General features: G+C 48.4%; 48 protein-coding genes (1 of these 48 running past the window's edge). 20 read left to right on the forward strand and 28 right to left on the reverse strand.

The features are described from left to right. Nucleotides 1–320: 320 nt before the first annotated feature. Nucleotides 321–1,166 (reverse strand): PA4780 family RIO1-like protein kinase, encoded by an 846-nt coding sequence (locus LG219_RS06260; protein WP_226763679.1) that lies wholly within the window; start codon nucleotides 1,164–1,166, stop codon nucleotides 321–323. Between the two features lie 272 nt (nucleotides 1,167–1,438). Between LG219_RS06260 and LG219_RS06265 the strand changes: the two genes are divergently transcribed. Then, nucleotides 1,439–2,794: a sodium-dependent transporter gene (locus tag LG219_RS06265; protein WP_226763680.1), complete on the forward strand. Its 1,356-nt coding sequence runs from the start codon at nucleotides 1,439–1,441 to the stop codon at nucleotides 2,792–2,794. A gap of 100 nt (nucleotides 2,795–2,894) precedes the next feature. Here LG219_RS06265 and LG219_RS06270 read toward each other — a convergent pair whose 3' ends face one another. Beyond that, nucleotides 2,895–3,338 (reverse strand): glycine zipper 2TM domain-containing protein, encoded by a 444-nt coding sequence (locus LG219_RS06270; RefSeq protein WP_226763681.1) that lies wholly within the window; start codon nucleotides 3,336–3,338, stop codon nucleotides 2,895–2,897. A gap of 362 nt (nucleotides 3,339–3,700) precedes the next feature. Here LG219_RS06270 and alaS point away from each other — a divergent pair, with 362 nt between their 5' ends. The 3 genes from alaS (at nucleotide 3,701) to LG219_RS06285 (ending at nucleotide 7,822) form a co-directional block, all read left to right on the forward strand. Further along, nucleotides 3,701–6,316, forward strand: a complete 2,616-nt coding sequence (alaS, locus tag LG219_RS06275; RefSeq protein WP_226763682.1) for an alanine--tRNA ligase — start codon at nucleotides 3,701–3,703, stop codon at nucleotides 6,314–6,316. A 205-nt stretch (nucleotides 6,317–6,521) separates the two neighbouring features. Further along, nucleotides 6,522–7,508, forward strand: coding sequence for a S66 family peptidase (locus LG219_RS06280; protein WP_226763683.1), 987 nt, complete (start codon nucleotides 6,522–6,524; stop codon nucleotides 7,506–7,508). Nucleotides 7,509–7,597: 89 nt separating this feature from the next. Beyond that, nucleotides 7,598–7,822, forward strand: a complete 225-nt coding sequence (locus LG219_RS06285; RefSeq protein ID WP_226763684.1) for a DUF1653 domain-containing protein — start codon at nucleotides 7,598–7,600, stop codon at nucleotides 7,820–7,822. Nucleotides 7,823–8,029: 207 nt separating this feature from the next. Here the strand turns inward: LG219_RS06285 and LG219_RS06290 are convergent, their stop codons facing one another. From LG219_RS06290 to ndk, 15 genes are all read right to left on the reverse strand, one after another. Next, nucleotides 8,030–9,325 (reverse strand): adenylosuccinate synthase, encoded by a 1,296-nt coding sequence (locus LG219_RS06290; RefSeq protein ID WP_226763685.1) that lies wholly within the window; start codon nucleotides 9,323–9,325, stop codon nucleotides 8,030–8,032. A gap of 117 nt (nucleotides 9,326–9,442) precedes the next feature. Then, complete coding sequence (locus tag LG219_RS06295) at nucleotides 9,443–10,588, reverse strand: ATP phosphoribosyltransferase regulatory subunit (protein ID WP_226763686.1); 1,146 nt, start codon at nucleotides 10,586–10,588, stop codon at nucleotides 9,443–9,445. A gap of 266 nt (nucleotides 10,589–10,854) precedes the next feature. Beyond that, the gene (hflC, locus tag LG219_RS06300; RefSeq protein ID WP_226763687.1) at nucleotides 10,855–11,733 is read right to left on the reverse strand and encodes a protease modulator HflC; all 879 of its coding nucleotides are present in this window, start codon (nucleotides 11,731–11,733) and stop codon (nucleotides 10,855–10,857) included. Between the two features lie 12 nt (nucleotides 11,734–11,745). Then, complete coding sequence (gene hflK, locus LG219_RS06305; RefSeq protein WP_226763688.1) at nucleotides 11,746–12,933, reverse strand: FtsH protease activity modulator HflK; 1,188 nt, start codon at nucleotides 12,931–12,933, stop codon at nucleotides 11,746–11,748. After that, nucleotides 12,930–14,036, reverse strand: coding sequence for a GTPase HflX (hflX, locus tag LG219_RS06310; protein WP_226763689.1), 1,107 nt, complete (start codon nucleotides 14,034–14,036; stop codon nucleotides 12,930–12,932). Before hflX ends, hflK begins: the two co-directional genes overlap by 4 nt. A 91-nt stretch (nucleotides 14,037–14,127) precedes the next feature. Further along, entirely contained in the window at nucleotides 14,128–14,379 is a 252-nt protein-coding gene (gene hfq, locus LG219_RS06315; protein ID WP_173531855.1) for an RNA chaperone Hfq, read from the reverse strand. A gap of 115 nt (nucleotides 14,380–14,494) precedes the next feature. Continuing rightward, entirely contained in the window at nucleotides 14,495–15,874 is a 1,380-nt protein-coding gene (der, locus tag LG219_RS06320; protein WP_226763690.1) for a ribosome biogenesis GTPase Der, read from the reverse strand. A 60-nt stretch (nucleotides 15,875–15,934) separates the two neighbouring features. Then, nucleotides 15,935–17,059, reverse strand: a complete 1,125-nt coding sequence (gene bamB, locus LG219_RS06325) for an outer membrane protein assembly factor BamB (RefSeq protein ID WP_226763691.1) — start codon at nucleotides 17,057–17,059, stop codon at nucleotides 15,935–15,937. Nucleotides 17,060–17,061: 2 nt separating this feature from the next. After that, entirely contained in the window at nucleotides 17,062–17,691 is a 630-nt protein-coding gene (locus LG219_RS06330) for a YfgM family protein (RefSeq protein ID WP_226763692.1), read from the reverse strand. A gap of 18 nt (nucleotides 17,692–17,709) precedes the next feature. After that, nucleotides 17,710–18,978 carry a histidine--tRNA ligase gene (hisS, locus tag LG219_RS06335; RefSeq protein ID WP_226763693.1) on the reverse strand — a complete coding sequence of 423 codons (1,269 nt, stop codon included), beginning with the start codon at nucleotides 18,976–18,978 and terminating at the stop codon, nucleotides 17,710–17,712. A gap of 82 nt (nucleotides 18,979–19,060) precedes the next feature. Next, a complete protein-coding gene (gene ispG / locus LG219_RS06340; RefSeq protein ID WP_226763694.1) occupies nucleotides 19,061–20,335 on the reverse strand; it encodes a flavodoxin-dependent (E)-4-hydroxy-3-methylbut-2-enyl-diphosphate synthase in 1,275 nt (424 codons plus the stop codon). A gap of 4 nt (nucleotides 20,336–20,339) precedes the next feature. Continuing rightward, nucleotides 20,340–21,230: a RodZ domain-containing protein gene (locus LG219_RS06345; RefSeq protein ID WP_226763695.1), complete on the reverse strand. Its 891-nt coding sequence runs from the start codon at nucleotides 21,228–21,230 to the stop codon at nucleotides 20,340–20,342. Beyond that, nucleotides 21,223–21,957, reverse strand: a complete 735-nt coding sequence (pilW, locus tag LG219_RS06350; protein WP_226763696.1) for a type IV pilus biogenesis/stability protein PilW — start codon at nucleotides 21,955–21,957, stop codon at nucleotides 21,223–21,225. Before pilW ends, LG219_RS06345 begins: the two co-directional genes overlap by 8 nt. Continuing rightward, complete coding sequence (gene rlmN / locus LG219_RS06355) at nucleotides 21,954–23,087, reverse strand: dual-specificity RNA methyltransferase RlmN (protein ID WP_226763697.1); 1,134 nt, start codon at nucleotides 23,085–23,087, stop codon at nucleotides 21,954–21,956. Before rlmN ends, pilW begins: the two co-directional genes overlap by 4 nt. Before the next feature lie 98 nt (nucleotides 23,088–23,185). Further along, nucleotides 23,186–23,611 (reverse strand): nucleoside-diphosphate kinase, encoded by a 426-nt coding sequence (ndk, locus tag LG219_RS06360; protein WP_226763698.1) that lies wholly within the window; start codon nucleotides 23,609–23,611, stop codon nucleotides 23,186–23,188. Nucleotides 23,612–23,882: 271 nt separating this feature from the next. Between ndk and LG219_RS06365 the strand changes: the two genes are divergently transcribed. Next, nucleotides 23,883–24,629: an SPOR domain-containing protein gene (locus LG219_RS06365; protein ID WP_226763699.1), complete on the forward strand. Its 747-nt coding sequence runs from the start codon at nucleotides 23,883–23,885 to the stop codon at nucleotides 24,627–24,629. A gap of 44 nt (nucleotides 24,630–24,673) precedes the next feature. Here LG219_RS06365 and LG219_RS06370 read toward each other — a convergent pair whose 3' ends face one another. The 3 genes from LG219_RS06370 to LG219_RS06380 all read right to left on the reverse strand — a co-directional run bounded on the left by LG219_RS06370 (nucleotide 24,674) and on the right by LG219_RS06380 (nucleotide 28,132). Beyond that, nucleotides 24,674–25,612: a hydrogen peroxide-inducible genes activator gene (locus LG219_RS06370; RefSeq protein ID WP_226763700.1), complete on the reverse strand. Its 939-nt coding sequence runs from the start codon at nucleotides 25,610–25,612 to the stop codon at nucleotides 24,674–24,676. 1 nt (nucleotide 25,613) lies between these two features. Further along, nucleotides 25,614–26,132 (reverse strand): disulfide bond formation protein B, encoded by a 519-nt coding sequence (locus LG219_RS06375; protein WP_226763701.1) that lies wholly within the window; start codon nucleotides 26,130–26,132, stop codon nucleotides 25,614–25,616. 551 nt (nucleotides 26,133–26,683) lie between these two features. Then, nucleotides 26,684–28,132, reverse strand: a complete 1,449-nt coding sequence (locus LG219_RS06380; RefSeq protein ID WP_226763702.1) for a sensor domain-containing diguanylate cyclase — start codon at nucleotides 28,130–28,132, stop codon at nucleotides 26,684–26,686. A gap of 263 nt (nucleotides 28,133–28,395) precedes the next feature. Between LG219_RS06380 and guaB the strand changes: the two genes are divergently transcribed. After that, nucleotides 28,396–29,862 carry an IMP dehydrogenase gene (gene guaB / locus LG219_RS06385; protein ID WP_226763703.1) on the forward strand — a complete coding sequence of 489 codons (1,467 nt, stop codon included), beginning with the start codon at nucleotides 28,396–28,398 and terminating at the stop codon, nucleotides 29,860–29,862. A 524-nt stretch (nucleotides 29,863–30,386) separates the two neighbouring features. Here guaB and LG219_RS06390 read toward each other — a convergent pair. The 5 genes from LG219_RS06390 to LG219_RS06410 form a co-directional block, all read right to left on the reverse strand. Further along, nucleotides 30,387–31,094 (reverse strand): hypothetical protein, encoded by a 708-nt coding sequence (locus LG219_RS06390; RefSeq protein WP_226763704.1) that lies wholly within the window; start codon nucleotides 31,092–31,094, stop codon nucleotides 30,387–30,389. Between the two features lie 550 nt (nucleotides 31,095–31,644). After that, entirely contained in the window at nucleotides 31,645–32,835 is a 1,191-nt protein-coding gene (locus tag LG219_RS06395; RefSeq protein WP_226763705.1) for an integrase core domain-containing protein, read from the reverse strand. Nucleotides 32,836–33,354: 519 nt separating this feature from the next. Next, nucleotides 33,355–35,160, reverse strand: a complete 1,806-nt coding sequence (aspS, locus tag LG219_RS06400) for an aspartate--tRNA ligase (protein WP_226763706.1) — start codon at nucleotides 35,158–35,160, stop codon at nucleotides 33,355–33,357. An 84-nt stretch (nucleotides 35,161–35,244) separates the two neighbouring features. Next, a complete protein-coding gene (locus LG219_RS06405; RefSeq protein WP_226763707.1) occupies nucleotides 35,245–35,946 on the reverse strand; it encodes a DUF502 domain-containing protein in 702 nt (233 codons plus the stop codon). Nucleotides 35,947–35,969: 23 nt separating this feature from the next. Next, nucleotides 35,970–36,179 (reverse strand): FmdB family zinc ribbon protein, encoded by a 210-nt coding sequence (locus LG219_RS06410; protein ID WP_226763708.1) that lies wholly within the window; start codon nucleotides 36,177–36,179, stop codon nucleotides 35,970–35,972. 325 nt (nucleotides 36,180–36,504) lie between these two features. Between LG219_RS06410 and phnD the strand changes: the two genes are divergently transcribed. The 3 genes from phnD to LG219_RS06425 all read left to right on the forward strand — a co-directional run bounded on the left by phnD (nucleotide 36,505) and on the right by LG219_RS06425 (nucleotide 40,528). Continuing rightward, nucleotides 36,505–37,425, forward strand: a complete 921-nt coding sequence (gene phnD / locus LG219_RS06415) for a phosphate/phosphite/phosphonate ABC transporter substrate-binding protein (protein WP_226763709.1) — start codon at nucleotides 36,505–36,507, stop codon at nucleotides 37,423–37,425. Between the two features lie 1,009 nt (nucleotides 37,426–38,434). Then, nucleotides 38,435–38,818: a DUF6394 family protein gene (locus LG219_RS06420; RefSeq protein WP_226763710.1), complete on the forward strand. Its 384-nt coding sequence runs from the start codon at nucleotides 38,435–38,437 to the stop codon at nucleotides 38,816–38,818. 6 nt (nucleotides 38,819–38,824) lie between these two features. Beyond that, the gene (locus LG219_RS06425; protein WP_226763711.1) at nucleotides 38,825–40,528 is read left to right on the forward strand and encodes a potassium channel family protein; all 1,704 of its coding nucleotides are present in this window, start codon (nucleotides 38,825–38,827) and stop codon (nucleotides 40,526–40,528) included. Between the two features lie 82 nt (nucleotides 40,529–40,610). Here the strand turns inward: LG219_RS06425 and LG219_RS06430 are convergent, their stop codons facing one another. Both LG219_RS06430 and LG219_RS06435 read right to left on the reverse strand, forming a co-directional pair. Next, the gene (locus LG219_RS06430) at nucleotides 40,611–41,561 is read right to left on the reverse strand and encodes a D-2-hydroxyacid dehydrogenase (protein WP_226763712.1); all 951 of its coding nucleotides are present in this window, start codon (nucleotides 41,559–41,561) and stop codon (nucleotides 40,611–40,613) included. A 202-nt stretch (nucleotides 41,562–41,763) separates the two neighbouring features. Further along, the gene (locus LG219_RS06435; RefSeq protein ID WP_226763713.1) at nucleotides 41,764–42,675 is read right to left on the reverse strand and encodes an ArgP/LysG family DNA-binding transcriptional regulator; all 912 of its coding nucleotides are present in this window, start codon (nucleotides 42,673–42,675) and stop codon (nucleotides 41,764–41,766) included. 140 nt (nucleotides 42,676–42,815) lie between these two features. On the opposite strand from LG219_RS06435, the gene lysA reads away from it, so the two are divergent. From lysA to clpB, 10 genes are all read left to right on the forward strand, one after another. Beyond that, on the forward strand, nucleotides 42,816–44,048 hold the full coding sequence (gene lysA / locus LG219_RS06440; protein WP_226763714.1) for a diaminopimelate decarboxylase: 1,233 nt from the start codon (nucleotides 42,816–42,818) through the stop codon (nucleotides 44,046–44,048). A gap of 114 nt (nucleotides 44,049–44,162) precedes the next feature. Then, nucleotides 44,163–45,362, forward strand: coding sequence for a sodium/glutamate symporter (gltS, locus tag LG219_RS06445; protein ID WP_226763715.1), 1,200 nt, complete (start codon nucleotides 44,163–44,165; stop codon nucleotides 45,360–45,362). Between the two features lie 507 nt (nucleotides 45,363–45,869). Then, on the forward strand, nucleotides 45,870–46,856 hold the full coding sequence (locus tag LG219_RS06450; protein ID WP_226763716.1) for an L-threonylcarbamoyladenylate synthase: 987 nt from the start codon (nucleotides 45,870–45,872) through the stop codon (nucleotides 46,854–46,856). A gap of 148 nt (nucleotides 46,857–47,004) precedes the next feature. Then, on the forward strand, nucleotides 47,005–47,508 hold the full coding sequence (locus LG219_RS06460) for a type IV pilin protein (protein WP_284691614.1): 504 nt from the start codon (nucleotides 47,005–47,007) through the stop codon (nucleotides 47,506–47,508). After that, nucleotides 47,508–48,026 (forward strand): pilus assembly FimT family protein, encoded by a 519-nt coding sequence (locus LG219_RS06470; RefSeq protein ID WP_284691615.1) that lies wholly within the window; start codon nucleotides 47,508–47,510, stop codon nucleotides 48,024–48,026. The genes LG219_RS06460 and LG219_RS06470 overlap by 1 nt, the downstream gene beginning before the upstream one ends. Continuing rightward, nucleotides 48,020–48,673, forward strand: a complete 654-nt coding sequence (locus LG219_RS06475; protein WP_226763717.1) for a prepilin-type N-terminal cleavage/methylation domain-containing protein — start codon at nucleotides 48,020–48,022, stop codon at nucleotides 48,671–48,673. The genes LG219_RS06470 and LG219_RS06475 overlap by 7 nt, the downstream gene beginning before the upstream one ends. Nucleotide 48,674: 1 nt before the next feature. Further along, nucleotides 48,675–49,949, forward strand: a complete 1,275-nt coding sequence (locus LG219_RS06480) for a PilX N-terminal domain-containing pilus assembly protein (RefSeq protein WP_226763718.1) — start codon at nucleotides 48,675–48,677, stop codon at nucleotides 49,947–49,949. Then, entirely contained in the window at nucleotides 49,939–50,589 is a 651-nt protein-coding gene (locus LG219_RS06485; RefSeq protein WP_226763719.1) for a type IV pilus modification PilV family protein, read from the forward strand. Before LG219_RS06480 ends, LG219_RS06485 begins: the two co-directional genes overlap by 11 nt. Before the next feature lie 144 nt (nucleotides 50,590–50,733). Continuing rightward, nucleotides 50,734–52,998, forward strand: a complete 2,265-nt coding sequence (locus LG219_RS06490; RefSeq protein WP_226763720.1) for an arginine/lysine/ornithine decarboxylase — start codon at nucleotides 50,734–50,736, stop codon at nucleotides 52,996–52,998. Between the two features lie 243 nt (nucleotides 52,999–53,241). Then, the gene (clpB, locus tag LG219_RS06495) at nucleotides 53,242–55,824 is read left to right on the forward strand and encodes an ATP-dependent chaperone ClpB (RefSeq protein WP_226763721.1); all 2,583 of its coding nucleotides are present in this window, start codon (nucleotides 53,242–53,244) and stop codon (nucleotides 55,822–55,824) included. Between the two features lie 224 nt (nucleotides 55,825–56,048). Here clpB and LG219_RS06500 read toward each other — a convergent pair whose 3' ends face one another. Continuing rightward, the gene (locus LG219_RS06500; protein ID WP_226763722.1) at nucleotides 56,049–56,231 is read right to left on the reverse strand and encodes a YjfB family protein; all 183 of its coding nucleotides are present in this window, start codon (nucleotides 56,229–56,231) and stop codon (nucleotides 56,049–56,051) included. 102 nt (nucleotides 56,232–56,333) lie between these two features. On the opposite strand from LG219_RS06500, the gene dnaE reads away from it, so the two are divergent. Then, nucleotides 56,334–57,671: the 5' end (the start) of a DNA polymerase III subunit alpha gene (dnaE, locus tag LG219_RS06505; protein WP_226763723.1), read on the forward strand. 2,106 nt of this gene lie beyond the right edge of the window; the window shows 1,338 of its 3,444 coding nt (coding positions 1–1,338); it begins with the start codon at nucleotides 56,334–56,336; its stop codon lies beyond the right edge, outside the window.

Here is a 57,671-nt window from a genome sequence, read left to right on the forward strand (position 1 = left end):
CATTTTGAGAGTGTAAGCACTTGTTTGACTGGCAAACCAAGCACTCACACTCATCGGCTGTATTTTGTTAAAGATCAGTGGCTTAGGACACACAAAACAGCCTATAAACCGGTGTTTCGTTTGCTGTGTCAGCAGCAGAGAGGCCGAAATATACGGCAGCCCTGCGATCACGTCAACACCTTGTTGTAAAGAAAACGCAACAAGGTAGGTAAGTGGTTGATTTATATAGAAACAGATTTAACTCAAAAATGCAGCAAACGACAGAAACAAACAAGGGCGCTATCGCGCCCCTATCCTTAAACCGATTAAAACAAATGTTTTTATGGCTGAAAGTCGGGTAATTGCCGTTGCAAATGCTCTTCTTTCACATGCTCAACCTCACGCAAAACGCCGCGCACATCCACCTTGCGATGATCTTGCTTAATTTTACCTGTAAGTAGCACTTCGGGATGCAGCAAGCCCCCCTCATACAACTTCCAAATTTCTTTACCGTATTGTGAGCCATTGAGTTCAGGTGCAAACTGAGCAAAATACTCCGCCAGATTATCCACATCTCGCTCTAACATTGCTGCTGCTTGATTATTACCTGCAGCATCGACCGCCTGTGGCAAATCAATAATAACGGGGCCATGCTCATCAACTAGAATATTGTACTCGGACAAATCACCATGAATCACCCCAGCACATAACATCAAAACAACTTGCTTGAGCAACGCAGCATGGTATGTCAGCGCCAGTTCAGCACTCATTTCGACATCATTCAAGCGAGGAGCGGCATTACCATCTTCACCTGTTACCAGCTCCATCAATAAGACACCCTCAAAACAGATATATGGCGTTGGAACACGTACACCCGCAGCGGCTAAACGATACAGATTATCCACTTCTGCATTTTGCCATTCTTCCTCTTGCATCTGTCGACCATAGCGCGAGCCTTTTTCCATCGCTCTAGCTTGGCGGCTATTTTTTACTTTGCGGCCTTCTTGATAGGCGGCATTCTTTTTAAAGCTGCGATGATTGGCGTCTTTATATACCTTGGCACACCGAACTTCATCGCCACAGCGCACCACATATACCGTCGCCTCTTTACCGCTCATTAATTGACGCAAGACTTCGTCAACCAAACCATCTTCCACCAGTGGCTCTAATCTCTTTGGTGTTTTCATTAAATTTGTCTACGCCCTATTTGAATTTTGACTCAACTCGCTACTTACAAGTCGGCCATTAAAATATTACAATCATTTCCAGCGCGATTCCATTCGAACCAATCAAGCAAAGCCACCCACACAAATAAAGTGGCGCTACACTTATTTTACCCCCGTCCAAAGTTTTAGTTTGAATCAATCAAAATCTAAGTCTCGGGTTTTCCCTCATGGACAATACACTAGCTAACTATGAATAGTGTGCAGTTGTTTACAATTTACTACAAGGGCATGGCATGAGCGCAAGTCGCGATGGTTTCACCTCCACATTTGGTGTCTTAGTCGCCACACTAGGTTCCGCAGTTGGTTTAGGTAATATCTGGAAGTTCCCCTATATGACAGGCACGAATGGTGGTGCGAGCTTTTTGGTGGTGTATGTTCTTGCCACTTTACTCGTCGCCCTCCCCGTGATGATTGTTGAAATCATGCTTGGACGCGCCTCTCGCGCCAATGCAGTCACTACATTTGAAGTACTCGCACCGAAAAAGCAGCGTTTTTGGCCCGTTATTGGCTATATGGGCTTAATTGCGGCAGTACTCATTTTAGCTTTTTACACCGGCGTTGCTGGCTGGGTGTTTGCTTATATTTTCAAATCAATCACCGGCAGCATCCACAGCACCGATCCAGCGAGTGCCAAAGCTGCGTTTGGCGCTCTGGTTTCCAACCCGCTAGAAGCCTTATTTTGGCAATGGGTGGTATTAGCATGGGCAGGCACCATCATCATGATGGGCGTTTCCAAAGGCATTGAAGCTGCAGCCAAAAAATTAATGCCTATTTTGTTTTTGCTGTTAATTTTATTGTGCATCCGTAGCTTAACGCTGCCCGGCGCAATGGAAGGCGTGAAATTTTTGTTTGCGCCAGACTTTAGCAAAATCACTGCCTCGGTCATATTGACTGCTGTTGGCTTGGCTTTTTTTAAGTTATCGATCGGCATGGGCACCATGCTCACGTATGGTAGTTACTTCCGCACAGAACAAAACATTCCATTAACGGCCACTCGCGTGATGCTGGCTGATTTGTCCGTGTCACTACTAGCGGGTTTAGCGATTTTCCCGGCGGTGTTTTCATTTGGCTTTGAGCCGGCAGCAGGTCCATCACTGGTCTTTATGACCATCCCAGCCGTCTTTGCCAGCATGCCATTTGGGCAGTTTTTTATGGCGCTATTTTTTATCTTGGCCGCCATTGCCGCCACGGGTGCGATTTTATCGATCATGGAAGTGCCCGTTGCCATGCTGTCTGAGCGCTTTAAGTTCAGCCGCAAAAAAGCCACCTTACTCACACTAGGCGTGATTGGCTTATTTGGGATTCCGGCGTCGCTATCATCGTCACTCACCGCCAGCTGGACCTTGTTTGGCTTAAATCCGTTTGATCTTTTCGACTACATTAGCTCAAATATTTTAATGCCAATTGGTGGTATCTTGATTTGTCTATTTGTTGGCTGGGTTTATGGCTTGCCACAACTACAAAAACAACTGAGCAATGATGGACAACTCAATAATGGCGTCATTATTAAAGCCGTGTTTATTTTGGTTCGCTACATCACACCCACGCTGATTTTAGTCATCATGCTGAAAGGACTTGGACTTATCTAGGTATTTATCTCAACGCCATATTAAACATAGGCTACATTGATATATCCAATAAAAAAGCACGAATTGATTCGTGCTTTTTTATTTCAAATGCTGGCAGACATTACATTGGAGAAATACGCGCGCTCGAGCCAGAGCCTTCAATATAAACACGCTGGCCTTTATAAATATTGGCCTCAAACGGCTGAGTCACCACCACCAATACACCGCTATTTAAGCGCACAACAACCTGCTGCCCTTGTTGATTGCCATCATACCGATTTTCGCCATACTTCCCTGCCACCGCACCGGCGATAGCCCCCATTGCCATCGCAACATCACGCCCAGTACCTGCGCCAATCAAACTACCCAACCCTGCACCTGCTGCACCCCCTAAAACGGCCCCCACCCCCAATTGATCGGAATGCGTTAAAGGGACTAAAGAAATTTGTTCAATCACCCCTTGCTGCACTTCATAAGTTTGCTGCTGATTCATGCCGATTCCGGCGCAGCCCGCCAAAATCAAACCCAGTGCAAGCGCTGTGCACCATTTAAATATGCTTTTCATTGCAAAATCCTTTGGCCAAAGCCGATTGATTAAAATGCTAAATAAAAATACTCGTCATTCGACACCCGCGCCAATGGCGCAAGGAACTCAACACATCAATACGAACACCGAGATTTCTTACATAAAACGAAATAACATACCACCAGCCATGCAAGCCGAACAGATGGGGAAAGCTTTACATTGCCATGAGAAAAATCAGTCCATCAATGCGCCAAACCATCTAGAACCGCCTCTTTAATACTTCATTTCGCATCAACTTTCATTCACTCTGGCACTAGAAAGCCGACGTATGCATTACACGACTACCGACACAGCGTCTTTTACCGTAAAATCGATGGTTTGCTTCTTACCCACAGGTTGCCATGACATCCGCTCAGATTCGCCAAAAGTTCTTGGACTTTTTTGCCAGCAAGGGCCACCAAATTGTGGCGTCATCCAGCTTAATCCCTTTGAATGACCCAACTATTTTGTTCACCAACGCTGGGATGAACCAATTTAAAGACGTTTTTTTAGGTTTTGATAAACGCTCGTACACGCGCGCCACCTCAAGCCAAAAATGCGTTCGCGCTGGCGGCAAGCATAACGACTTAGAAAACGTTGGCTATACCGCGCGCCACCACACCTTTTTTGAAATGCTGGGTAATTTCTCCTTTGGCGATTACTTCAAGCGCGACGCCATCTTTTTTGCTTGGGAATTTTTAACCGGCCCAGAATGGCTAGCCATTCCCAAAGAAAAACTGATGGTCACCGTGTATGCCACGGACGACGAAGCTTTTGATATTTGGCATCAAGAAATCGGCATTCCAAGCGATCGCATCGTTCGCATTGGTGACAATAAAGGCCCGGGCGTATCGGACAACTTCTGGCAAATGGGCGACACCGGCCCTTGCGGCCCATGTACTGAAATTTTTTACGATCATGGCGCACATCACTGGGGTGGCCCTCCGGGATCGGCTGAAGAAGACGGTGACCGTTTCATCGAAATCTGGAACAACGTGTTTATGCAATTTAACCGCGATGAAGCGGGCGTATTGCATCCGTTGCCAAAACCATCAGTCGATACCGGCATGGGTTTGGAGCGTATTTCTGCGGTCATGCAAGGCGTGCACGCCAATTACGAAATCGATTTATTCCAACATCTGCTTGCCGCCGCAAAACGCGAAACCGGCGCAGCGGATGCTGACTCGCCATCGCTACGCGTGATTGCCGACCATATTCGCTCTTGCGCGTTCTTGATCGCTGATGGCGCTTTGCCAGCCAATGATGGCCGTGGCTATGTATTGCGCCGCATTACTCGCCGCGCTGTGCGTCATGGCTATAAGCTTGGCCAAAAAGGCTATTTCTTCCACAAACTGGTCGCGCCATTGGCTGAAGTGATGGGCGATGCGTATCCAGAATTGCGTCAACGCCAAGAACACATTGTTGAAGCCATCAAAAACGAAGAAGAAATCTTCGGCCGCACACTTGAAAACGGCATGGCTTTACTCGACACCGTTTTGGCCGGTGGCAAACAAGTCCTTGATGGCGATGTGGCATTCAAATTGTCTGACACCTACGGCTTCCCGATCGATTTGACCGCGGACGTCTGCCGCGAGCGCAATGTCACCGTGGATATTGCGGGTTTTGAAGCCGCACTGGATGTTCAACGCAAGCAATCCAAAGCTGCAGGCTCATTTAAAATGACGGCAGGCTTGGCCTACGAAGGCGAGGCATCGTGCTTTCATGGTTACACAGAAGCCAGCCGTTCCGCCAAAGTACTCGCGCTGTATAAAGGCAGCGAATCAGTGCAAAAACTAGAAAATGGCGACGAAGGCGTGATCGTACTCGATCACACCCCGTTTTATGCCGAATCGGGCGGTCAAGCCGGTGATGTTGGCGTGATTGCGGGCCCTGGCGTATTTAATGTGACCGACACACAAAAAGTAAAAGCCGATGTATTTGGTCATCAAGGCCAAATCATCAGCGGCGCGCTCCATGTTGGCGACGAAGTCACTGCCAGTATCGATATTGCCAAACGCCAAGCCAGCCAACGCAATCACTCGGCGACGCATTTACTGCACGCTGCGCTACGCGAAGTACTGGGTACGCACGTGGAGCAAAAAGGCTCGTTGGTGAATGCCGAACGCACGCGTTTTGACTTCTCACACCCGAAAGCGGTCACTGCGGACGAAATCGCTAAAATCGAAAGTCTGGTCAATCACGTCATCATGGCCAATGAAGAAGCGCAAATTCGCCTAATGAGCTACGACGACGCGATTAAATTTGGCGCGATGGCCTTATTTGGCGAGAAATACGGCGACGAAGTGCGCGTTTTGAAAATGGGCGACTTCTCGACCGAGCTCTGTGGCGGGACGCACGTTAAACGCACTGGCGATATTGGCCTATTCAAAATCGTCGCCGAAAGCGGTATTGCTGCCGGCGTTCGCCGAATTGAAGCCATTACCGGCACCGCAGCGCTCACCGCAGTGCAAGCGCAAGACGCCGAACTCAAAACCGCAACGGCTATCGTTGGCGCACATCCGGGTGAATTGATTGGCAAATTGGAAAAACTTCAAGCGGATTTAAAAGCGACGCAAAAAGAAATCATTAGTCTGAAAGGACAAATGGCGTTTGCCCAATTAGACCAACTCATCGGCGTTGGACTGCGCACCATCAAAGGCGTGAAATGCATTGGCAGTGTGGTGGAAGACGTTGATCCGGCTACCTTGCGTGAAATGAGCAATAAGTTGATGGATCGACTCGAAAGCGGCATCGCCCTACTCGCTTGTGTCTCTGAAGGTAAAGTCAGCCTGATCGCCCGTGTATCGCCCGACCTCATCAGCAAAGTCAAAGCCGGTGAACTGGTCAATATCGCGGCACAACTGGTTGGCGGCAAAGGCGGCGGACGCCCTGATCTAGCGCAAGCTGGTGGCACTGAGCCCGCCAAACTGCAAGAAGCCATGCAAGCGGCCGCAGTCTGGGTTGAGAACAAATTGTAATCACAAAACGCTAAAGCAAACAGCCACCATAAATTCGGTGGCTGTTTTTTTATGCCAATTCATCGGATTAAATTAAGCAAGTAAAAATCACGATAAATAACGCCCGTCGCCAACAAGGGTATGGATGTCAAACTATTAATTAACAAAGCTTATAACAACATACCCAATAGATATTTAACCCGCATAGCGCAAAACAGAGGAACAAATGACAGGAGACAAATTGAAGCGCGGCGATAAAGTCTGTGTGATTGCACCATCAAGAAGCCTTGGCATCATTTCTCAGCACGTGATCGAACTTGCCACTACAAGGCTCAATGAAATCGGCTTAGAAGTTTGTTTTTCTAAAAATTGCCATCAAATGGATGAGTTTCACTCATCATCGATTGAAGCCAGAATTGACGATCTGCATACTGCGTTTTCTGATAAAACCGTTAAAGGTATTTTGACTGCAATTGGCGGCCACAACTCAAATCAATTACTGAATAAAATTGATTATTCAATCATCAAATCTAACCCAAAAATACTGTGTGGATTTTCAGACATCACGGCTTTAAGCAATGCCATTTATACAAAAACAGAGCTCATTACCTATAACGGACCACATTTTTCGACATTAGGCATGGCGCAAGGACTTGATTACACCATCGAATATTTTAAAAAATGTTTAATGAGTGAGAATGGATATTCAATCACGCCATCCCAATATTGGTCGGATGATGAGTGGTACATCAATCAAGATCAACGTGATTTCTATCCCAACACAGGATATCAGGTCATTAATACAGGCCAAGCATCAGGAACGATTATTGGTGGAAACTTATGCACTTTCAATTTATTGCAAGGCAGTTGCTTTTTACCAGAACCAGAAAATGCAATTTTATTCCTCGAGGAAGATAATCTGCTTGAGCTGAATACACTCAGTGAATTTGACCGAAATTTACAATCTATCATCCATCTAAAATCATTTTACTCTGTAAAAGGTATTGTGATTGGTCGGTTTCAAACAGCGTCACAGATTACGCTCGAACAAATTTGCAAGCTGATTCACTCAAAACCTGAATTGAATTCAATCCCTGTCATATACAACCTTGATTTTGGACATACAACACCACAAATCACCTTCCCAATCGGTGGCGAGGCTGAAATTATCGCAACAAGCACGCGTTGTGAAATAATGATCAAAAAACACTAAAGTAAGATCAATAACAAATCAGCAGCATATGTCTTTTAGTATGTATCTGCTTATAGCCACTATTAAATAAAACTTAGAGAGCAATACCCATGACTCCACGTCCAGAACTCGCCCTTGGCGAATATCAGCATTACAAAGGTAATCGTTATCAAGTGATTGATTTGGCCATCCACAGCGAAACGGAAGAATGGCTGGTGGTGTATCGGCCGTTGTATGGCGAAGGTGCTTTGTGGGTGCGGCCGTACCTAATGTTTGTAGAGAACGTGATAATTGATGGCACCCCTCAAGCGCGGTTTACGAAAGTAGCTGATTGAAGGTCAAAAATATGCTTGAGTAGCGACCCAATCGCCACTTACAAAAATATGCGTTTCGTAGGCGCGCTTGCCCGCGAATAACACCGTGAATGTGAAACACAAATGCCTTGAATTTAAATTGCATTCGCGGGCAAGCCCGCTCCTACGCGATATTCAGACGTAAAAAAACCGCTGCAAGCAAGCGGTTTTTTTCATATACGCAGACGATTAGTCTTGGTATGGGTGTTGCAGCACGATGGTTTCGTCGCGATCTGGGCCGGTTGAGACGATTGCAATCGGCGCTTCGCAAATTTCTGCGATGCGTTTCAAATAGTTTTGCGCATTGATTGGCAATTCTTCGAATTTTTTCACGCCGAATGTCGATTCAGACCAACCTGGCATTTCTTCATAGATTGGCTCGCACAACGCAATGTTTTCTGCGCCAATTGGCAAGATGTCGATGGCTTTGCCATTCAACATATAACCAGTACACAATTTAATGGTTTCGATCGAATCCATCACGTCAAGTTTGGTCACACACAAACCTGAAACACCGTTGATTTGAATTGAGCGTTTCAGCGCTGCAGCGTCAAACCAACCACAACGACGTGCACGACCCGTTACCGAACCGAACTCGTGACCGCGTTCAGCCAAGCCAGCGCCAACGTCGTCGAATAATTCAGTTGGGAATGGGCCAGAGCCAACGCGCGTGGTGTAGGCCTTCACGATGCCCAATACGTATTGCAACATTTGTGGCGCCACGCCTGCGCCCGGCGCAGCAGCACCGGCTACGCAGTTGCTTGAAGTCACAAATGGGTAAGTACCGTGATCAACGTCTAGCAAGGTGCCTTGCGCGCCTTCAAACAACAATGGCTCGCCGGCTTTATTCATGTCATACAAGGTACGCGATACATCGCCCACCATTGGGCGAATGCGCTCGGCGTAGGCCATGGTTTCATCGTAAACAGTTTGGAAGTCGAGCGTTGGTGCGTTGAAGTAGTTCTTCAATGCAAAGTTGTACCAATCGAGGTTTTCCAGCAATTTAGCTGCAAAGCGTTCTGGATGGTATAAATCTTGCACGCGAATCGCGCGGCGCGCCACTTTGTCTTCGTACGCTGGGCCAATACCACGACCTGTCGTACCAATTTTTTTCTCGCCCTTCGCTGCTTCACGCGCTTGGTCGATGGCAATGTGGTACGGCAAAATCAATGGGCAAGCTTCAGAAATCGTCAAACGGCTGGCAACGTCAATGCCGGCCGCGCTGAGCTCATCAATTTCTTGCAGCAAGGCCGTTGGTGAGATCACCACGCCATTACCGATAAAGCAGGCTTTACCTGCATGCAAGATGCCCGATGGAATCAAGCGCAAAACTGTTTTTTTACCGCCAACCCACAATGTATGGCCTGCGTTATGACCGCCTTGAAAGCGCACCACACCTTGGGCGTGATCCGTTAACCAGTCAACAATCTTACCCTTACCCTCGTCACCCCATTGTGTGCCGATTACGACGACATTTTTGCTCATTTCCAAACCTCAATGCTATTCAAAACAATGGCTATCGTCGCAACAGCAACGCAACGCGCCCGAACTTTAACTTTAAAATGCTCAATCAGCTAGCCCTTTGCGGGCGAAAGCACTAATTTATTGCAATGGTACGATCTGCCATTGGCCACTAATCAATTGCAATGAGCGGTTAATATGCACTTCTGTGACATCAACCCCCAAGTCAACGATGACAATTTCACCGGCATTACGTAATTCACGGATCACCGCAATCAAAGCCATATCATCGCTTTGTGGCGCTAAAATCGCGGCTTGATGCGTAGGAAACGGCAATGACGTCAATGCGCGTAAATCCAAACTAAACCCTGTTGCCGGCCGTGAGCGACCAAATTTTTCACCGACACGGTCATAACGCCCGCCACGCGCCACGGCGCTGGCAAAGCCATTGGCGTAGGCATTAAATACCAACCCGGTGTGGTAGTAACTACCTGGCGACTCGGCCAAATCAAAGCGCACACTCATTCCGCGATTGAGCAATGCGGTTTCTAATTCATGCAAAGCATCCAATGCCGCAGTGACCGCATCAATAGCAGGCAAGGCTTGACGAGCGCGCACCAGCACATCGCTGCCACCATAGCACAGCGGCAAAGCCAAAATGCCTTGGCGCAACTCTGGCGATAAATCGGCAGTCAGTGTTTCTAATGCCGGTACATCTTTTTGCTGCAAAGCGTTAAATGCCGCTTCTCTAGCATCATTTGGCCAATGCGCCACATCGGCCATCGCGTTAAATAAACCGATATGTCCAATCTCAAGACAAAAATCAGTCACGCCAGTTAAAGCCAAACTGGCAAACATTAATTCAATGGCTTCAATATCAGCACCAATACTGGCGCAGCCATAAATTTCCGCACCGATTTGACGCGGCTGACGATTTGACATCAAACCATCTGGTCGCGTGGTCACCACTGATCCGGCGTAGCACAAGCGCGCAACCCCTTTACGATTCAAGATATGCGCGTCAATGCGTGCAACTTGCGGGGTAATGTCGGCACGCAAGCCCATTTGACGGCCCGATAGCTCATCGACCAATTTAAAGGTTTTTAAATCGAGTGCGCTATCGTCTTGCGTAAAGAGTGATTCGACATACTCCACCAGTGGTGGCTCAACCTGCTCATAGCCATACCGAGCGTATAAATCGAGTAAAGAGCGACGTAGCGTCTCAAGTTGACGCGACTCCATAGGGAGTACATCGGAAATGTATTCGGGTAGGATCCAGTTGCGCATAGTCCAGACAGATCAAATGCCCGCCTGGGGTATCCCCACAGAACGAGCGTAAAACAAGATATGGGTAGCAATACCTACTACACCACCAGCGAAATCAATACGCCAGCCATTAGCAAGCGAAGGCCAAAACGGTTACTTAGCAATCACTCATGGCGGCAATTTTTAATCCACTTGCACACCCAATGGCAGACAAGACAAAGGGCATAATACCTTCAAAAGGTATTAGCCCCAAGCCCTAATAAAACAACAACCGTTACGCGGCAAACTTATTTTGCTGAACCCGCACGTGGATTTTTCATATATTTGAAAAAGTCCGAGCTTGGGTCTACCACCATTAAGTCGCTTTTCTTACCAAAACTTTGTTTATAAGCATCAAGACTCTTATAAAAAGCATAGAACTCTGGGGTTTTGCCATAAGCATCTGAATATATCGCGGCTGCTTTAGCATCACCAGCACCCTTAAGTTGCTGTGCCTTATTATACGCGTCCGCCATAATGACTTCGCGTTGTTTATCGGCATCGGCTTTAATTTTTTCAGCGTCTGCACTACCTTCAGCACGTAATTGGTTCGCGACCGCTTTACGTTCCGATTGCATCCGCTCATACACCGAGTTTAGCGTGCTTGGCTCAAAATCAACTTGCTTGATACGCACATCAATGACTCGGATACCAATCCGTTCGGCATCAATATTGGCGACTTTGCCAACATATTCCATCACCTTATCGCGCTTACCCGAAATCACATCTTGCACGGTGTGCTTACCAAATTCATCACGCAGCATGTTATTCACAGTATTGCGAAGTCGATCAACCGCTTTGCGCTCATCCATACCGACCGCTTTGTAGTATTTCTCTACATCAAAAATTTGATATTTGATGTAGCTATTGACATTCACATTCATTTTTTCGATGGTTTGAATCCGTGCAGGCATATTTTCATCGATGGTTTGAATGCGCTTATCAAAATAACGAACATCTTGTACAAAGGGTAATTTGAAATGAATGCCAGGATCTTTAATCACCCGTTTCGCTTCAGAAAACTGGAAAATCACGGCGTACTGACGTTGATCTACAGTAAACAAGCACAATGAAGCCAAAAATAACGCCAGCATTACCGCTGATAACACAGGAAGAATACGATTCATTAACCTTCCTCCTTAACGACCGTCACGCTCACCGCGATTAACGCGATTCGCTGGGGTTTCAGAATTAACAGCTACAGGAGCCGAAGACGTTGCCGCTGGTTTGGCTGCGTCTGTAACAGTTGCTGCGGCACCATTCATTTGCATCAATTTATCCAAAGGTAGATACAACAAACTACCACCGGCCTTTTGATCCACCAAAACTTTGGTCGTGTTTTGGTACATGCTTTGCATCGCATCTAAATACATACGATCACGTGTCACTTGCGGTGATTTCACATATTCAGCAGCAATTTGTTTAAAGCGAGAGGCATCACCTTCTGCACGAGCCACAATTTGCTCACGATAACCTTCAGCCTCTTCATTCAAGCGTGCGGCCATACCGCTGGCTTTAGGAATCACGTCATTGGCGTAAGCAGTGCCTTCGTTAATCAAGCGCGATTTGTCTTGACGGGCTTTAACGGCATCGGCAAAAGCAGCTTGTACCTGTTCAGGCGGTTGCACGTCCGAAATATTCACCCGTGCAATCGTCATCCCAGTGCCGTAACGGTTCAGTAGCGACTGCATAATTTCTTTGGTGTCTTCCGCAATCTTGCCACGCCCTTCATTGAGCACGTAATCGACTTTATTGCGGCCAACCACTTCACGAATCGCTGATTCTGCAGTTTGTTTCACTACATCACGGCCATTATCGATAAAGCGATTATCAAACAAAAAGTCTTTCGCTGAATTAAGGGTGTATTGCACTTCCAATTGGATCTGAATAATATTTTGATCCGAGGTGAGCATCAACGATGCTTCACTATTTGAACCCGCATCACCACGCACACCGACATCAAGACTACGAATTTCGGTCATATTCACCAATTCGCGCGATTCGATCGGATACGGCAAATGCCAGTGCAAACCGGGATTAACCACGGTCTCAACATACTTTCCAAAACGAGTAACTACCGCGTCTTCACGCTCGTCAACCATATAAGTACCCGATGCCAGCCACAAAGCCAGCAAAGCACCTAGAACCACAAACACCCCAGTCGTACCCGAGCCAGATGATGGATTCACTGGCGCATTATTTTGGGGGATTTTATTACCGAGCAAAGCATTGATTTTATTGATGATATTACGAAAAATTTCATCCAAATTCGGTGGTCCACCTTTTTTATTTCGGTCACCACCCCATTGCGGATCATTTTGACTCATTTATCTTCCTTAACGGTTTGATTCATCGCTTCAACCAGTGCTTCGCGCAAAAGACTTAATCCTTCGCCACGCAAGGCGCTTAATTTAACGCTGCGAATATTACCATATTCGTCACGCTCAACTTCGGCAGCCAAATCGCGCTGATCAATCTTATTAAAGACCATCAACTGCGGTATATGTTCCGCACCAATTTCAGTTAATACTTTATTGACTTCACTGATTTGCAAATCACGCATAGGGTGATTGATATCCACCACGTGCAATAACACATCCGCTTCAATGGTTTCTTCTAAAGTGGCACGAAATGCGGCCACCAAGGTGTGGGGCAAATCGCGAATAAAACCCACGGTATCGGAAATCACCACCGAATGATCAGCATCGATATACAGCTTACGGCTAGTGGTATCTAGCGTCGCAAATAACTGATCCGCAGCGTAGAGCTTGGCTTTGGTTAAAGCATTAAATAATGTTGATTTTCCGGCATTGGTATAGCCCACAATTGAAACGGTGAACTGCCCCGATCGATCCCGCCGCTTTCTTTGCGTCGCGCGCTGTTTTTGCACGATAAGAAGCTGATCTTTCAAGCGCTTAACTCGAATCCCAATTAAGCGCCGATCGGTTTCAAGCTGCGTTTCACCGGGTCCACGCAGACCCACCCCACCCTTTTGGCGTTCCAGATGGGTCCAGCCGCGAATTAATCGCGTTTGGATATGCGCTAACTGGGCTAACTCAACCTGTAGCTTGCCTTCAGAGGTCCGCGCACGTTGCGCAAAAATATCCAGAATCAAGGTTGTGCGATCGAGTACTCGACACTTGACTTTACTTTCAAGGTTTCGCTCTTGACCGGGCGATAATTGATGATTAAAAATCACCAACCCTGCATCATGCGCTAAAACGGCCTCAGCAATTTCGTCCGCTTTACCGCTGCCACAAAAATAAGCCGGGTCAGGCCGTTGGCGCTTCCCCTGAATGACGGCAAGTGGATGAACGCCTGCCGACCTTACTAATTCGATGAATTCTTCTTGACTGTCAGCAAAATCAGCTTCGCCAAAATCCAGACAAACCAAAATTGCTTCATCACCGCCCTGATGGCGTTCAAACATGCATACCTCTTCACTTCCAGAAAAACAAAACGCCGCGCAAGATAAAACCCCGAAAAGCAAAGCCTTCGGGGCTAACGAATGCTCGGTCTAATTAGCTTTCTGCACTGGCTGCAGCAGGATTATCATGCGGCACATTCACCGCACGAGAAGGAACAACTGTTGAAATCGCGTGCTTATAAACCATTTGGGTCACTGTATTGCGAAGCAATACAACATACTGATCAAATGATTCAATTTGCCCCTGCAATTTAATGCCATTGACCAAGTAGATTGAAACGGGCACGTGTTCTTTTCGCAAGATATTTAAAAACGGATCTTGCAGCATTTGTCCCTTAGCACTCATTATTATTCTCCGACTTGTTATTAGTTTTCCGTCTGTACGGTTTAGCTTGGAACATCTTACACCGACAATACAACCATTGGCAGCTTAGCACCATTACACCATTTTTAGCGCTTTTTTAGCGCTTTTTTAGTGCATTTTTTGCGCTTTGTGGGCCACGACGACCACGATTAGGCGCTTCTTTACCTTCAAATGGATTGTCTGTCTTTTTAAACTGAACCCGCAATGGCGTACCTTGCAATTTAAAGGTTTTAATAAAGAAATGCTCTAAATAACGCCAGTATGATGCATGAACTGCTTCCAAAGCGTTACCGTGAATAATCACAACTGGTGGATTACTACCACCTTGGTGGGCATAACGCATTTTCGGGCGAATTTTCCCTGCCAATGGCGGTTGTTGACGTTCCATTGCCAACTGCAATGCTCGAGTTAGTTTAGGGGTAGGAATCTTAATCATCGCGGCATCATAAGCTTGATTAATTGAGCCAAACAAATCGCCAACACCACTGCCTTGCAAAGCCGAAATATAGTGATATTTTGCAAAATCAAGGAAGGCGAGCTTGCGTGCCATGTCGCGCTTAATAATTTCACGTTGCTCTAAATTCGCTGAATCCCATTTATTAATGGCCACGACCAAAGCACGGCCAGACTCTAAAACAAAACCAGCAATCTTACCGTCTTGATCCGATACATCTTGTGTTGCATCCAAAACTAAAATCACCACATTACAATCTTCAATCGCTTGCATGGTTTTAATGACCGAAAACTTCTCAATCATATCCGTCACCTTACCGCGGCGACGGACACCCGCAGTATCAATTACCGTATAGTTGGCGCCATTTCGTTCAAAATCAATAGCCACTGAATCACGCGTTGTACCTGGCGCATCAAAAGCAATCACGCGCTCTTCACCAAGAATGGCGTTAACCAAAGTTGACTTGCCCACGTTGGGACGACCGACAATGGCAAATTTAGGGTGTGTTTGTTCTTCTTCTGGCTCAGGATCAGGGAAACCTTCCAAGATTTCATTAATCAGATGACGAACGCCTTCGCCATGTGAAGCCGAAATCGCAACTGGATCACCTAGACCAAACTCATGAAATTCTGCGGTCATCACCGCACTATTCATGCCTTCAATTTTATTCACAGCCACCCAAACAGGGCGATCACCTTGTCGCAAACGATTAGCAATCATTTTGTCTTGCGGCGTTAAACCATTACGCCCATCAACAATAAAAATAATGGCATCGGCTTCATCAATGGCTTGCAACGTTTGCTTGGCCATTTCAAACATAATGCCTTCATCAATCACAGGCTCAAATCCACCGGTATCGATCACCAAGTACGGCTTCTCACCGACTTTACCATGCCCGTAGTGACGGTCACGCGTCAGGCCTGGCTGATCAGCCACCAAAGCATCACGGGTTTTGGTTAAACGATTAAATAGTGTTGATTTGCCCACATTGGGGCGCCCGACGAGGGCAATAGTTGGTTTCAATTCAATTCCTTATTCCATCCATATGACGACGCAACAGCGCCGCCCTAATGTCGATGGGTATTACTGAGTGCTGAGCAGATAAATACTGCCTTTTCCGGTCTGAACAATCGCTTGCGAACTATCAGATTGCGGTGCTAAATAAATGCGGCCGCCATCGGTAGGCAATTGCCCAACAAAGCGACCATCTTCTGGGTTTAAAACATGAATATAACCATCTAAATCACCGACTAAGATATTGCCAGCCAACATCGCTGGCGCAGAAATCAATCGGTTCGCTAATAAATCTTGACGCCAAACACTGCGGCCAGTCGTGCGTTCAAAGGCATTAATTTGTCCTTTGGCGTCGGTAACATACACGTTTTGACCATCAATCGCTAAGCCCGTCCAGCTGGAAATCTCGCGAGTCCACAGCAAATTGCCTTGCTTGGCACCAAGACAAGCAACGCGTCCTTGGAAAGCAACGGCACAAACCATATCGCCACGCACCACGGGCGGCGCAACAATATCAGTTACCCGCTCAAGTTCACTCGCGCCACGCGGCAAAGCCACTGGTGCCTCCCACAAGACACGACCATCCGCGATAGAAATCGCAGTCAAACGTCCTGCAGCCTGCCCGACATACACTACGCCATCCGCTACAACAGGTGGCGCATAATTTCGCAACAATAAAGCCGGCTGAGGACGCTGATAAATCCACTTGAGCTCGCCCTTATCTGCAGAAAAAGCACTAACTTTGCCGTCGCCAGAACGAACAATCACCAAATCATCGCTAACAACGGGTGCAGAAATCACCTCACTACTGACTTTAGCCGACCAAATAGCCTGCCCTGTTAAGTCATAAGTCAGCACATCACCATTGGTACTACCAACCGCAATTACACCGCCAGAGATACCTACACCACCAGCAACGGGTTGCGCGATTTTAATTTTCCAGCGCTGATTGCCGCTGGTTCGCTCAAACAGCGCCAATTCATTATTGCCGCCCACCGCAGCAATCAAATCACCATTAAATGCAGGTTGAAAACGATATTCAGTTTTCCCACCCAATGATGCTTTCCAATCAACCTTGGTATTACTCTTAGCGGTAACAACAGGCAAAGTAGCTGGCTCAGGTGCATTACTCGTAGTACTACACGCACTAACACCAAAGATACTGAGTAGCAATAATGGACGAAGGCATTTCATGCTTACTTATCTCCCAATACATCCAGCTTAATTTCTACCAATTTCAAGTTAGGCGCATCTTTTGGTAACTTGGCAATGGCTTGACGATATGCATCAGCGGCAGGGGCAGTTTGGCCTTGTGCTTGGAGAATATCGCCACGTAGTTCGGCGTAAAGCGGAGAAAAACCCTCTTCTTCTGGCGTTTTCAATAGTGCCAAAGCTTCTGGATATTTTTTCTCTTCGGCCAAAATACTGGCTAATCGCAAGCGCGCGGTATCGCGTAATGCGGCCTCTTTACTGTGATCAACAACCCAAGTCAATTCCGTACGTGAAGCAGCGGCATCGCCTTTTAGATAATCCAATTTAGCGGCAATTAAAGCGGCGCGGGGCGCATAAGGCGTTTTGCTATAGTCGCTTTTCAATAAGGCAACACCGGCTTTAAATTTTCCGTCATCTGTCAGGTTATTTTCAATCTGGGCATAGACCTCAGCTGCTTTGGCGATTTGCTGCTTTTGCCAGCCTTGCCAGCCTTTCCAAGCCGAAAACGAAATTAAAAATACTGCAAACCCGAGCGCCAACCATTTACCCCAGTTTTGCCACCAGTCTTTCATGGTGGCGATTTGTTCTTGTTCTTGTAAATCAAATGCGGCCATGGTTATCCCCTGAATAAATTAAATACTGCGAATCACTTGTGCCAACTGATCTTGCGGCACGATTTCTTGTTTGCCTTGCTGCTCGCCGATCAATGTTTTTAAATTAACCGTCAGTGACGTCACTTCACCCTCACCAATCACCACGGCAAAACGTGCGCCTGATTGATCAGCTTTTTTAAATTGCGATTTAAAACTACCACTGCCGCCATGATAAATGACATTCAAGCCTGCTGCGCGCAATTGACGCGCCACGGTAAATGCATTGCGAGCGGCGGCTTCGCCTTGATGAACCACATAAACATCGGGCAACTGCGCTGGAATCGCGACTTCGTTGATTTCCAATAGCAGCATTAAGCGCTCAATACCAATCGCAAAACCAACCGCTGGACAAGATTTCCCACCCAATTGTTCAACCAAACCATCGTAACGACCACCAGCAGCCACGGTACTTTGTGCGCCCAATTGCGTTGTCGTCCATTCAAAAACGGTGCGATTGTAATAATCAAGGCCACGCACTAAGCGTGGATTCAAGGTATAGGCGATCCCTGCGTCGTCGAGCAAAGCTTTGACCGTTTCAAAGTGTGATTTTGATGCCTCACCTAAAAAGTCGATCAGCTGCGGCGCGTTTTCAGCCATGGCTTGCAACGCTGGATTTTTGGTATCCAAAACACGCAATGGGTTGGTATAGAGCCGGCGCTGGCTATCTTCATCGAGTATATCGATATACCCTTCCAAATATTGAATCAGCTCAGCACGATGCGCTGCACGCTCTTCAATATCGCCCAAAGAATTGAGCTCTAAACTCATGCCACTTAAACCAAGGCGCGGCCATAAATCGGCCAGCATCACAATCACCTCAGCATCGACATCTGGCGTAGCAAAACCAAACGCTTCAATACCCATTTGGTGGAACTGGCGATAGCGGCCCTTTTGCGGACGCTCATGACGGAACATGGGGCCGGTATACCAAAGGCGCTGAGTTTGATTGTAAAGTAAGCCGTGTTCAATACAGGCGCGCACGCAACCGGCCGTCCCTTCTGGGCGCAGCGTCAGTTTTTCACCGTTAAGACTGTCTTCAAAGGCATACATTTCTTTTTCGACGATGTCGGTGTGCTCACCGACGCCGCGAATAAATAAATGCGTTGATTCCACAATCGGCATCCGAATCTGGCTATAGCCATAAGCGGCCAGCCATTCGCGAGTGACTTGTTCAAAAAACTGCCAGCGACTTGATTCCTGCGGCAGCACATCATTCATGCCGCGAATACCTTGGATGGTTTGAGCCATATTTTTATATGCTTTAAATTAAATCAAGAAAGGGTATTTGATCGCAGCCCTTTGAAAAAAAGGGCTACAAACCAATACCCAATCAAATTGAAGTTAGTGGAATAATTTTTGCTGCTTGTTCACGACGTTTTGAACCACCCACCGCGTAATGCGTCATCACATAGCGCTCAACGATAGCCTGAAACTCAACAGCCACATGCTCACCCTTGAGTGTGACGTCTTTTTCGCCATCGACATACACTGGACACACTGGCACTTCGCCGGTTCCCGGCAAACTAATCCCAATATCAGCCAGCTTAGACTCACCTGGACCATTGACAACACAGCCCATCACCGCGACCTTCATCTCTTCAACACCCGGATAGTCTTTGCGCCACAACGGCATTTTTTCACGCAAAAAACTTTGAATGTCTTGGGCCAACTCTTGAAACACCGTCGACGTAGTCCGGCCACACCCAGGGCACGCCGTCACCAATGGGGTAAAACTACGTAAACCCATGGTTTGCAATAATTCTTGTGCCACAATTACTTCTTTGGTGCGATCGCCATTAGGCTCTGGCGTCAAAGAAATCCGAATCGTATCGCCAATCCCTTCTTGCATCAAAATCGCCAAAGCGGCACTCGATGCCACAATCCCTTTACTACCCATGCCCGCCTCAGTCAAACCCAAATGCAATGGGTAATCACAACGTGCACCTAAATCGCGGTAGACCGCGATCAAGTCTTGCACGTGAGATACTTTGCACGACAGCAAAATCTTATCTGGCGACAGCCCCCACTTCACGGCTTGCTCGGCCGATTCGAGCGCAGACACAATCAACGCTTCGCGCATCACCGCATCAGCACTGAATGGCTGTGAACGCTTGCTATTTTCGTCCATCATACGCGCTGCAATACTTTGATCGAGCGAGCCCCAGTTCACGCCAATGCGCACTGCTTTATTGTACTCGATGGCTTTTTCAATCATCGACGCAAATTTTTCGTCGCGTTTACTGCCTTTACCCACATTACCCGGATTAATCCGGTACTTTGCCAAGGCCTGCGCGCAGTCGGGGTAGTCACGCAATAAACGATCGCCATTGTAATGAAAGTCGCCCACCAAGGGGACTTTGCAACCCCAATTTTCAAGCTTGGTTTTAATATTGGCGACTTGTGCTGCAGCCTCTGGGCTATTGACGGTAATGCGGACCACCTCAGAGCCGGCGCGCCACAATTCAAAAATCTGTCTTGCGGTACCTTCAGCATCGGCCGTATCGGTATTGGTCATTGACTGGACCACCACGGGATGATCACTACCGACCCAAACATGGCCGACTTGAACTTGACGGGTTTTACGACGTGTAATCAGGCTCGACATACGATTATTTCAATTCCATATTAACCACATCAGAACCGGGCTTGAGATAGGCACTCAAATCCACATTTTGACCATTAAAATACAATTGGGTTTTTGGGGCATTACCGACTTTCACACGATACGGCGGCACCCCAACCACAACGCGTTCGTAACCCGGACGAATAATTTCGGACAGCACTTTATTGCCATTGGCATCCACAATTTGCACCCAACTATCCGTCTGCGAGGTGATTTTAATTGAATGTGCAGTCGCAACCGCTGACGCTGCACTAGCAGGTAGCGCAACAGTTTTTTGAGCCTGTGCTGCGCTGGCGACAGGCAAGGCACGTTGAGGTGCACTCGCCACTGGCGTAACCGCACTGGCGGTACTGGCCAAAACCACAAGTTCGTCCTGTACAACAGAGGCAGGCGACACATCAACAATCGGTTGATTTTCCATCTCTGGCAAGGCCAGCTCAGGATGCGCCGGTTGCTGTAAATACCAAAACACGCACCCCACGCCCAAAGCCAAGCCCAAGACACTCATCAAGACAATGGCGGATGACGGGCGCCGACGTTTATTTTTAAATGGAATCGTGTTATTTGATTCCAAAGGCGCATCCAGCAAAGTGGTCGACACGGGTTCAGCAGGTAAAACCTGCGCCAAATATTCAAGCAAAGGCTCGGCATCCAAATGCACCAGTCGCGCATAATTACGCACAAAACCTCGGATAAATAAATTGCTGGGCAATTCATCAAAGGCCTCTTGCTCAATTGCAATCACTTGGCGGACTGCAAGTTTTAATTGGTTAGCAACCTGCTCTGGACTTAATTCTAAGGCTTCTCGTGCATTGCGTAATTGTCGACCTGCAGGTAACAAACTTGCAGTCGATGAAGATTCAAACTGATCAGTCATATTTTCCAATCTGTAACTTAGTGGCTTCTACTGAATCGGGGAAAGCGCTGAGTAAATCTTTGGCATAGCGCTGCTCGGCCGTTTTATTGCCAATCGCACGCTCAACTCTCACACCCAGCCATAGCAATTCTACGGGTGTTGGCTTACTCGATCGATAAAGATCGACAAACAAACGTTTCGCCTCAGGCAAGTCCCCCGACTTTAACATTAAATTACTCAGCTGAAATTTAGCTTGTAAATAATTTGGTCTTTGTACCAAGATTTTTTGATACCACTGCGCGGCCAAAGCCAGATCTTGATTGCTCAAGGCACAATTGGCCGCGGCCATCATGGTGTTTTCTGGCGTGGGATACAAAGGATCGTTAAGCGCGGTATTAAAATGCTGTTCAGCTTGCTTAACATCGCCATTCGCACACAGAAAATTAGCGTAATTGTGATTCACATCTGAATTATTCGGTTCGATCTTTAAAGCCTGCTTAAAGATATCGGCCGTCGTGGTTTTATCGCCCAAGGCCCAATACGACAATGCCATTACGTTGTAAGCCAAAACATATTTAGCGTCAGCGGCAATGGCTTTTTTGGCCTCATCCACGGCAATCGGATATTGCCCTACTTTATAATATTCGGACGCGAGCCGCGTCCTAACGCTTGCGCGAGAATCTTCATTGCCCAGAGCAAAATGACTTAGGCCAAGCCACAAGGCCACTAGCAATAAAGTATTTTTCACGCATCGCCTCCAGTTTTAAATAAAATCGGTCGAGTTTCGAGCATTTTTTCAGTGCGACGGGTTTTATCCAAAACCTGTCCCGCCAATTGCCCGCAAGCGGCATCAATATCTTCACCACGGGTTTTACGCACCGTAACGATGTAACCCGCTTGCAATAAAATATCACGAAAACGATGAATCGCTTCACGACTTGAGCGCTGATAACCCGCATTCGGAAACGGATTAAACGGAATCAAATTAAACTTACACGAAGTCGATCGCGCCAATGCCGCCAATTGATGCGCATGCTCAGGCTTATCATTGATGCCATCAAGCATCACATATTCAAAGGTAATAAAATCACGCGGTGCTTTTTCTAAATACCGATTGCACGCATCCATCAATTGTTTGAGCGGATATTTTTTATTAATCGGCACAATCTCATCGCGAATCGCATCGTTCGGTGCGTGCAAACTCACTGCCAGCGCCACCGGACAATCTTCGCGCAGCTTATCCATTTGCGGCACCATGCCCGAGGTCGATAAGGTAACGCGGCGACGTGACAAGCCATATGCATTGTCATCCAACATTAAACGCATCGCGGCAACCACATTGTCATAATTGGCTAGGGGTTCACCCATCCCCATCATGACCACATTCGATACAATCCGAGTATCGTCATTGGTCGCAGTGCCAACGCGCGCCGCATCAAAAGAGAGGCGACGATTGGCCCACCATAATTGGCCAATAATCTCTGCAGTCGATAAATTACGGTTAAATCCTTGCCGTGCCGTCGAGCAAAAAGTGCAATCAAGTGCGCAACCGACCTGACTGGAAACACACAAAGTACCGCGGTCATCTTCGGGAATAAACACCGCCTCAACCCCGTTACCTGTGCCGACATCCAGCAACCACTTGCGGGTGCCATCTTTGGCAATTTGTTCGGCCATCATCGCTGGTGGTGCAATACAGGCATCGACAGCTAATTTTTGCCGAAACGATTTGGCGATATCACTCATCGCATCGAAATCCGCTACGCCGCGCTGATGAATCCACTTCATCAGTTGCTTGGCACGAAACGGTTTTTCACCGAGTTGTACCATCAATTGGCCTAGACGCTCCGCATCGTAATCCAACAAATTTATTGTCATGTCTTTATCCACCAAGGCTTACACCATTTATTTCATCAGTGACGCTCGCTGAGATATCTAAGCGAGCGTCTTTACCACCACTACTTACAAGCTAAAACTTAACGTGCGTACACTTCAGCTGCATCGAAAAAATAAGCGATTTCAATTGCGGCATTTTCCAAACTATCAGAGCCATGCACCGCATTGGCATCAATACTATCGGCAAAGTCAGCACGAATCGTACCGGCAGCGGCATCTTTTGGATTGGTTGCGCCCATCAAATCGCGATTTAATTTCATTGCATTTTCGCCTTCTAGCACTTGAATCATGACTGGACCTGAAATCATAAATTCAACTAAAGCACCAAAGAAAGGACGTTCTTTATGTACCGCGTAAAAGCCTTCTGCTTCGGCACGTGTGAGGTGCTTTAGTTTCGCCGCTGCGATTTTTAAACCCGCAGTTTCAAAACGATCATAAATTTTACCGATAACATTTTTTGCAACAGCGTCCGGTTTAATCATCGATAGGGTACGTTCAACAGCCATTTTTATCTCCAGGGTGAGTCGTTATTTTCAAACTAACGAAAGAAACTTTGCAGCGTAATGTAATTTAAGCTAGCCTCGTGCGAATTATATTTATTTCACGTCGACCAAATTCAAGCCCTACTCAAATCCCATAACATGAGCGGCAACGCAAAAAATGGATCACCATCGTATCCACTAAGCCGCAACACAGGGAATTTAACCAGCAGACTTGAAGCCCTTAAACCTGAGGCAAATAGCCCCGCAGTATAACACCATAGCGAGCACCTGACAGATGAGTGATGGACTTGACCCCATCTTGCAGCAGAAAGAACAGCAGCAATTAAAAACCCAACTCTTGTGGCGACTGGGCATTGCTGCCGCATTGATCGGCATTGTACTCAGCGCCATTGCATGGTTTGATCAAGAAAGAAAAAATGCCGTGCCTGAAGTTAAAATCGCGGCCGATGTGAGTAACACAAAAAGCCTCACCCGACTCACCGAGGCGTCTGAGGCCGAGACCGTAATCAGCAGCCAACGCATCAGCAATGCCGTGGCGAGCATGCCTTCCCTCAGTCCGAGTCCGAGTCCGAGTCCGAGTCAAAATCCAAGCCCAAACCCAAACTCGAGCCTCAACCACAATCAGACGTCAGTTCAAGCCATTAGCAATCCCCCCCCCAAGCCCAGCACGGGGATGCCGCGTGCAGCGGAAACAGAACAAACGCACAGCGAACCCAAATCAGATCTACCGCCAGTTCACCTCAATAGCACCCCAACATCGACGGCCACTCGAGAACCAACCAAGCTGAGCAACAACTATCCATCAGCAACCACCGGGCAGCAAGGCTATAGCGTTCAAGCGGGCGTGTTTTTGCACACCAACAATGCCGAAAAACTACTTGTGCAACTACAAGCTGTCGGCATTCCGGCTTACCTAGAAACACGCGTGCAAATTGGCCCATTCAAGAATAAATCGCAAGCCGATATCGCCGTAAAAAAACTGCGTCAGCTCGGCATTGAGCCGGTATTAAGAACGCAATAACACAGCCATAAAATCGACGAATGCAATGCGATGTGAGCGAAAAACTATGAACTGATCGGCGCATTAGGCAGGCGATGAATCGGTTCTAAGTCCGATTGCAGCAAAGCTTGTCGCACCGCCTCAATTGCCGCTTGTCGCGGAAAATTGCGTCGCCAAGCCAAAATAACCCGTCGAGAAGGCACGGGCTCGGTGAACGGGCGTAAGGTTAGCAACGCTTCATCGGCCGCACTCACCGACGTTGCGGGTAGCACCGTCACCCCAATACCGCCCGCCACCATATGCCGAATCGTCGTTAATGACGAGCCTTGCAATGTCCGTTGCAAACTCCCTACCGACATGCTCTCACGGTTTAAATCCGAGCAGGTTTGTAACACTTGATCGCGAAAACAATTACCCGGCGATAATAACAATACATTTTCATCTGACAATTGCTCAGAAGAGATCGAATCGAGCAACTCCCACTCATGCCCTTTCGGCGTTGCAACCACAAAATCCTCATCATACAAAGCCTGAGTAGAAATACCCCCCTCATGAAAAGGTTCTGCCAAAATCGCCAGATCAATTTCACCTTGCTTGAGCATCTCCGCCAACCGCACGGTGTAATCTTCTTCAAGCAATAACTGCATTTGTGGTGCAATCCGTCGCAATTGTGGAATCAAATGCGGCAATAAATACGGCCCAATGGTGTAAATCACCCCCAAACGCAGAGCCCCAGCCAGCGGATCTTTGCCTTGTTCGGCCAGCTGTTTAACCATTGAAACTTCCTCGAGCACGCGCTGCGCCTGCTCAACGATACGTTCGCCACTTGGCGTGACCGTCACCTCTCCGGCGGCACGCTCAAACAGCACGACACCCAGTTCTTCTTCTAGTTTTTTTACCGCCACTGACAACGTAGGCTGCGATACAAAACAGCTATTGGCAGCACGTCCAAAGTGACGTTCACGCGCCACGGCAACGATATAACGCAATTCAGTCAATGTCATTTCAAAGACCCCGGCGACGAATTTCAAGCAAACGGATTTTAGCTAAATACGACAAAGGCACTAAAAGTCCGACAAAGGCCACCAACAACCAAAATGGCATCGACATCCCAAACAAAGAAAAATCCACCACCGAGCAATCACCAACCGGGCGAATCACCGCCGCAACCCAAGCAGGTAAAGCATTTAAATCAATCGGAAACGGCAAACTGGACGCGCAATTCACGCCAGACTCAGCGGGCGCATACTGCACCAGTAAATGCCAAACCGTGATTCCCGCGCCCCACAATGCCACTGCGGCATATACCCCAGAAAACCATAACACGCCGCGCCTTGTGGTTGGCTGCCAGATTGCCGCAAGCAAACTGAGCAAACCCAAAGCAATTACCAATAGCCGCTCGTAAACACAAAGTAAACACGGCATAAGCCATTGATAAAACTGATGATAAAGTGCAAACCCCATCATGCCGACACAGAGCAAAAATAGAGCAAAAAACCCCACACGCCAACGCAATAAAGCCATGCCCAGACTCCGGCAAGATAGAAAATAACTATTCTACGCTGCTTACCTCGGAATTTGCAGTCAAAAAAACACTCAGTTCAGCTTCTTTCTCCACGGCATCTCGATAGCCCAATCGAATCAACTGCCGTAAATACGCCAGACTAAATAACAAATAACTCACCAGCACCGAAGCCTAGCGCCAAAAAGCCCCAATAAAAAACATATTCATAATGGGAAATCGCCATTCAAGCTTAAAGTTAGTTTTTCTAAAGACTGCGAAGGAGAAATCGTTTGCACCTCAATCGGACGTCACTCAAGCTGACTCGAGATCCGTGCGGCCTGCGAAATTAAAAGACAAAGTTCGAATAATCTGCTGCATGCGCTCTAGGGACGGTTGACGTTTGGTTTGCCAACCGCGTTTGCGCGGATTTTGGCCTAAGGCAGGCACGAAGCGTAGTCATTCTACGCTAGCGCTTGGTAACGCAGCATCAGGCAGACTTTATTTAACAAAGCCGCTGCCAAACCCTGCGGGCTGGGCGCTTTTCGCGGCTGCAAACCACACCTCAAACGACCTAGCCATCCGCCATCACGCAATTACGTCCAGCTGTTTTTGCCGCGTAGAGTAAATAATCGGCACGCTGAAAAAACTCGTCTTCCGTTTCATCGGCCTGTAATTCCACCACACCCAAACTCATTGTGACCGACGTTGCCCGTGGCAAAGCAAAATCATAATTGGCCACGGCCAAACGCAAATGCTCAGCCAACTCCAGCGCCATCGCGCGCGGGCAATCATCTAATAAAATAATAAACTCCTCCCCACCCCAACGCGCTAATGTGTCGCCCGTACGTACGGTGTGACGCAAAATATCCGCCACCTTGCGCAGCACGGCATCCCCAGTCAGATGGCCAAACTCATCATTAATGACTTTAAAATAATCAATATCAATCAAAATACCCGCAAGCGAACACGGACGGCGCGCCAGTTCGGTCATTTTTTGATTTAAGACCACCTCAAAAGCTTGTCGATTTAATAACCGCGTCAAACTATCGGTATTTGCCAGCGCTTCCAAACGCCGTTGATTGCGATTAATACTATAAATCGCAATACATAACACTAATAAAGTAATTAACGCTGAGATTAATAAATTTAATTGAAACATACGCTGCACTGGACGCAAATCCGCAGTTTCATTTTGCTCAACAATCAAATACCAACCCAATTCAGGAATAAATCGGCTATTGACTTGCATCACCTGCCCATTCAACGGATAACTTAACTGCGTTGGCTTTGATTGATGATTTAAAATCTTCGCCGCCACATCACGAATCCCATCATGTAATAAAATTGAGTTTCTACCTTGCGCTGAATTGCCAGTCAACACGACTTGACCGGATTCATTTACAAAATAAATATTGCGCTGAAAACGCGTCTCGTACGTTTTTAATAACTGGCTCATAGTATCCAATGTTAAGCCAACGCCGGTTGTACCAATAAATCGATTTTGATAATCAAAAATTTGATAATTGATAAAAATCGTAACTTTCGCCCGATTGGCCCAATCAGGATCCACATTCGTTTCAAACGCCTTATTCATTTCGCGAACGCGAAAATACCAAGCATCACGCGCATCATTCGGCTCAATGGCTCTTAACATGCCACTATTGTGATAATAATAACGGGTTTTTTCTGACACCAAAAAACTCGTAAACGTCCCATTTTTGGTTTTAACCTCATTCAAATATCGCGTTAATTGTTCTGGATCTTTCTCTCCATTTAACAACCAATCACGCACAAAAGTATCGTGCGCCATTTGCGATGAAATAAACACCGGTCGTAATATATCTTTTTGAATTTCTGAATAAATACTATCACCAGTCAAGGGCAATGCCGTGCCAACAATTCCCCCTCGAACCGCATCCCGCGAAACTAAATAACTCGCAATACTGGTAGTTAAAAAACCCACAATGAGCAACACCGCCACCAACGACAACAATCGCAAACGCTTTGGAAAACTTGGCACACCACTCCCCTTTGGCCACAGATGATCGGCATAAAACCTGCCCACCCCTTTGATTTAGGCCTTGATTTTGGCGCTAACACCGCGATCATTACACATAAGGAAAGCCACAGAACGAATTGAACCACAGAATTTAAAAAATCGATGTCAATTTAGGCACAAAACCCACTCATCTTGCGAGTAACATCGCCGATTTCATCACTATTGCAATAGGCGCAACGGGATGGTTTCGGTATAATGCTTTTTTGGCGAAAAGGATTCTACTCATGCGCATCGTGCAAAAAGCCCTTACGTTCGACGACGTTTTGCTTGTACCCGCTCATTCTAATGTTATGCCGCGCGATGTTTCGCTGGCGACGCAATTCACGCGCAATATCCGCCTGAATTTGCCGCTGGTTTCCGCTGCGATGGATACCGTTACCGAAGCCCCATTAGCCATTGCGATGGCACAAGAAGGCGGCATCGGTATCTTGCATAAAAACATGACGCCAGCGCGTCAGGCACAAGAAGTCGCCAAGGTAAAACGCTATGAATCAGGGATTGTAAAAGACCCGATCACCGTTTCTCCTGACATGCTGGTTCGTGATGTCTTGCAACTCACTCAACAACACAAAATCTCTGGCTTGCCGGTCATCGACCAAGGCTTGCTCGTTGGTATCGTCACCAACCGCGACATTCGTTTTGAAACACGTCTTGATGTGCCGGTTTCATCAATCATGACGCCAAAAGCGCGCTTGATTACTGTTCGCGAAGGCACCAGCATCGACGACGCTCGCGCCCTAATGCACGAGCATCGTCTGGAACGCGTTTTGGTGATCGACGACGCATTCCGCCTCAAAGGCCTCATCACCGTTAAAGACATCATCAAAACCAGTGAACACCCACTGGCGGCTAAAGATGAACAAGGTCGTTTACGCGTTGGTGCTGCTGTTGGCGTTGGCGCTGGCACGGACGAGCGCGTTAAATTATTGGTTGAAGCTGGCGTTGACGTGATCGTGGTCGATACCGCACACGGCCACAGCCAAGGCGTACTGGATCGCGTGCGTTGGGTTAAAACCAACTTCCCACACGTTCAAGTCATCGGTGGCAATATTGCTACTGCTGCAGCGGCTTTAGCTTTGGTTGAAGCGGGTGCCGATGCCGTTAAAGTTGGTATTGGCCCAGGCTCGATCTGCACCACGCGTATCGTGGCGGGTGTTGGCGTACCGCAAATATCAGCAGTGGCCAATGTGGCTGATGCCCTTGCTGGCACTGGCGTACCTTTGATCGCCGACGGCGGGATTCGCTTCTCGGGCGACATCGCCAAAGCCATCGCCGCTGGTGCGCATATGGTGATGTTGGGTGGCTTGTTCGGTGGTACTGAAGAAGCACCGGGCGAAGTTGAACTCTACCAAGGCCGCTCATACAAGAGCTACCGTGGCATGGGCTCACTCGGCGCAATGAGCGGCGCGAACGGCTCGTCTGATCGTTACTTCCAAGACAAAACTGCCGATGCCGATAAATTGGTACCCGAAGGCATCGAAGGCCGCGTGCCGTACAAAGGCCCATTGTCGGCCGTGATTCACCAATTGGTTGGCGGTCTACGCTCATCAATGGGTTACTTAGGTTGCGCAACGATTGATGATGTTCACGCCAAAGCGGAGTTCGTACAAATCACCTCAGCCGGCATCCGTGAATCACACGTGCATGACGTGCAAATCACCAAAGAAGCCCCGAACTACCACCAAGATTAATCTTGTTGAATGTTTGGATAAAAACCGCTGCGAGTCAGCGGTTTTTTTTGGCTTGGATTTGTAGAAAATTATTAGGTATATCGCTACAGCCTTCATTAATAAATAAGTACAGAGCTATACCCATAGCTAAGTCGTAGGGCGTCAATGAGCACAGCGAATTGCGCCAGCATTTGCAACCACCTGCTACGCAGGCGGTGAACCGGCGGTTTCGCCCGCCAAACGAGCAAGGGGTGGGTCTTGCCCCGCCCCTTGCAACCCCAGCGCGCCCGATCGCCACGAAACCCCGTCCGTCCGGCAATTGGCAAGGCGACGCGAAAACTCGCTGCGCGCTAACGTCGCGTCTTAAAACCTTCCCAACCCCCTCCCGAGCGGCGCGGCTCCACGGGCAATCCGTTTCAATTAGCAGCTGCGACAATTTTATGAAATACTTAAAAAATAATGTGCGTACTACAATCACCAGCAACGTAAATCATTATGCAATATGCGCTCACAAATTAAAATTTGCATACCCCACACGCTAATTTTTATTCATTACTTCCAAAGGTACCAATCAATTTTCTGATTTGAATTATCAACTCCTCCCTAATCACTTTAACTTTTTCTAAGTCATCGTGTGCTTTTTCTTGTCTTGAAATCATACTCGAAAGAATATCTTGATTGACGTACGATCGATTTATATATTTATCTGCATTTCTATAGTTATTTACGCTGATGTATGTTTTTCTCTGCAGATCATGAAGCATACCATCAATTTTTTCTGGGATTAATATCCTATTTTTTGTTAAAAATGAATAAAGCCTATCTCGTTTCTCATTGAATATTGCTTCTGCTGAACTATTTTTTTCAACCGATCCTTCATAAAGTGCCCCATTAATGGTTTCTTCAAATTCTGTCGTTAGCCGGTAAAGTTCAATAATAGCATTGGCCTGCTTTTCAAAAATTCCGCCATATGAAATCTGCAATCGGATACGTTCTTTTTCTAAACTTGACTTATACTCTTCAATTTGGTGTTCAGCGATACTTTTTAGATCTCGTTGGAAAACCTCATTCTCCTTCAATAAAGCAACTTTGAAGTACTCATGATCTCTATCAAGGCTAGCCTTGTAATTAGCAACGTCATTCCCTATCCATTTCTCAATAAGCACTTTGCACAGATATGCAAAAGTACCAATTAGAATTGCAGTAGTAAATCCGATTGTTTTTAAAAAATCAGCAATTTCTGAAGGGGTCACAATTTTTTCTCGATTCACTCAAGGATATTCGGCATATTATCGCAATTGACTCCTTTTATGTTTAATCTCGCATTTCTCGCCTTAAAATGGCACAGAACATAATCGCAAAAAAATTACACTGCATGAACAATAAATCATGTGGTGGATTGCCATTTCGCGATAAATACGCCACACCTTATTAATATATTTGCTGATAGCTATAAGGGCATGGTTGATGTTTTCAACCCACCCTGAGCAAAGTTGTGATGTCAGAATCATATTGGCGGGTTACGCCTTCGGCTAACCCGCCCTACGGCATCGATGTATTGCTTGCAAGGCTTTATCTACAAGGCGTAGAGATCAATACATCGATTTAAAACCAAACCTCGTTGAGCTGCGCGAGGTCCCGTGTAGCAAGCTGAGCGAGGAACAAGCTGGACAGGGTTTATGCGATCATTGTTTGAGGCCGCAGGCCGAGTTTTGATCGCAACCGCCTCGATTGTCCGCAGCGAAGGTACGGGCGCAGCCCGCGCAGATACTCGGGCGAAAGATCAAGGACATAGGTAACACTTTAATTCAACGACATGGGTGACACGTTTAGCGTTAAATAATCGTTTTTGGTCCCTTTCACTTCTCGCTCGTCCAACGAGCCTAGTCGAATCGGACCAAAATAAACGTCCCAAATCCCTTCTCCCACTAACTCCAAACCAACCCATTCGCCACGCAATAAATAGCCAATGTAAACTCGTAAACTACGCCAATAAATCAGTCCACTTTGACAGACTCGTCCACGCTCAAAGTAGTCAGGGTAAACCAACTCTGGCAGCGACTCTGGATAGCGGCGCGGGGAGCTCTGATACACCGATTTAGGCACACACTGCCCCAAACTCTCATGCAAACGATCCTCGTTATAGTGGCGCAAGAACTCATCCAAAATCACTTGTTGCTGCGTTAAGTCGGCGGCACCGGGCTGACCAATGCGTAGTTTCAACGTCCGATGCATCCGTTCATGCCGACCATTTTGCTGTGGTTGCCCTGGCGTAATTCGCTCTGGAATAATCCCTAACCGAATCCACCAAATCGATAATTTCGATAACCCTCCAACACCCACACTGGCAAATGGTGTGCCGTTGTCGCTCCTAATCCGCTCCGGCAGCCCATATTGGCGAAACAGTTGTTCAAATACCGCCTTGGCCTCTGCCCCTGTCGTGCCGCTAAACCCTTGGCAACTCAGCAAATAACGGCTGGCGTGATCCATGATCGTTAACGGATAGCACCACTGCCCATTACCTAACTTGAACTGCCCTTTGTAATCCACACTCCACAACTGATTGACCTGTGTTGCTGTCTTGAGCGGTTGAATCGAACGCGGCGTACGATTAATCCGCCGTCGACTTTTCACGCAACCCGCCGCTTTCAAAATATTGTAAATCGTCGTTTGCGACGGAATCAGCGATTCGGCAAATCGCGCAACCAGCAGCGGCTGGATTTTCTTTGGCCCCAGCACATCGCCCTTGTAATTGCGCAACTCCAGCACCGCTTGCCGCACCACATAGGGGGTAACAGACGAGCCGTGCGGACGACGACTTTGCGCTTGCAAACCGTCGAGCCCCATCGCGTGATAACGCTGTACCCATTTGTAACCCGTTTTGCGACTAATGCCATACAACCCGCACAGCGTCTTGAACGCCATCTCGCCACGTAAATAATCAGCGATAAATTTCACTTTTTCGTCCATCGGTTTCACCTCATTCCACGGCATAGCGTGCTCCGGTTGCGCGCATCACAGACCAGAGAAGTGTTACCTATGTCTTTGAACTAATGTGTTACCTATGAGTGTGAACCATACCACTTTTCTTGGCGAAGTAAGAAAAGTAAGTGCCGCGCGGCATTAGCGCGACTTTGATTGAAAGAGCGCGAATTCAAGCCAACATCACCCCATCGGTGTATTGCCGCTGCGCGTCGAATACGCCCTACAGAAAGCTTCGTCGTAAGCTGAGCTAAACCCCAACGTTGACCGCGCGATTGTTGGGCTGCGCAGGCTTAGCCCAACTTACTCAATCTAAACATCACGGATCGCAATTTGCGCCACGGCAACCTGATCGGCGGGTTACGCCTAAAGGCTAACCCGCCCTACCTATACTAACCCGCCCGACGCACCAACCCGCCCGACCAAACTGATGGGTATATCAATGCAGCTATTAGCCATCAACGCCCAGCAGCCAATACCCAACAAAAAAGGCGACCGAAGTCGCCTTTTTTAAACCAAGCCAATGAGCGATTACGCTAAATTGGCTTGCTGGGTGTTACGCAAACGAATGTGCAATTCGCGGAGTTGTTTCTCGTCCACTTCGTTCGGTGCGTTGGTCAACAAGCACTGCGCACGTTGCGTTTTCGGGAAGGCGATCACGTCGCGGATTGATTCTGCGCCGGTCATCAACGTTACCAAACGATCCAAACCAAAGGCTAAGCCGCCGTGCGGAGGTGCGCCAAATTGTAGATTGTCGAGCAAGAAGCCAAATTTGTTTTGCGCTTCTTCGGTCCCAATACCGAGTGCTTCAAAGACCGTCGATTGCATATCTGCGCGGTGGATACGGACTGAACCGCCGCCCATTTCCCAACCGTTGAGGACCATATCGTAAGCGCGCGCTTTGCATTTGCCCGGATCTGATTTAAGGAACTCGATGTGCTCAACTTTCGGGCTGGTGAACGGATGGTGGCAAGCGTTCCAGCGGCCTGCGTCGTCGTCACGTTCGAACATTGGGAAGTCAACCACCCACAATGGTTTCCAGCCGCGTGTGAAGTAACCCGCTGCTTCGCCTTTTTCGTGGCCGACTTTCAAGCGCAAGGCACCGATGGCTTCGTTCACCACTTTATCTTTGTCTGCGCCAAAGAAAATCAAATCGCCGGTGGTTGCACCAGTGCGGGTGATGATTTCTTGCAAGCACGCTTCGCTAAGGTTTTTAACGATTGGCGATTGCAAGCCAGAGCCTTCGCCGTTGCTCAGATTGGTAACGTCGTTGACTTTGATGTACGCCAAGCCTTTAGCACCGTAGATCGCCACAAACTTGGTGTAGTCGTCGATTTCTTTACGGCTGATGCTCGCGCCACCAGGAATCCGCAAGCCGACTACGCGGCCGTTTTCCATATCGGCTGCGCCGCGGAAGACTTTGAATTCTTCGGTTTTCATCAAATCGGTCAGTTCAGTGAACTGCAACGACACGCGCAAATCAGGCTTGTCTGAGCCGTACAAACGCATTGCGTCGTCATACGCCATACGCGGGAATTCGCCCAGATCCACGTTGATGGCTTCTTTGAATACGTGAATTGCCATCGCTTCAGTAATGCTCATGATTTCGTCTTCGTTCAAGAACGAAGTTTCGATATCAATCTGGGTGAATTCCGGCTGACGATCGGCGCGCAAATCTTCATCGCGGAAGCATTTAACGATTTGGTAGTAGCGATCAAAACCGGCGACCATCAAGAGCTGTTTAAATAGCTGTGGCGATTGCGGCAAGGCAAAGAATTGGCCATCGTGCACGCGGCTTGGTACCAGATAATCGCGCGCGCCTTCTGGCGTTGAGCGGGTCAACATCGGTGTTTCGATATCGATAAAGCCCAAACCATCAAGGTAGTTACGAATTAACATCGCTACGCGGTAACGCAAACGCATGTTTTTTTGCATCACAGGACGACGCAAATCGATCACGCGGTTGGTTAAACGCACGTTTTCAGAGAGATTTTCATCGTCGATCTGGAACGGTGGCGTTGCCGCTTGATTGAGTACGGTAATGCTTTGCGCCAAAATTTCGATTTGACCCGTAAACATTTTGCTATTGGTGGTGCCTTCTGGGCGAGCACGCACCAAGCCGGTGATTTCCAATACATATTCATTGCGGGTGGCATCGGCAATGGCAAACGCTTCGGGGGTTTCTGGCGCAAAGACCACTTGCACCAAACCTTCACGGTCGCGCAAATCGATAAAAATCACACCACCATGATCACGACGACGATGGGCCCAGCCCTTAATCGTGACAGTTTGGCCCAGATAACGACCATCAATCAAACCGCAATAATCGGTACGCATCAAAGAACTTCCTCAAAAATAAATAACACAAACAATCAATAAAACGGACAAGCCCGCTGGTGGCAATGCCACATTATTTTTTAATTAACCTTTTACTGCTGCGGCAGGCGCTACCGATACAGCCTGCGGCGAATCAAGCAACTGCTTCGTACTGGGCATCACCACCCCCAGCGAAATCACGTATTTCAATGCTTCATCTACGCTCATATCCAGCTCTTTTACATCGCTGATTTTGGCCATAAACAAAAAGCCCGATGTCGGATTTGGCGTCGTGGGAACAAACACCGAAATTAATTCACCACCGAGTTTTTCGCTAATTTCACCATTCGGAACCCCTGTAACAAAGCCCACCGACCATGTGCCCTGATGAGGAAATTGCACCAATACCGCTTTGCGAAACGCATTGCCAGAATCAGAAAACAACGTATCCGAAACTTGCTTCACACTCATATAAATCGAGCGAACAATCGGTATGCGTTTCAAAATCGACTCGCCAACGCCCAACAAGCGACGACCCAAAATATTAGCCGCAAAAATACCGGTTAAAAACAGCACCAGCACCGTCAAAATTACCCCAAATCCAGGGATATTTTCTACCCCTTTTAAATGGGGAAATAACTGCGCTAACGCTTGCAAAATCCAAAAATCAGGACGAACTTGATTCGGTACAAATGCCCCTAGCTGATCCATGGTGCTAATCAATAGATTAAGCACCCACAATGTGATCACTAAAGGAATCCAAATCAACAAACCAGTAAAAAAGTAGCGCTTAAATAATGAGGTCACAATTTTACTCAAGTAAAAATCGATTAAGAATCAGAACCGGTTGCGCTAGAACCGCCTTTAAAATCAGTTTGATACCAACCTGAACCTTTGAGCTGAAAGCCCGCAGCCGTCACGCATCGAGTGTATTTTTCGGCTCGGCAAGCTGGACATTGCGTTAAAGCATCAGCCGACATTTTTTGTAAGTGTTCGTCTTGATGACCACACTCAGTACAGCGATAAGCATAGATAGGCATAAAAATATTCATACGCGACAAACCAGAAGGCGCTGATTATACCTTGTTCGCACGCCAAGGTCGAAACCGCGACTCATTCAAAGCAAATATTCAAACCAAATCAAAGCCGCTTTGCTCCTCGCCGCATGGCTTTTGACTGGGTGGCCGCAAAGGCATCACCGCACTAGTCACCCCCATCGATGGCTGATTTCGGAGTCTCTATTACTTACAAAGATTTCACACCATTGTCATATTGACACCCTATGATGTCGGATTTCGCGTACTCGGGATTTTAGCTATGCTACTTCGCCACTTCTGTTTGCTACTTTGCTGTTTGGCGCTACCAGTGCAGGCGGAGATCACGCTCGGTTTACTCACCTCACGCAATGACGAACAAACACTTGAAGATTGGCAACCGATTCTCAATGATCTTGCCATCGCCATTGGTCAACCCGTGAAAGCATGGGTTGGCAATGATAGAGCGGTTTTATTCAATAAAATAAAAAACAATGAAATCCAAGTCGCCCGCGTTGACAATAAGCTGGCACTCGATGCCGTAGAAAACGCCAAGGTCGAAGTATTTGCCTCCTTAGTGCAAAGCGGCAATCAAGCAACCTATCGCAGCGTGATGTTAGTTAGCGCCAACAGCCCGATTAAAAATGCAGAGCAATTACTGCAACACCCGCAGCAACTGAGCTACGCCTCGGGCATCAACGGCAGCACCGCCGAATTTTATATCCCGCATTACCATTTGTTTTTACAAAAAAACATCATGCCAGAAAATTATTTCAAGCACATTGTCTATGGCAATGCGGAGCAATCCTTTATTGCACTGGCCACCCAGCGCGTTGACGTGGCGGTGAGTAATTCTTTTGACTTAGAGCAGCTCAAAGAAAAATACCCGCGCGATCACGCCAAAATGCGCGTGATTTGGCAGTCGCCGGAATTTGCTTTTGATCCCTTGATTCAACGACAAGACCTCCCCGCGCCACTCAAGAGCAAAATCAAACTCTTTTTTACTCAGTACGGCAAAACCGGCAGCAATACGGCACTCGCCAAACAGCGATTGTATTATGCCGATCAATTGGCGGGCTTTACCGCTGCAGACAATCGCAGCTTACGCCAAGTCACTGATTTGCAGCTGTTTCATGATTTATTCAAACTGACCTTAAATAAAAAACTCGCTCAACCCGAAAAAGCCCAACTCGAAGAAGCCTATTACAAACGCTACCGCCAGCTCACTCAATTGCTTGGCGGGGCCAAATAATTCACCACCTCGTCGCATCAGGCATAGCAAGGGTATACGCCGCTTACTTTTATTAAATTTAAGCTTCAGCAACATACCCTGAGGGATGGTCGTGACCAATCCAGCAATTAAATCCCCAAGCCAAGCCTGATGCGCCTATGATTGAATCGAACATTCTGCACGACGCACCGTGCAGGATGCATTCATCATTACGTCACTCAAACATCGAATCGGAGCAAAATCATGGCCAAGGGTCAAGCGCGCAGCAATAAAGAAACAAAAAAACCGAAGAAAGAAAAATCAGCAACAGTGCCTGTTGCCGGCTTTATGCCTGCAGCAAAATCCAGCGACAGCAAAAAATAAGCCCCTACGTGGCTTCAAGATCGGCTTGAAACTAAGCCGTTCATTTATTTTAGCCTGCGGCTTGGTTATTCAACGCTCTACACTACCCTCGTTTTAACTGCTTCTGCTTTTCTGGCTACTTATTTCTATCCGTGGCGTAATTTTATCGTTTCGCACATGCCGAATGATTCAATTGAATACCATCCAATTGACTAAAAAACCTGCCCAAAAAAAAGTCAGCCTGTATTTACCCCAATAAATCATTGAGATAGATCGCTTATCCACAGCTTATGCACGCATCAACTCACGTCACTTGAGCATAAAGCCATGAAATGGCCTATTTTTTCACATAAGCAAAGCCACTTGACGAGACCGACTTAATTTCAATGACTTAAGTGACTTACCCACAGGCCGTACTGAATTTTATCCACGATTTTTGGGGATAAAATTCAATACGGCAACGCAAGCACTCGATTGCCAGCATCAGCGTCAGCATACTGCCAGCTGTAATAGTTACATCCCAGTTTACGGCGAATGATTTGACCAGCAAGGGGAAGCAAAGCATGATGCGCCACGACTCAAAGGCCGATCGTTTGCCCTTAGATTGAAGGCCGTACAGGCACTGATTTAATGAGCAACACGCACCAACCCATTATTGGCTCATGATTTACTTGATTGGAACTTCATCATGAATTTAGAAAAAGTCATCTTTGGCTTCTTTATTTTACTGGCTTTTACGCTCAATTTTGGCTTCGTCATCGGCCAAATCGACATCGCCCACCAGCACGATGTCAATGAGCTGTTTGCTGCCATCGTCGTCAATTTAATCGCCACGGTGATTAAATTTGGTGATCGCACCCAAGTGGGCGCACTGCATTTGGCAACGAGCTTGGTCGCAGATTTACAACTCATTGCCGCCAGCTTGGTATGGTGGAATGCGCTTTACATTACTCAAGTCGGAATGACGCCAGCGATTACCACCACCATTGTGTCACTGTCTGCGGGCGCTTTGGCGGCCAATCTGGTCTCCGTCATTTTATTAATTGGCGAAACCTTGCAACATCGCCGTTAAGCCGCCATGCCCAATATTTTCTTTTTAATGCTGCGGCGTTTACGCACGCCCATCATCACGCTGATTTTGATCTACGCCGTTTCGGTATTTGGTCTGGTGCTCATTCCAGGCGTGGATAATGCCGGTCAGCCGTATCGAATGGATTTTTTCCATGCGATTTACTTTATTAGCTACACCGCCACCACCATTGGTTTTGGTGAGATTCCTTATGCCTTTACCAGCGGACAAAGGATGTGGGTTTTAGTGTGTATTTATCTGGCGGTGATTGGCTGGGCCTATGCTTTAAGCTCAATTTTTGCCCTCACGCGTGATCAAGCACTGACTAAAGCCATTCAGTACACGCGCTTTACCAGCAAAGTAAAGCGCATGAACGAACCGTTTTATCTGATTTGCGGCTACGGGCAAACTGGGCGCATTCTTTGCCAAGTGCTCGACACCCAAGATATTCGTTTTGTTGTGATTGATCTGCGCGAAGAGCGAATAAATGATGTGGCACTGGCCGATTATCATTTTGACGCGCCCTTTTACGCCGGCGACGCCGCCAATCCCGAGTTACTCAAAATTGCCGGCCTATCTCACCCACGCTGCATTGGTGTGCTGGGCATTACCGGTAATGAAAATACCAATTTATCAATTGCCATCACCGCCTATGTGTTACGGCCTAAGCTACTGTCGATTTGCCGCAGTAAAAACCAAGAAATTAGCGACAATATGGCGTCATTTGGCACCAATAAAGTCATTAATATGTTTGAAGCGGTGGGCCAGCAGTTTCAATTGGCGATGCATGCCCCGGCTGTTTCGCATTTGCGTAAAATCTTGTCGGATTTTCCCGGCAACCCTTTCCCGCCGAGTATTAAACCGCCCAAGGGGCATTGGGTGATTGTCGGTTACGGGCGTTTTGGCCGCTCCATCCACAAAGCTTTATCGCAAGAAGGCATTAGCGTTCACATTATCGACCCCGATCCACAGCCCGAGCTCGATCCGCAGATCTACCACCAAGCCTTAGGGGTGGACGCCGCCTCGCTCAAAACCGCCGGCATTGAGCACGCCGTGGGCTTATTTGTTTGCCACGATGATGACGCCAATAATCTCTCGTCGCTGGCCACCGCACGAGCGATTAACCCTGCGCTATTTATTGTTGCGCGGCAAAACTTAGCCACCAATCATTTATTATTCAAAGCCTTTGCGCCGGACTTTATTTCAATTCGCAGCGAAGTCGTCGCGCATGAAGCATTACGCGCCATGGCCAATCCGCTACTGGCGCAGTTTGTGTTGGCTTTAGTCACCAAAGAGGACGAATGGGCCAGACAATTGACCATCGACATCGAAAATCTCTGCCAAGGGATTGTGCCAGAGCACTGGACGGTGCGTTTAAACGCTAAAAACCCAGCCGCAGTGCAGGCCTTTTTGGCGCGGCCTTTACCGGCATTACAGATCAAACATTTTTATCACAGCGTGATTGATCACGGCCGGCCACTGCAATGCATTGCATTACTGCGCCGCCATGGAGAGAAGGATATTTTATTACCCAAAGCCGATGACACACTGCGCTATGGCGATGAATTGCTATTTATTGGCGACCATCACGCCCAGCAATCGCACCAAGCGATGTGCAGTGAGGTTAGCCTAATGGAATACGCTCGCACCGGTGTTGAGCAACCACAAAGCTGGATTTTCCGCAAAATCGCGGCATGGCGCGAACGCAGCTAAAGTGCAAGGACTTCGATCAGCCCGCCGAACTCAGGCGGGCTGCCACAAGCGCACACCTTCTCAACAATCTCAACCATCGCGCTCAAAGTATATTGCGCGGTTGGCCTTGCAAAAAACCGCCGATATTATCAATTAATTGATCGGCCAAAGTTTGCATGGTTTCCACGCTGGCCCACGCCACATGTGGCGTAATCAATAAATTGGGCAGCGCGACATCCAGTAGCGCATTGCCTGCAGTCGGCGGCTCCGTCACCAATACATCCAAGCCTGCCCCAGCAATTTGTCCGGTTTGCAGCGCCGTTAGCAAATCAGCTTCATCCACTAAGCCACCGCGCGCAGTATTAATCAATAAGCTGCTGGCTTTCATCGCTGCCAATTCGGGCGCGGCAATCATGCCACGCGTGGCGTCGTTGAGTGGACAATGCAAACTTAAAATATCCGCCGTCGCCAACGCCTCAGCCCATGGCAAAAACCCTGGCCGAACGATGGCTGCGCCGCGATGCTCAACAAAAAACACCTGCATACCAAAAGCGCGTGCCAATGCTGCTGTCGCTTTCCCTAGCGCGCCCGAACCGATCACGCATAAACGACTAGCGGCCAAATCATGCAGTGGCGCGCCAAAAACACAAAAACCACTGGCCGCCTGCCATGCCCCCGCCAAGACTTGCTGCCGATACGACAGCAATTGTCGCCGCAAAGCCAACATCAGCATCAGCGTATGCTCGGCCACGCCATGAATCGCATAATCACGAATATTGCACACGGCAATATTCAATTCTTTCGCCGCCGACACGTCGATCTGATTATATCCGGTAGCCGACACCGCGATGAGTTTTAACTCCGGCAAAGCCGCCATCATTTCGCTGTTGATGGGCACTTTATTACTAATGGCAACTGTCGCCCCCGCCAGCCTCTCCACCACCTCGTGAGGCAGCGTTTGCGGATATTCTTGCCAATGATGCGGCAAAGCCAATGGTTTTAAGCGCACCGGCAAGCTGGCTCGATCCAAAAAAACAAGTAACGGTTCATGCATCACATTCACTCCGTAAAAAAATCAAAGCCAAAACTCACCCTCTAAAAAACACGCTACCGCAGGACTACTGACGTGTGGTTTGCCCGCCGCCTTGGTTTTGCGCTAAGACAAGGCACGCAGCGCAGTCATTCTACGCCAGCATTTTGTAAAGCAATATCAAGCCAAAATCTCCGCACCAGGCAGCGCCCCGCACCAGCGCCGTTCAACGGCAAAAATGATGGGCGGCAAATTGCTCAATCGCGGCAGTCAAGGCCAAAGCGGGCCGTGTTGGCCGCGCCCAATGATGCCAATACAGCGGCACCGCCGTCGTAAATTCAGCGATCTCTCGCATAGTTCCTGCACTGAGTTCTGCCGCCGCTTGTGCTCGCGGCACAATCGCATACGCCAGTCCCGACTTGGCCGCGGCATACAGCGCATGACTTTCGGGGATCACATAACAAGGAAATTGCGCGTCGAGCAAAGCAAAACGCTCGCGCAGCAAGCGCCGATGCAAACTTTCTTTTTGCCCAAACACTGCGGCCGGTGCGCCAGCCAAACTGTGGGCAGTGACGCCACAGGCAAAGTATTGCGCAACAAACTTAACATTGGCCACGCCAATATAGGGCAACTGCCCCAAGGGTATTGCCACGCAGCCTGCAACTGACAAAGGCTGCGTACTAATACATCCAATAACATCGCCCGAGCGTAATAAATCAAGCGTATAGGCTTCATCCTCCACCACGCAATCGAGCAATAATTTTGCCGGCACTAAATTGGGGGCGATCGCCGCAATCAGCCCAATGGCCAAACTATCGGCGGTGATGCCAACACGCAAATTACTCCATGCGACATCGTCATTGCTGGCGTCAAATCGCGTGGCTAAATCGGCCTCCAGCAAGCGAACTTGCCGCACATGCGCGAGCAGTTGTTCGCCGCTGGCCGTGGCACTGAGTGGCGTTTCACGCCGCAACAGCACTTCACCATGGCGCTCTTCGAGCTGGCGAATGCGCTGCGAAATCGCCGACGGCGTTAAATGCAAACGTTTAGCCGCCGCATCAAAACTGCCACAACGCAAAACCATATCCAGTGCTTCGAGTAATTTGTAATCAAACATAAGCAAAAATGGTGGGGGCATAGAATTAATCGTTTTACCACGATTTAGCAATCTGATTGAATAGCCGTCATAAAAATGCAAACGAAAGCACTGAGCTGCCGCCCATCTGCGCGGCATGACCGCTCGTGATGCTCTGCCAACCCCACACCACTGGAAAACCCATGAAAGCGCTAAACGCCGAACAAATTTGCAACATTGCCAACGAGTTTTCGACGCCAATCTGGACTTACAACGCCGCGACCATTCGCCAGCGCATTGGCCAACTCAAGGCATTTGACACCATTCGTTTTGCGCAAAAAGCCAACTCAAACATTCACATCCTCAAATTGATGCGCGAGCAAGGCGTCAAAGTCGATTCGGTCTCGCTCGGTGAAATCGAGCGCGCGATTGCGGCCGGCTTTGCCACCGGTGCCGATGCCGACGACATTGTGTTCACTGCCGATTTACTCGATCGCGCCACCTTGGCGCGTGTGGTTGAGCTTGATATTCAAGTCAATTGCGGCAGCCCGCAAATGCTAGAGCAATTGGGCGAGGCGCATCCAGGACACCGCGTTTGGCTGCGGATCAACCCCGGCTTTGGCCATGGCCATAGCCAAAAAACCAATACCGGTGGCGAGCAAAGCAAGCACGGTATTTGGCACACACAACTGCCCGAAGCATTGGCTTTGATTGAAAAATACAATCTTGATTTAGTCGGCCTACATATGCACATTGGTTCGGGCGTGGATTATCGCCATTTGCAAGACGTTTGCGCGGCGATGGTGGCGCAAGTGAAACAATCGGGCCGCGATATTCGGGCGATTTCAGCCGGCGGCGGTTTATCAATTCCTTACCAAGTCGGCGGCGAGCCGATTGATACCGCGCATTACTTTCATTTATGGGACGCCGCACGCCAAGAGATTGCCGCCTTTTTAGGGCATCCAGTGCATTTAGAAATTGAACCGGGCCGTTTTTTAGTTGCAGAAAGTGGACAGTTAATTACCGAAGTGCGCGCCAAAAAAGACGTGGGTAGCAATCATTTTGTCTTGGTCGACGCTGGGTTTTCTGATCTGATGCGCCCAGCAATGTATGGCAGTTATCATGAAATTAGCGTCTTGCGCGCCGATGGCACGCTGGCCGATGGTGCGCTACGAGCGACGGTATTGGCCGGCCCCTTGTGTGAATCGGGGGACGTGTTTACCCAAGCCGAAGGCGGCGTGGTTGAGCCGCGCTTGCTGCCCAGCACCCAAATTGGCGATTGGGTGGTTTTTCACGACACCGGTGCTTATGGCGCCAGCATGTCGTCCAATTACAATACCCGCCCGCTGATCGCTGAAGTACTAATCGATGGCGATGCCATTCGGCAAATTCGCCGCCGGCAAACCGTCGCCGAACTGTTAGCGCTTGAATTGTAAAGCGAAATAGTTAACACCGTGCCACATTGTAATTACCGGCAATAGGCGACACAATTGTGCCGCCCTTATTCTTACAGCGCCACATTCCACATGGGCATTACTTAGGAAAACCTTATGATTACGATTAGTGGCTACGGCACCTTAGTTGCTGCCTCACTTGTTTTGCTATTTGGTCGAATTCTGGTCGAAAAAACAGCGCCGCTAAAAGCCTTCACCATCCCCGAGCCTGTCGCAGGCGGCTTGGTGGTGGCTTTACTGATGCTATTTGCCCAGCAAGTGGCTGGCGTCACCGTTAAATTTGATACCTCATTGCAAACGCCTTTAATGCTGGCTTTTTTTGCCACTATTGGTTTATCGGCCAATCTAGCCAGCCTCAAAGCCGGCGGTAGCGTGATGATTAAATTTTTGTGCGTCGTTGCTGGTTTGCTATTAATGCAAAACATCATTGGCATTAGCTTGGCCAATCTATTGGGGCTCGATGGTCATTTAGGGCTACTGGCTGGCTCAGTCACGCTATCGGGTGGTCACGGTACGGGCGCCGCATGGAGCTCGGTGTTTAGCGAACAATTTGGTATTCAAGGAGCCACCGAATTGGCGATGGCGTGCGCCACATTTGGTTTGGTGTTGGGCGGCTTAATTGGCGGCCCGGTGGCCAAGTTTTTGCTGCGTAAGGTCAAAGTACCGGGCGCCGAACACAATCAAGACCGCGCGCCAACTGGTTTTGAAGAGCCACAAGCTACGCGCCTAATCACGGTGAATTCATTTATTGAATCTCTGGCCTTAATTGCGTTGAGCTTGGCTGGTGGGCAATTTTTGGCCGAAGTCTTATCGGGCACGGCGTTTGAATTACCAACCTTTGTTTGCGTTTTATTTACCGGCGTCGTGCTACGCAATGTCTTGTCGGGCCTAGGCTGGTATCAAGTGTTTGAACGTGAAGTCTCGGTATTGGGTAACGTCAGCTTGGCGCTGTTTTTAGCGATGGCCTTGATGAGCTTGCGCCTGTGGGAGCTGGCCAACTTGGCGCTGCCGATGGTGATTTTGCTCGCAGTACAAGCGATGGCCATGGCCGCTTACGCGATCTTTGTGACGTTCCGCGTGATGGGTTCAAACTATGATGCCGTGGTGTTGGCGGCAGGTCATTGCGGCTTTGGTCTGGGCGCAACCCCAACGGCGATTGCCAATATGCAAGCGGTAACGCATCGCTTTGGACCATCGCACTTAGCGTTTATTGTCGTGCCGATGGTCGGGGCTTTCTTTATCGATATTTTGAACGCCATCATTATCAAGCTCTTTTTGGCGCTGCCGATTTATTAAGCCACACCGCAAACCTGCAGTCCATACAACCAACAGGGTTGGTGCTACAGCACCAGCCCTGTTTGACATCGAGTTCATCATTGCTGCCGTTGGCAAGGGCATTCCAATTTGATCCGTGCCGCGCTCATCACGCTAAAACGACGATTATCAACCACCGCACCACGAGCACTTAAAACCATCGACACCGCATCTAAATACCAGCCAATTTATGTAGGTATCTATTTGAAAAGCATATAGATATTAACTTATCCGTATATACCCCACCTCATTACCCTTCAATCTATCTGAGACATCCCGCAACTCATCAAGCAGCAGCGACTCATCATTTCCGCCAGCAGTCGCTTGTTGCCAGCGAATCGAACAACAGTGATTCGAGCAACATCCGCACTTGCGGGCACGATAAATCACATCCAATCAACGCCATCGTACCGAGTCCGAGCTAAAGCAAACCGTGAATGAAGGGCGATGATATAATCAGCGCATTCCAAAGTGTGTAGCCAGACCAAAATGACCTTAGCGCCCTCTCCTGCCGATCTTTCCGCCGCCCTGGCCTTACTCCGTGCCGGTGAACTTGTCGGCATCCCAACGGAAACCGTCTATGGTTTGGCGGCCGACGCCAGTCAAGACGCCGCAGTGGCCAAAATATTTGCCGCCAAAGGCCGGCCCAATGACCATCCAGTCATTGTGCATATTGCCGGCGTAGCGCAACTGGCTGACTGGGCGCAAAACATTCCTGATAGCGCATACCAACTGGCGCAAGCATTTTGGCCCGGCCCGTTAACGCTAATTTTAGAGCGCCAAGCGCATGTCAGCGATGCCGTCACCGGCGGGCAAGACACCGTTGGCCTACGCGCGCCAGCGCACCCGATTACCCATGAATTACTGCTGCAATTTGGCGGCGGTCTTGCTGCGCCCAGTGCCAATCAATTTGGCCACGTTAGCCCTACCACAGCAGAACATGTCCGCCATGAATTTAGCGTTGAACAAGTGCGTTTAATTTTGGACGGTGGCGCCTGTGACGTTGGCGTTGAATCCACCATCGTTAGCCTAGTCGGTGACCAAGCCAAACTACTGCGCCCGGGTGGCATTTCCCGCGCCGCCATCGAAGCCGTACTAGGTCACGCGATTGAGCACCACAGCACCAGCAGCACCGCCAAACAACGGGTATCGGGTTTACTCGATTCACACTACGCGCCGCGCACCCCACTCATCACCGGCCCCTTAGCCAGCATGCAGCAATTGGCAGCAAAAGAAAGCGCCAACGGTAAGAAAGTGGTATTACTCACTCCGCATATTCAAGACCACGTGCCATATATCGAACATGCCATGCCGAGTAATCCAGCCGACTACGCCCAGCAAATCTACGCCACACTCCGCCAGTTGGACCGCCAAGGCTATGATCAACTTTTGCTGGTAACCCCGCCAGAAGGCGCAGAATGGCTGGCTATTCACGACCGTCTGAATCGTGCAGCGCACAAAAAAATCAATGCTTAGTTGAGTTGTTAACCGTAAGCAACAACAAACTACCGTTCATCGCCAAGATAAGACCGCTCTTCCCACACGAGAAAAGTGGTCTTGTCCCCCGTAAGCAAAACCCCGTACCATCAAACCACAATAACAAATCCAAATCGGGTCGGACACCATGCTCTCTCATCGCAGCCGCGGTTTTACCTTGATTGAACTGCTCATCGTCATTGCCATCATCGGTATCTTGGCCGCCATCGCCGTACCCAGCTACAGCGAATACATCAAAAAAAGCCGCAGAACTGATGCGACAGTCATCATCAATAAAATTCAGCAAGCGCAAGAAAAATGGCGTGCGAACAATCCTACTTATGCCGTTGATGTTTCAACAACTGGGCTTAATGTTTCAACATTAACTACAGCAACTAATGATGCAGCAGAGACTCTAAGCTCAAAATTTAATGGCAATGATTACTACAAAATTAATATCAAATCTAATACATCAGTAGGGTATACCGTCACAGCAACTGCATACGGCGCTCAAGAGCAAGATACCAAATGCAAATTCTTGGTAGCACGAATTTTAAATGGCAACATCACCACAACCGGTGCCAACACTCTAACACTCGCCGACTCCCAAATCTCAAACAATACCGACCCTGATCGCTGTTGGAGCAAATAATGCATCGCGCCCAACAAATTGGTTTTACATTAATTGAGCTAATGATCAGTATTGCAATACTTGGCATTCTTTTATCCATTGCAATTCCAAGCTTCAGCGATTTTTTAGAGAAAAAACGTTTAGAAGGTGCCGCCAATGAATACTTGGGGCTTTTGCATTTTGCAAAATCAGAAACAATAAAACGCAATTCAGCGACTTTTATTATTGCAACACGCGCGTCAGCCAATGACTGGAGTATTTCGGCAACAACAACGCCCACCTGCACCTTAAATACTGCCTGTGATTTAAAAACACTTAATTCAACAATGGTAAAATCAATTTCTACCAACGCCGACTTAACTTTATTAAACGGTGCATCAATTGAGGCTCGCCGCTTACTACCTACATTTGCCACAACAAGGTCAATCATTTTTTCAACCGACAATTATTCATTACAGGCAAACTGGACAATAACCGGATTAAATCAGTTATGTATTCCTACTGGCGCTAATTCATTTGGTGGGTATGCCGCATGTTAAATCATAAACAACTGGGCATGTCTCTGATTGAATTGATGGTTTCGATGGCACTAGGTCTTTTACTACTCGGTGCAGCATCCAGCATGGCACTCAGTAGCCTCTTTGCGAATAAAGATGGCTTGAGAAACATGGCGTTAGAGCAAGAAATACAACCGATGATGTCGCTAATATCACGTGAATTACGGCGCTCTGGATATAGTCAACTCGCCGAAGATGACACCAGCATGCCAAATAAATACTTTAGAAAAATAAATATGCCGGGGGCAATCAAAACAACAGTTGCGGGGAAAAACATTTACACCGGGAGCTGCATTATTTTTCGCTATGACAGCAATAAAAACAACATCCTAAGCAATGATGAAGTCAGCGGTTTCATGTTAAGTAATGGCCAATTATTAATTTTAAACTCACCGAGCAGTTTAAATATTGATACCTGCGATGCATCAGATCCAAAATGGCAAGCAATGAATAATAAAGACCGTATCAATATCACTACGTTTTCAATGGCGGCAAATACTGAAACTATTAGTACGATCGATCTAATCAATAAAATAGATATCACACTCACTGGTGCATCAACCGACGGTAGTTTCTCATCAACACTAAAAGACAGCATTCAATTACGCAACCTACCGCGAGTTTATTAAAATGAATCACAAACAAACGGGCATTGCAACTTTAGCGGTTACGATTATTTTAATTTTAATCGCCAGTATCGCGACGCTCTACGCAAACCGACAAGCTTTTGTTTTCCAAAAAACATCGGCCAATTATTATGCCAATAGCAAAGCATTTGAAGCGGCAGAAGCTGGGGCCAATGAATTTGCGGCGCGGGTACTGAGCGATTTAAACAAAATCAGTACTGGCACTGGCACCGTTGAATTAATTCAGCAGACAACGGCCAGTGGCCCAGGCGCTTGCCTCACTAATTTTTTTAATGCATATAAATTCACCGCGCCATACGCCGATACCGCAAATCCAAACCAATTTGCCAATGATCGTTTTTTCTCCAAAAGGATTAACACGCTAGGCGTTGCTGATGCGCTTGGTCTGGGTTATCAAGTAACGGCAAGAATGTCTGGGCTGAATATGACCATCACCAGTACCGGTTGCGCTGATGACTCCACCACCAGCCCCAGCAATACTGCACCTGCTTGCACCACAGCAGGGCAACCGAGAGCCACTGTCACCGTCACGCTCCCGCTAAAAGGCGTATTTAACCCCAGCAAATCAGCATTCTCGATTAAAGGCTATGCCGACGCCTTTGGTGCGATTAGCACACTACCCGCTTCTGGGCAGCCAGCAGCAGCTTGCCCGATTATGTCGGGTGACTCATTTACCCATGCAGGATCCGTCGACGCTACGATCACCCCTTTTGCTAGTATTGCAGCACTGACCCCAGACCAATATTTTGAAAGTTTTTTTGGTGCCCCCAAAAGCACCATCAAGGCTGCAGCCACCGCTGCGGGTACAGCTTATCCTGGCGGTAGCTGTCCAATCGTACCCAGCCCCCCCCCACTAACGATTTGGATTGATGGCGATTTAAACTTAACAGGCGCCTGCACACTAAAAGCCAATAATATTATTGTGAATGGCAACATCAATGCTGGGGCCCACCCCTTAAATGCCACAGGGCTACTTTACGGCAATAATTTTTACACAAAGGCAGCCCAAGTTATCTATGGCGCAGTAGCTTTAGCCGGCAACTTAGATGTTGCAGCACTAAATCAACCACTTGCAAACTCATCAGGTGTAATTTCAAACAATGGCAAGCAAGATGGTGTGATGGCAACCGGTTTAGGTCCGACTCACGCGGCATTCGGTACGATTAGTGTTTATTACGACCCTAGTAAATTAAAAGATCCATCGCCGCCAGGTGGCACTGGCTCTCAATTCAAAGCAGGGCTATGGCATGACTTCTAATTTAAAACGCAACGGCTTTAGCTTGGTTGAAATTTTAATTACTGTATTAATTTTGGCTGGCGCCTCAATTGCGCTGACTAAATTTCAAGCTGTGCAAATGCAAGGAACGAGCGACGCGAGAAATCGCAATGAAGCGATGCATTTGGCGCAAACTTTACTTGATGAATATCGCCGAGAATTCCAAACGGGAAATATTGTGGATAAGGCCGTCAGTACTGTGAATGGCAAATCAACTACATTTTCGGTGAGTGGTGATGTCAGCGATTTAGCGATTACTACTGGTGAAATGATCCCTATGCCATCGGCCTCTCCCATTCCTGCGCCCGCACCCAAGCAAGCAGTTGCGAATGTCAGTTGGAGTAATGCCCAAGGCCAAACCCAAAACGTTGTTTTAGCCACTATTTTAAGATACAGCGCGCAATCTTTTGCTGAGCCTGTGGCGGCCACGCCAACCCCTTCGCCGACTCCTACGCCAACTCCAACCCCCACAGCTGCACCAATAGAAAAATGGGATAAAACAAAAAGCTACAAAAAAGGTGACTTGGTTCTCGGCAGCGATGGCCTGACCTATCGAGCTGACTATGACATGACCTCTGGACGACCGGATCCATCGCTAGACAATTGGTGGACGCGTGTTTAACAAAAAAAAATCAATTCAATGCGTGGCTAAAAATCACGATTATCAAGATTTAGTCCGCAAAAAAAATAAAAACAAAATCGTTCTAGTTTAAACTACGCCCCTGCCCCCAAACAGGGGCGTTTTTACTTTTAGCGAAGGACTGACATGCGCTTTTACTTCCCTCTCGTCATTATCGACGAAGATTTTCGCACCGAGAACACCAGTGGTTCCGGTATTCGTGAACTGGCTGCGGCGATTGAGGCCGAGGGTGTGGATGTGGTGGGCTATACCAGTTATGGCGACCTCACCTCTTTTGCGCAGCAGCAAAGCCGTGCCGCTGGCTTTATTTTGTCGATTGACGATGAAGAATTTGGCTCGGGCTCAGTTGAAGAAACGCATGAAGCTTTAACTAGCTTACGCAGCTTTGTCGCCGAGATTCGCCGCCGCAATCCAGACATCCCGATTTATATTTACGGTGAAACGCGCACTGCGCGGCATATTCCCAATGATGTCTTACGTGAATTGCATGGCTTTATTCATATGCACGAAGACACGCCCGAATTCGTGGCACGACATATTATTCGTGAATCCAAATCTTATCTCGATACGCTCGCGCCGCCTTTTTTCCGCGCGCTAACGCACTACGCACAAGACGGCTCTTACTCTTGGCACTGCCCGGGGCATTCGGGTGGTGTGGCATTTTTAAAATCCCCCGTTGGGCAAATGTTCCACCAGTTTTTTGGTGAAAACATGTTGCGCGCCGACGTTTGCAATGCCGTAGAAGAGCTCGGTCAATTGCTCGATCATACTGGGCCGATTGCCGCCTCTGAGCGCAATGCCGCGCGCATTTTTAATGCCGATCATTTATTTTTCGTCACTAACGGCACGTCAACGTCGAACAAAATCGTTTGGCACTCAACCGTTGCGCCGGGTGACGTGGTGGTCGTGGATCGCAACTGCCACAAATCGATTTTGCATTCAATCATGATGATGGGCGCAGTGCCGGTGTTTTTGATGCCTACGCGCAATCATTACGGCATTATTGGCCCGATTCCAAAATCTGAATTCACGCCAGAAAATATCCGCAAGAAAATGATGGACAACCCTTTTGCGCGGGAAAAACTGCTGGAAAATCCAAACTTTAAACCGCGTATTTTGACGATCACACAATCGACTTACGACGGCATTATGTACAACGTTGAAGACATCAAAGGCATGCTCGACGGCGAAATCGATACGCTGCATTTTGATGAAGCGTGGTTGCCCCACGCGGCTTTTCACGAGTTTTATGGCGATTATCACGCGATTGGCGAAGACCGTCCGCGCTGTAAAGAATCAATGGTGTTTTCAACACAATCCACGCACAAGTTACTCGCTGGCCTAAGCCAAGCGTCGCAAATCTTGGTGCAAGACCCAGAAAACCGTCAGCTCGATCGCGATTTATTTAACGAAGCGTATTTGATGCACACGTCGACCAGCCCGCAATATTCAATTATTGCGTCGTGCGACGTGGCGGCGGCGATGATGGAAGCGCCGGGCGGTACCGCGCTGGTTGAAGAATCCTTGATGGAAGCACTCGATTTTCGCCGTGCGATGCGCAAAGTGGATGAAGAATACGGTGAAGACTGGTGGTTCTCGGTGTGGGGTCCTGACGATTTGACCGACGAAGGCCTAGATCATCGTGACGCTTGGATGCTCAAAGCTGGGGATAACTGGCACGGCTTTGGCGACATTGCCGACGGCTTTAATATGCTCGACCCAATCAAAGCCACCATCTTAACGCCGGGCTTGGATTTAAATGGTGACTTTGACGCGCAAGGGATTCCAGCGAGTATTGTGACTAAGTATCTGGCTGAACACGGCGTAGTTGTTGAGAAGTGCGGGCTATACTCCTTCTTTATTATGTTTACCATCGGCATTACCAAAGGCCGCTGGAATACGCTACTCGCTGCCTTGCAGCAGTTTAAAGACGACTTTGATAAAAACGCCCCGCTGTGGCGCATTTTGCCCGAGTTCATTGCTAAATATCCGCAATACGAGCGCATTGGCCTGCGTGATCTTTGCCAGCAAATCCACGGCATTTATAAAGAGCACGGTGTTGCCCGCTTAACCACCGAGATGTATTTGTCTGATATGGTGCCGGCGATGAAACCGGCTAAAGCCTTTGCCAAAATGGCGCATCGTGAACTCGATCGCGTCGCGATTGACGACTTGGAAGGCCGCATTACTGCGGTGATGCTCACGCCGTATCCACCGGGCATTCCGCTGTTAATTCCGGGTGAAGTATTCAACAAAACCATCGTCGATTACTTAAAGTTTGCCCGTGATTTCAACCAGAAATTCCCCGGCTTTGAGACCTATATCCATGGTCTAGTCGCGGTCACCACCAGCGGCGTAACGCGCTACTATATGGATTGTGTGCGAACTTAATTTGGGTTTGTGCTCAACAACCGCCAGCTTGCTGGCGGTTTTTTTATGCCTACCGAAACGGCGTAGCGCGGCTATAACAAAGCCAGCAAAACAGTCAAATCTGGCTATTTTTTTTAACGTTAAATCGCAGCCAACCGCGCAGTCGACATAAATTGTCAATAATTGCGTAGGCTGCCCTATTGATTAAATTACAAGCGCTGCAATTTAACTCGTATACCGTTTCACTTTTTTGGAGATTGAAAGATGCGTTTTGACAAACTCACCACCAAATTCCAGCAGGCATTGGCTGATGCGCAAAGCATTGCCAACCTGAACGACAATGCTTATATCGAACCGCAACATTTACTGCTGGCGCTACTGAATGACACCGATTCAGGCACCGCCGCACTGCTGGCGCGCGCTGGAGTCAATGTGCAACCGCTCCACAGCGCGCTCGATGGCGCGCTTGCGCGCATCGCCAAAATTTCCGGCGGCGATAGCGACCTCACCGTTGGCAAAGACCTGACTCGCTTATTAAATCAAACCGATAAAGCGGCGATGCAACGCGGCGATCAATTTATTTCTAGCGATTTATTTTTGCTCGCGCTGTGCGACGACAAAGGCGAAGCCGCTCGACTACTTAAAGACCATGGCGGCAATAAAGCGGCGATTCAAGCGGCCGTGGATGCCGTTCGCGGTGGCAACGGTGTGGATAATCCCGAGGCCGATCAACAACGCGAAGCATTGAATAAATACTGCCTTGATTTAACCGAACGCGCTCGGCAAGGTAAGCTTGACCCAGTGATTGGCCGCGACGATGAAATCCGCCGCGCCATCCAAGTTTTGCAACGCCGTACCAAAAACAATCCGGTTCTAATCGGTGAACCGGGCGTGGGTAAAACCGCGATTGTTGAAGGCTTGGCGCAGCGCATTATCAATGGCGAAGTACCCGAGTCGCTCAAAGGTAAGCGGGTATTGGCTTTAGACCTAGCATCGCTCTTGGCTGGCGCTAAATACCGGGGTGAATTTGAAGAACGCCTCAAAGCGGTCCTCAATGAGCTCGAAAAAGAAGCTGGCCAAGTCATCGTCTTTATTGATGAATTACATACGCTAGTTGGCGCCGGTAAAGCCGAAGGCGCGATGGATGCTGGCAATATGCTCAAGCCCGCCTTAGCGCGTGGTGAATTGCATTGTCTTGGCGCGACGACGCTGGATGAATACCGCAAATACATCGAAAAAGACGCGGCACTGGAGCGGCGTTTCCAAAAAGTACTGGTGGGCGAACCGAGCGTTGAAGCCACCATTGCGATTTTGCGCGGCTTGCAAGAAAAGTACGAAATCCATCACGGCGTAGAAATCACCGATCCGGCGATTGTGGCGGCGGCGGAATTATCGCACCGCTATATCACCGACCGCTTCTTGCCAGACAAAGCCATCGACTTGATCGACGAAGCGGCGGCCAAAATCAAGATGGAGATCGACTCCAAACCCGAAGTGATGGACAAACTCGATCGGCGGATTATTCAGCTCAAAATCGAGCGCGAAGCGGTGAAACGCGAAAAAGACGAAGCCAGTAAAAAACGCTTGGCTTTAATCGAAGAAGAAATTAGCAAACTCGGCAAAGACTATTCTGATCTGGATGAAATCTGGAAAGCCGAAAAAGCCAGCGTGCTGGGCACTCAAGCGATTCGCGAAGAAATCGAGCAGGTTAAAACCGCAATGGAAACCGCCCGCCGTGCCGGTGAGTGGGACAAAGCCTCAGAACTGCAATACGGCGAATTGCCGCAGCTCGAAGCCAAGCTAAAAGCCGCCGAAACCAGCGAAAATGCCAGCGAGCCTTCGGGTAAAACGCGGCTATTACGCACCCAAGTTGGTGCCGAAGAAATCGCCGAAGTGGTGAGCCGCGCCACCGGTATTCCGGTGAGCAAAATGCTACAAGGCGAACGCGAAAAACTACTGCATATGGAAGACGTGTTGCACCAACGCGTGGTCGGCCAAGACGAAGCGGTGCGCTTGGTGTCTGACGCAATCCGTCGTTCACGCGCCGGCCTTGGCGACCCAAATCGCCCTTATGGTTCATTCCTATTTTTGGGGCCAACCGGCGTGGGTAAAACTGAGCTGTGCAAAACGCTGGCGAACTATTTATTTGATTCCGAAGACCATATGATTCGCATCGATATGAGCGAATTTATGGAGAAACACTCGGTAGCGCGCTTGATTGGTGCGCCTCCAGGCTATGTCGGCTACGAGGAAGGCGGCTACCTCACCGAGCTAGTGCGGCGTAAACCGTATAGCGTGATTTTGCTTGATGAGGTCGAAAAAGCGCATCCAGATGTGTTTAATATTTTGCTGCAAGTATTGGATGATGGCCGCTTAACCGATGGCCAAGGTCGCACGGTAGACTTTAGAAATACCGTGGTGATTATGACGTCCAACCTCGGTAGCGAGCATATTCAGCGTTTGGCCGACTCTGATTATCAGGTAATTAAATTGGCGGTGATGGCGGAAGTTAAAACGCATTTTCGCCCTGAGTTTATTAACCGAATCGACGAAGTGGTGGTGTTCCATGGCTTAGGCCAAGCACAAATTCGCCACATCGCACGCATTCAGCTCGATAAGCTGCGCCAGCGTTTGGCACAAATGGAAATTGGCCTCACGGTGTCCGATGCTGCGCTTGATTTGATTGCCGAAGCGGGCTTTGATCCGGTATATGGCGCACGGCCATTAAAACGCGCCATCCAAAGCGAGCTGGAAAACGTGCTAGCCAAACGACTACTCAATGGTGACTTTGCCGCTAAAGACACCATTCATGTCGACGCCAAAGACGGCATGATGCATTTTAAATAAATAGGCACAAGTTTTCTGGCTGCGTTGTCTCGCCTTGTCGTACCAAAGTACGGCCTGCGGCTTTAACGTCTTGCCATAAAACTTTTGTACAGATATTTCCTTAAGTCGCACGGTGCCTTCCCCGGCAAACAAAAAGCCATTCCGAATTTCGGAATGGCTTTTTTATGTATAGACACAGAGCCCATTATTTAATTGACTTAGGCAGATATACCCCCAAGCAATCGTTAAGCCTTGACGTCTACATTTTGCCCTAAATGCACCGGATTGACGCTGACTGGCTGCGGAATCGCTTGCAGCAAGCTGAGCGTACTTTGCGCTTGTAGATCCAAACTTTTGCGTAGCATCACCAATGGAACCGGATTGTTGGCGCTGGCACTACTGGCCGCATTCACCATGCCGTCACTCATTGCACCACCTCTTTTTTGCCATATTGCTTATTTTATCGGCCTTATTCACGCTTAATGAAGGGGAGCAGCCTGAATCAGCGCAAGAAATGATAAAATGCGCCAATGAACGCACCTGCCTATATCCATCTTCGCCTCCATTCCGAGTTTTCAGTTTCTGACGGCATCGTCCGTCTGGATGACGCCGTTAAGCGCGCCAAAGCCGACCAAATGCCGGCGCTTGGCATGTCAGATTTAATGAATCTGTTTGGTCTGGTTAAGCATTACAAAGCGTGCCGCAATGCCGGGATAAAACCGATTATCGGCTTGGATGCGTGGATCGAAAACCCAGACAACCGCGATAAACCATTTCGCACGCTGTTGATTTGTAAAAATCGCGCCGGCTATGGCCGTTTGTGCGAGCTAATCACGATGGCGTTTCGCGATAATCAATATCGCGGCCGGGGCGAACTGAAAAAAGAATGGTTAAGCAACGGGGACAATAGCGGGCTGATTGCGCTATCGGGCGCCGAGCTCGGCGAAATCGGCCAGCAATTTTTGGCCAATAATCCAGACCTTGCCAGCGCGGCAGCCCAGTGGTGGGCGGCGCAGTTCCCTGATAGTTTTTACCTCGAGATTCAACGCACCGGCACCGCGGCATGCGAAACCAGCTTGCAGCGCCAGCTCGATTTGGCGGGTGAACTCAATCTGCCGGTGGTCGCAACGCATCCGATCCAATTTATGGATCCGGACGACTTTAAAGCGCACGAAGCGCGCACCTGTATTTCGGCGGGCTTTGTCATGAACGACAAACGTCGCCCGAAAGACTTTACCGAAGAACAATATTTTAAAACCACCGCGCAAATGCAGGAACTGTTTGCCGATGTGCCCGAGGCGCTCGCCAACAGCGTAACGATTGCGCAGCGTTGCAATATTGAGATTGTGCTGGGTAAAAACGTCTTACCGCCCTTCCCGACCCCCGAAGGCATGACGCTGGATGATTTCTTAGTGTATGAGGCTAAGCGCGGCTTAGAGATGCGCCTTGCACAGCTATACCCCGACGAAGCAGCACGCGAAGCAGAACGTCCTCGCTATTACGAACGACTTAAAATTGAAACCGACACCATTATTAATATGGGCTTCCCCGGTTACTTTTTGATCGTTGCCGACTTTATCGCCTGGGGCAAGGTCAACGGCTGCCCAGTGGGCCCCGGCCGTGGTTCGGGTGCTGGCTCACTGGTAGCGTATAGCCTTGGCATTACCGACATTGACCCCACCGCGTATGCGCTACTTTTTGAGCGCTTTTTGAATCCAGAACGCGTTTCAATGCCCGACTTTGATATCGACTTCTGCCAAGAAAATCGCTGGCGCGTGATTGAATACGTGCGTGAAAAATACGGCGCGGATGCCGTTAGCCAGATTGCGACTTTTGGTACCATGGCCGCCAAAGCGGTAGTGCGCGAC

Origin of the sequence: Deefgea salmonis (assembly GCF_020531905.1) — a bacterium.
In the GTDB taxonomy this organism is placed as follows: Bacteria; Pseudomonadota; Gammaproteobacteria; order Burkholderiales; family Chitinibacteraceae; genus Deefgea; species Deefgea salmonis.

Bases quoted from the DNA above. Each gene is read 5' to 3' on its own strand.
- LG219_RS06370 (WP_226763700.1), bottom strand. From the start codon at position 25,612: ATGACATTGACTGAATTGCGTTATATCGTTGCCGTGGCGCGTGAACGT.
- LG219_RS06365 (WP_226763699.1), top strand. From the start codon at position 23,883: ATGAGTGATGGACTTGACCCCATCTTGCAGCAGAAAGAACAGCAGCAA.
- lysA (WP_226763714.1), top strand. From the start codon at position 42,816: ATGAAAGCGCTAAACGCCGAACAAATTTGCAACATTGCCAACGAGTTT.
- LG219_RS06265 (WP_226763680.1), top strand. From the start codon at position 1,439: ATGAGCGCAAGTCGCGATGGTTTCACCTCCACATTTGGTGTCTTAGTC.
- LG219_RS06330 (WP_226763692.1), bottom strand. From the start codon at position 17,691: ATGGCCGCATTTGATTTACAAGAACAAGAACAAATCGCCACCATGAAA.
- bamB (WP_226763691.1), bottom strand. From the start codon at position 17,059: ATGAAATGCCTTCGTCCATTATTGCTACTCAGTATCTTTGGTGTTAGT.
- LG219_RS06260 (WP_226763679.1), bottom strand. From the start codon at position 1,166: ATGAAAACACCAAAGAGATTAGAGCCACTGGTGGAAGATGGTTTGGTT.
- LG219_RS06470 (WP_284691615.1), top strand. From the start codon at position 47,508: ATGCATCGCGCCCAACAAATTGGTTTTACATTAATTGAGCTAATGATC.
- LG219_RS06485 (WP_226763719.1), top strand. From the start codon at position 49,939: ATGACTTCTAATTTAAAACGCAACGGCTTTAGCTTGGTTGAAATTTTA.
- hisS (WP_226763693.1), bottom strand. From the start codon at position 18,978: ATGGCTCAAACCATCCAAGGTATTCGCGGCATGAATGATGTGCTGCCG.
- guaB (WP_226763703.1), top strand. From the start codon at position 28,396: ATGCGCATCGTGCAAAAAGCCCTTACGTTCGACGACGTTTTGCTTGTA.
- hflX (WP_226763689.1), bottom strand. From the start codon at position 14,036: ATGTTTGAACGCCATCAGGGCGGTGATGAAGCAATTTTGGTTTGTCTG.
- LG219_RS06430 (WP_226763712.1), bottom strand. From the start codon at position 41,561: ATGCATGAACCGTTACTTGTTTTTTTGGATCGAGCCAGCTTGCCGGTG.
- LG219_RS06420 (WP_226763710.1), top strand. From the start codon at position 38,435: ATGAATTTAGAAAAAGTCATCTTTGGCTTCTTTATTTTACTGGCTTTT.
- LG219_RS06280 (WP_226763683.1), top strand. From the start codon at position 6,522: ATGACAGGAGACAAATTGAAGCGCGGCGATAAAGTCTGTGTGATTGCA.
- LG219_RS06425 (WP_226763711.1), top strand. From the start codon at position 38,825: ATGCCCAATATTTTCTTTTTAATGCTGCGGCGTTTACGCACGCCCATC.
- LG219_RS06345 (WP_226763695.1), bottom strand. From the start codon at position 21,230: ATGACTGATCAGTTTGAATCTTCATCGACTGCAAGTTTGTTACCTGCA.
- aspS (WP_226763706.1), bottom strand. From the start codon at position 35,160: ATGCGTACCGATTATTGCGGTTTGATTGATGGTCGTTATCTGGGCCAA.
- alaS (WP_226763682.1), top strand. From the start codon at position 3,701: ATGACATCCGCTCAGATTCGCCAAAAGTTCTTGGACTTTTTTGCCAGC.
- hflK (WP_226763688.1), bottom strand. From the start codon at position 12,933: ATGAGTCAAAATGATCCGCAATGGGGTGGTGACCGAAATAAAAAAGGT.
- LG219_RS06410 (WP_226763708.1), bottom strand. From the start codon at position 36,179: ATGCCTATCTATGCTTATCGCTGTACTGAGTGTGGTCATCAAGACGAA.
- LG219_RS06500 (WP_226763722.1), bottom strand. From the start codon at position 56,231: ATGAGTGACGGCATGGTGAATGCGGCCAGTAGTGCCAGCGCCAACAAT.
- clpB (WP_226763721.1), top strand. From the start codon at position 53,242: ATGCGTTTTGACAAACTCACCACCAAATTCCAGCAGGCATTGGCTGAT.
- LG219_RS06435 (WP_226763713.1), bottom strand. From the start codon at position 42,675: ATGCCCCCACCATTTTTGCTTATGTTTGATTACAAATTACTCGAAGCA.
- LG219_RS06450 (WP_226763716.1), top strand. From the start codon at position 45,870: ATGACCTTAGCGCCCTCTCCTGCCGATCTTTCCGCCGCCCTGGCCTTA.
- LG219_RS06290 (WP_226763685.1), bottom strand. From the start codon at position 9,325: ATGAGCAAAAATGTCGTCGTAATCGGCACACAATGGGGTGACGAGGGT.
- LG219_RS06460 (WP_284691614.1), top strand. From the start codon at position 47,005: ATGCTCTCTCATCGCAGCCGCGGTTTTACCTTGATTGAACTGCTCATC.
- LG219_RS06395 (WP_226763705.1), bottom strand. From the start codon at position 32,835: ATGCCGTGGAATGAGGTGAAACCGATGGACGAAAAAGTGAAATTTATC.
- hflC (WP_226763687.1), bottom strand. From the start codon at position 11,733: ATGAATCGTATTCTTCCTGTGTTATCAGCGGTAATGCTGGCGTTATTT.
- LG219_RS06285 (WP_226763684.1), top strand. From the start codon at position 7,598: ATGACTCCACGTCCAGAACTCGCCCTTGGCGAATATCAGCATTACAAA.
- ispG (WP_226763694.1), bottom strand. From the start codon at position 20,335: ATGTCGAGCCTGATTACACGTCGTAAAACCCGTCAAGTTCAAGTCGGC.
- ndk (WP_226763698.1), bottom strand. From the start codon at position 23,611: ATGGCTGTTGAACGTACCCTATCGATGATTAAACCGGACGCTGTTGCA.
- LG219_RS06480 (WP_226763718.1), top strand. From the start codon at position 48,675: ATGAATCACAAACAAACGGGCATTGCAACTTTAGCGGTTACGATTATT.
- LG219_RS06295 (WP_226763686.1), bottom strand. From the start codon at position 10,588: ATGCGCAACTGGATCCTACCCGAATACATTTCCGATGTACTCCCTATG.
- rlmN (WP_226763697.1), bottom strand. From the start codon at position 23,087: ATGACAATAAATTTGTTGGATTACGATGCGGAGCGTCTAGGCCAATTG.
- hfq (WP_173531855.1), bottom strand. From the start codon at position 14,379: ATGAGTGCTAAGGGACAAATGCTGCAAGATCCGTTTTTAAATATCTTG.
- LG219_RS06270 (WP_226763681.1), bottom strand. From the start codon at position 3,338: ATGAAAAGCATATTTAAATGGTGCACAGCGCTTGCACTGGGTTTGATT.
- LG219_RS06490 (WP_226763720.1), top strand. From the start codon at position 50,734: ATGCGCTTTTACTTCCCTCTCGTCATTATCGACGAAGATTTTCGCACC.
- gltS (WP_226763715.1), top strand. From the start codon at position 44,163: ATGATTACGATTAGTGGCTACGGCACCTTAGTTGCTGCCTCACTTGTT.
- LG219_RS06375 (WP_226763701.1), bottom strand. From the start codon at position 26,132: ATGGCTTTATTGCGTTGGCGTGTGGGGTTTTTTGCTCTATTTTTGCTC.
- LG219_RS06475 (WP_226763717.1), top strand. From the start codon at position 48,020: ATGTTAAATCATAAACAACTGGGCATGTCTCTGATTGAATTGATGGTT.